This is a genomic window from Streptomyces sp. NRRL S-350, from assembly GCF_000719705.1.
Lineage (GTDB): Bacteria > Actinomycetota > Actinomycetes > Streptomycetales > Streptomycetaceae > Kitasatospora.
Genome location: NZ_JOHO01000050.1, coordinates 1 through 55428 on the forward strand (window position 1 = coordinate 1; position 55428 = coordinate 55428).

At 74.3% G+C, this 55428-nt stretch carries 49 protein-coding genes; 20 read left to right on the top strand and 29 right to left on the bottom strand.

All coding sequences use genetic code 11. The annotated features are described in order from the left end of the window. Positions 1-610: SDR family oxidoreductase (locus IF30_RS0130755; protein ID WP_199807958.1), on the bottom strand; the 610-nt coding region annotated here is incomplete at its 3' end. A 312-nt stretch (positions 611-922) separates the two neighbouring features. Here IF30_RS0130755 and IF30_RS0130760 point away from each other — a divergent pair. From IF30_RS0130760 to IF30_RS0130785, 6 genes are all read left to right on the top strand, one after another. Further along, positions 923-2254 (top strand): hypothetical protein, encoded by a 1332-nt coding sequence (locus IF30_RS0130760; RefSeq protein WP_030244559.1) that lies wholly within the window; start codon positions 923-925, stop codon positions 2252-2254. Between the two features lie 77 nt (positions 2255-2331). Further along, a complete protein-coding gene (locus IF30_RS0130765; RefSeq protein ID WP_234322906.1) occupies positions 2332-3684 on the top strand; it encodes an AAA family ATPase in 1353 nt (450 codons plus the stop codon). Between the two features lie 119 nt (positions 3685-3803). Further along, complete coding sequence (locus IF30_RS0130770; RefSeq protein WP_030244561.1) at positions 3804-5012, top strand: DUF2201 family putative metallopeptidase; 1209 nt, start codon at positions 3804-3806, stop codon at positions 5010-5012. Positions 5013-5140: 128 nt separating this feature from the next. Continuing rightward, on the top strand, positions 5141-6703 hold the full coding sequence (locus tag IF30_RS0130775; protein WP_030244562.1) for a purple acid phosphatase family protein: 1563 nt from the start codon (positions 5141-5143) through the stop codon (positions 6701-6703). A 218-nt stretch (positions 6704-6921) separates the two neighbouring features. Continuing rightward, entirely contained in the window at positions 6922-7092 is a 171-nt protein-coding gene (locus tag IF30_RS0130780; RefSeq protein WP_030244563.1) for a hypothetical protein, read from the top strand. 36 nt (positions 7093-7128) lie between these two features. Then, positions 7129-8133 (top strand): YihY/virulence factor BrkB family protein, encoded by a 1005-nt coding sequence (locus IF30_RS0130785; RefSeq protein WP_267884579.1) that lies wholly within the window; start codon positions 7129-7131, stop codon positions 8131-8133. A 177-nt stretch (positions 8134-8310) separates the two neighbouring features. Here the strand turns inward: IF30_RS0130785 and IF30_RS0130790 are convergent, their stop codons facing one another. From IF30_RS0130790 to IF30_RS0130840, 11 genes are all read right to left on the bottom strand, one after another. Beyond that, positions 8311-8532, bottom strand: a complete 222-nt coding sequence (locus IF30_RS0130790) for a DUF6458 family protein (protein WP_030244566.1) — start codon at positions 8530-8532, stop codon at positions 8311-8313. Positions 8533-8604: 72 nt separating this feature from the next. Next, positions 8605-8907 carry a WhiB family transcriptional regulator gene (locus IF30_RS0130795; protein WP_030244568.1) on the bottom strand — a complete coding sequence of 101 codons (303 nt, stop codon included), beginning with the start codon at positions 8905-8907 and terminating at the stop codon, positions 8605-8607. A 265-nt stretch (positions 8908-9172) separates the two neighbouring features. Then, positions 9173-9331, bottom strand: a complete 159-nt coding sequence (locus tag IF30_RS48160; RefSeq protein ID WP_158835607.1) for a hypothetical protein — start codon at positions 9329-9331, stop codon at positions 9173-9175. Between the two features lie 525 nt (positions 9332-9856). Then, positions 9857-12808 (bottom strand): condensation domain-containing protein, encoded by a 2952-nt coding sequence (locus IF30_RS0130805; RefSeq protein WP_030244569.1) that lies wholly within the window; start codon positions 12806-12808, stop codon positions 9857-9859. Next, entirely contained in the window at positions 12805-14673 is a 1869-nt protein-coding gene (locus IF30_RS42235) for a non-ribosomal peptide synthetase (protein ID WP_063752849.1), read from the bottom strand. The genes IF30_RS0130805 and IF30_RS42235 overlap by 4 nt, the downstream gene beginning before the upstream one ends. Before the next feature lie 65 nt (positions 14674-14738). After that, complete coding sequence (locus IF30_RS0130815; RefSeq protein WP_078891850.1) at positions 14739-16529, bottom strand: amino acid adenylation domain-containing protein; 1791 nt, start codon at positions 16527-16529, stop codon at positions 14739-14741. Positions 16530-16556: 27 nt separating this feature from the next. Next, complete coding sequence (locus IF30_RS0130820; protein ID WP_030244573.1) at positions 16557-17732, bottom strand: acyl-CoA dehydrogenase family protein; 1176 nt, start codon at positions 17730-17732, stop codon at positions 16557-16559. Continuing rightward, on the bottom strand, positions 17729-20869 hold the full coding sequence (locus IF30_RS0130825; RefSeq protein ID WP_030244576.1) for a non-ribosomal peptide synthetase: 3141 nt from the start codon (positions 20867-20869) through the stop codon (positions 17729-17731). Before IF30_RS0130825 ends, IF30_RS0130820 begins: the two co-directional genes overlap by 4 nt. A gap of 367 nt (positions 20870-21236) precedes the next feature. Next, complete coding sequence (locus IF30_RS0130830; RefSeq protein WP_051711602.1) at positions 21237-22550, bottom strand: hypothetical protein; 1314 nt, start codon at positions 22548-22550, stop codon at positions 21237-21239. 49 nt (positions 22551-22599) lie between these two features. Next, a complete protein-coding gene (locus IF30_RS0130835) occupies positions 22600-24042 on the bottom strand; it encodes an MFS transporter (RefSeq protein WP_078891847.1) in 1443 nt (480 codons plus the stop codon). Between the two features lie 401 nt (positions 24043-24443). After that, positions 24444-25535 carry a PP2C family protein-serine/threonine phosphatase gene (locus IF30_RS0130840; RefSeq protein WP_030244581.1) on the bottom strand — a complete coding sequence of 364 codons (1092 nt, stop codon included), beginning with the start codon at positions 25533-25535 and terminating at the stop codon, positions 24444-24446. Between the two features lie 317 nt (positions 25536-25852). Here IF30_RS0130840 and IF30_RS0130845 point away from each other — a divergent pair, with 317 nt between their 5' ends. Beyond that, positions 25853-27541, top strand: coding sequence for a PKD domain-containing protein (locus IF30_RS0130845; RefSeq protein WP_030244582.1), 1689 nt, complete (start codon positions 25853-25855; stop codon positions 27539-27541). Positions 27542-27647: 106 nt separating this feature from the next. Here the strand turns inward: IF30_RS0130845 and IF30_RS0130850 are convergent, their stop codons facing one another. Beyond that, entirely contained in the window at positions 27648-28319 is a 672-nt protein-coding gene (locus IF30_RS0130850) for a maleylpyruvate isomerase family mycothiol-dependent enzyme (RefSeq protein ID WP_051711604.1), read from the bottom strand. A 71-nt stretch (positions 28320-28390) separates the two neighbouring features. Here IF30_RS0130850 and IF30_RS45755 point away from each other — a divergent pair, with 71 nt between their 5' ends. Then, positions 28391-29545 carry a LysR family transcriptional regulator gene (locus tag IF30_RS45755; RefSeq protein WP_030244587.1) on the top strand — a complete coding sequence of 385 codons (1155 nt, stop codon included), beginning with the start codon at positions 28391-28393 and terminating at the stop codon, positions 29543-29545. Here the strand turns inward: IF30_RS45755 and IF30_RS0130860 are convergent. Beyond that, on the bottom strand, positions 29443-30660 hold the full coding sequence (locus IF30_RS0130860; protein ID WP_063752852.1) for an erythromycin esterase family protein: 1218 nt from the start codon (positions 30658-30660) through the stop codon (positions 29443-29445). The two genes, IF30_RS45755 and IF30_RS0130860, sit on opposite strands and share 103 nt — an antisense overlap. Positions 30661-30762: 102 nt before the next feature. On the opposite strand from IF30_RS0130860, the gene IF30_RS0130865 reads away from it, so the two are divergent. Further along, on the top strand, positions 30763-31497 hold the full coding sequence (locus IF30_RS0130865; protein WP_030244591.1) for a TioE family transcriptional regulator: 735 nt from the start codon (positions 30763-30765) through the stop codon (positions 31495-31497). A 194-nt stretch (positions 31498-31691) separates the two neighbouring features. Here IF30_RS0130865 and IF30_RS0130870 read toward each other — a convergent pair whose 3' ends face one another. Both IF30_RS0130870 and IF30_RS0130875 read right to left on the bottom strand, forming a co-directional pair. Beyond that, a complete protein-coding gene (locus IF30_RS0130870; protein ID WP_030244592.1) occupies positions 31692-32546 on the bottom strand; it encodes an AfsR/SARP family transcriptional regulator in 855 nt (284 codons plus the stop codon). Positions 32547-32764: 218 nt separating this feature from the next. After that, the gene (locus IF30_RS0130875; RefSeq protein WP_234322907.1) at positions 32765-33565 is read right to left on the bottom strand and encodes a ScbR family autoregulator-binding transcription factor; all 801 of its coding nucleotides are present in this window, start codon (positions 33563-33565) and stop codon (positions 32765-32767) included. A gap of 462 nt (positions 33566-34027) precedes the next feature. Here IF30_RS0130875 and IF30_RS0130880 point away from each other — a divergent pair, with 462 nt between their 5' ends. Beyond that, positions 34028-35026 (top strand): ScbA/BarX family gamma-butyrolactone biosynthesis protein, encoded by a 999-nt coding sequence (locus IF30_RS0130880; protein WP_030244597.1) that lies wholly within the window; start codon positions 34028-34030, stop codon positions 35024-35026. Between the two features lie 236 nt (positions 35027-35262). Here the strand turns inward: IF30_RS0130880 and IF30_RS0130885 are convergent, their stop codons facing one another. Continuing rightward, positions 35263-35694, bottom strand: coding sequence for an ASCH domain-containing protein (locus IF30_RS0130885; protein WP_030244598.1), 432 nt, complete (start codon positions 35692-35694; stop codon positions 35263-35265). A gap of 215 nt (positions 35695-35909) precedes the next feature. Between IF30_RS0130885 and IF30_RS0130890 the strand changes: the two genes are divergently transcribed. Both IF30_RS0130890 and IF30_RS0130895 read left to right on the top strand, forming a co-directional pair. Continuing rightward, positions 35910-36440: a DUF5959 family protein gene (locus IF30_RS0130890; RefSeq protein ID WP_051711606.1), complete on the top strand. Its 531-nt coding sequence runs from the start codon at positions 35910-35912 to the stop codon at positions 36438-36440. Positions 36441-36621: 181 nt separating this feature from the next. Continuing rightward, positions 36622-37290: a response regulator transcription factor gene (locus IF30_RS0130895; protein WP_030244602.1), complete on the top strand. Its 669-nt coding sequence runs from the start codon at positions 36622-36624 to the stop codon at positions 37288-37290. Positions 37291-37449: 159 nt separating this feature from the next. On the opposite strand, the gene IF30_RS50405 is transcribed toward IF30_RS0130895, so the two are convergent. Beyond that, positions 37450-37572 carry a hypothetical protein gene (locus IF30_RS50405; RefSeq protein ID WP_267884578.1) on the bottom strand — a complete coding sequence of 41 codons (123 nt, stop codon included), beginning with the start codon at positions 37570-37572 and terminating at the stop codon, positions 37450-37452. 194 nt (positions 37573-37766) lie between these two features. Here IF30_RS50405 and IF30_RS0130905 point away from each other — a divergent pair, with 194 nt between their 5' ends. The 4 genes from IF30_RS0130905 to IF30_RS0130920 are packed head-to-tail and all read left to right on the top strand — an operon-like array spanning position 37767 to position 39874. Next, on the top strand, positions 37767-38159 hold the full coding sequence (locus tag IF30_RS0130905) for an ArsR/SmtB family transcription factor (protein ID WP_030244604.1): 393 nt from the start codon (positions 37767-37769) through the stop codon (positions 38157-38159). Next, positions 38156-38917: an aquaporin gene (locus IF30_RS0130910; RefSeq protein WP_030244606.1), complete on the top strand. Its 762-nt coding sequence runs from the start codon at positions 38156-38158 to the stop codon at positions 38915-38917. Before IF30_RS0130905 ends, IF30_RS0130910 begins: the two co-directional genes overlap by 4 nt. A gap of 40 nt (positions 38918-38957) precedes the next feature. Beyond that, positions 38958-39377, top strand: coding sequence for an arsenate reductase ArsC (locus tag IF30_RS0130915; RefSeq protein WP_030244607.1), 420 nt, complete (start codon positions 38958-38960; stop codon positions 39375-39377). A gap of 26 nt (positions 39378-39403) precedes the next feature. Continuing rightward, positions 39404-39874: a GNAT family N-acetyltransferase gene (locus tag IF30_RS0130920; protein ID WP_030244609.1), complete on the top strand. Its 471-nt coding sequence runs from the start codon at positions 39404-39406 to the stop codon at positions 39872-39874. A 260-nt stretch (positions 39875-40134) separates the two neighbouring features. On the opposite strand, the gene IF30_RS0130925 is transcribed toward IF30_RS0130920, so the two are convergent. The 3 genes from IF30_RS0130925 to IF30_RS0130935 all read right to left on the bottom strand — a co-directional run bounded on the left by IF30_RS0130925 (position 40135) and on the right by IF30_RS0130935 (position 43775). After that, entirely contained in the window at positions 40135-41358 is a 1224-nt protein-coding gene (locus IF30_RS0130925; RefSeq protein WP_030244611.1) for a sensor histidine kinase, read from the bottom strand. Positions 41359-41610: 252 nt separating this feature from the next. Beyond that, positions 41611-43005, bottom strand: a complete 1395-nt coding sequence (locus IF30_RS0130930; protein ID WP_030244613.1) for an FtsX-like permease family protein — start codon at positions 43003-43005, stop codon at positions 41611-41613. A gap of 5 nt (positions 43006-43010) precedes the next feature. Continuing rightward, complete coding sequence (locus IF30_RS0130935; protein ID WP_051711610.1) at positions 43011-43775, bottom strand: ABC transporter ATP-binding protein; 765 nt, start codon at positions 43773-43775, stop codon at positions 43011-43013. A gap of 305 nt (positions 43776-44080) precedes the next feature. Here IF30_RS0130935 and IF30_RS0130940 point away from each other — a divergent pair, with 305 nt between their 5' ends. The 4 genes from IF30_RS0130940 (at position 44081) to IF30_RS0130955 (ending at position 47171) form a co-directional block, all read left to right on the top strand. Continuing rightward, positions 44081-44677, top strand: coding sequence for a hypothetical protein (locus IF30_RS0130940; RefSeq protein ID WP_030244618.1), 597 nt, complete (start codon positions 44081-44083; stop codon positions 44675-44677). After that, a complete protein-coding gene (locus tag IF30_RS0130945; protein WP_234322908.1) occupies positions 44674-45420 on the top strand; it encodes a hypothetical protein in 747 nt (248 codons plus the stop codon). The genes IF30_RS0130940 and IF30_RS0130945 overlap by 4 nt, the downstream gene beginning before the upstream one ends. A 200-nt stretch (positions 45421-45620) precedes the next feature. Continuing rightward, the gene (locus tag IF30_RS0130950) at positions 45621-46493 is read left to right on the top strand and encodes a ketopantoate reductase family protein (protein WP_030244621.1); all 873 of its coding nucleotides are present in this window, start codon (positions 45621-45623) and stop codon (positions 46491-46493) included. A gap of 39 nt (positions 46494-46532) precedes the next feature. Further along, on the top strand, positions 46533-47171 hold the full coding sequence (locus IF30_RS0130955) for a DUF6817 domain-containing protein (RefSeq protein ID WP_063752854.1): 639 nt from the start codon (positions 46533-46535) through the stop codon (positions 47169-47171). Here IF30_RS0130955 and IF30_RS0130960 read toward each other — a convergent pair. The 8 genes from IF30_RS0130960 to IF30_RS0130995 form a co-directional block, all read right to left on the bottom strand. Then, complete coding sequence (locus IF30_RS0130960; RefSeq protein WP_030244624.1) at positions 47168-47905, bottom strand: VOC family protein; 738 nt, start codon at positions 47903-47905, stop codon at positions 47168-47170. The genes IF30_RS0130955 and IF30_RS0130960 overlap by 4 nt on opposite strands. 51 nt (positions 47906-47956) lie before the next feature. Then, positions 47957-48304: an L-rhamnose mutarotase gene (locus IF30_RS0130965; protein WP_030244626.1), complete on the bottom strand. Its 348-nt coding sequence runs from the start codon at positions 48302-48304 to the stop codon at positions 47957-47959. Continuing rightward, positions 48301-50292, bottom strand: coding sequence for a hypothetical protein (locus IF30_RS0130970; protein ID WP_030244628.1), 1992 nt, complete (start codon positions 50290-50292; stop codon positions 48301-48303). The genes IF30_RS0130965 and IF30_RS0130970 overlap by 4 nt, the downstream gene beginning before the upstream one ends. Before the next feature lie 34 nt (positions 50293-50326). Continuing rightward, positions 50327-51235 (bottom strand): carbohydrate ABC transporter permease, encoded by a 909-nt coding sequence (locus IF30_RS0130975; protein WP_234322909.1) that lies wholly within the window; start codon positions 51233-51235, stop codon positions 50327-50329. Positions 51236-51296: 61 nt separating this feature from the next. Continuing rightward, entirely contained in the window at positions 51297-52208 is a 912-nt protein-coding gene (locus tag IF30_RS0130980) for a carbohydrate ABC transporter permease (RefSeq protein ID WP_030244632.1), read from the bottom strand. After that, positions 52205-53566, bottom strand: coding sequence for an ABC transporter substrate-binding protein (locus IF30_RS0130985; RefSeq protein ID WP_030244634.1), 1362 nt, complete (start codon positions 53564-53566; stop codon positions 52205-52207). The genes IF30_RS0130980 and IF30_RS0130985 overlap by 4 nt, the downstream gene beginning before the upstream one ends. A gap of 593 nt (positions 53567-54159) precedes the next feature. Then, a complete protein-coding gene (gene grpE / locus IF30_RS44700; RefSeq protein WP_063752855.1) occupies positions 54160-54885 on the bottom strand; it encodes a nucleotide exchange factor GrpE in 726 nt (241 codons plus the stop codon). Next, on the bottom strand, positions 54882-55428 hold a 547-nt coding region (locus tag IF30_RS0130995), incomplete at its 5' end, for an Hsp70 family protein (RefSeq protein WP_030244639.1). The genes grpE and IF30_RS0130995, both read right to left, overlap by 4 nt.

The window sequence follows — 55428 nt, forward strand, 5'->3', positions numbered from 1 at the left end:
CCGACAACTCCCCCGCCACCTCCGCGAACGACAGCAACCGCGGCCCCGTCACCTCGTACACCTCCCCCGCATGCCCCGCCTCCGTCAACGCCGCCACCACCACGTCCGCGATGTCCTCCGCATCCACGAACGGCTCCACCGCACCACCCACCGGCAACGCCAACTCCCCCGCCAGCACCGGCTCCAGGAAGAACGACTCACTGAAGTTCTGGTCGAACCACGCGCACCGCACCACCGTCCACGCAGCCCCCGACTCCATCACCGCCTTCTCCCCCGCCCGCGCCGCCTCCTCACCACGCCCCGACAGCAACACCAGCCGACCCACCCCCCGCGCCGCCGCCAACCGCGCGAACGCCCCCACCGCCTCCACCGCCCCCGGAAACGCCAGATCCGGGTAGTACGTCAGATACGCCGCACTCACCCCCTCCAACGCCGCCTCCCACGTCCCCCGGTCGTCCCAGTCGAACGGCACCGCACCCGACCGCGACCCCACCCGCACCCCGAACGGTCGGACGCGGTGCGGATTCCCCGCACCCTCCGCGTCCGTCCTCGTGCCACCAGTCAAGGTCACTCCGGGCCGGCGAACCATAGCCTCCGCACTCAGCTCCATGCGCGAACGTCTACGCCCCGACACGCCCTCGCGCTGCCCCGCCCGGCCCCGGACGTCCGGAGCCGCGCCTTCTCCGCCCACCACCAGAACACACTCAAGCCGCCACGAACCACCCGCCTCGACCGGGCTTCCAGCGACCCTTGAGGATCCGGTGCGCAGCGGGTCGCCCATCCGCTGCGCACCGGGTGCGCGGCCGGCGACCGGCCGCCGAAACGGTGTGGCGGGCGTCCGGCGGCGAGCGCTATGCTCCCCGGCGATGACCACTCACGCTGTTCACAGATTGGGGGTCCCGTCCGCGAAGAGTGAGTGCTGATGCCCACTCACCCCGCGAACGGGAACGACTCCCGCCTCGTCCTCTGGCGGCGCGTACGCGAGTACGCCGTGCCGCCCTCCATGATCGAGACCGCCACCGCCCGCCGGCTGTCCGGCGACTGGGCCGGGGCCTGCGCCGCCGCCAACGTCGAGGTCGACTTCCGCCTCGGGGACGTCGCGCGCAGCCACGGACGGGCGCTCGCCGATCGGCTCCGCGCCGATCTGCGCTGCCTCGCACCGGACTTGCTCCGCTGGCACCTGCCACGATCCGCGCCCGACGGGCTGCTGCGCCCCGGGCTCACCACGGCCCTGGCCCGCTACCCGGGTGAACGGCCGGTGTCCCTGGTCGTCCGCACGCCACCCGCCTGGGCCGAGTACGGGCAGCGGATCGCCCTGGCACTCTGGGACGGGTCCGTCGGCGAAGGCCGGCCGCCCCACCCGCATCCGCATCCGAGCCGCCGGTTCCGTCTCGACCTGCACCGGCACCTCTGGGATGCCGGGCGCAGCGGGGAACTGGCCGTACGCTCCGGGGCCGACGCTCCGACCACACTGCCCGGCGAGGACGTCAGCGGACCGTCGGGGCGTGGTGCCGTCGGCCGCTGGGCCGCCGAGGCCGCGTTGCTGCTGCGTGCCGAGGGGCGCCCGGACGGTCCCGTCGCCGTGCGGCTCGGGCGTCGGCGGCGGCTGGTCCTCGGACCGGACGGCCGCGTGGCGGAGGCCGTCGGGGACACCTCGGCGCTGCCGCTGCTGCCCGACGCCGCCACCTGGGTGCCACCGGACCCCGACCTGCTCCGCAGCGGCGTGATCGAGCCGGCCCGCCTGCACCCACTGGTGGCCGACGCGTTGGCACCCGGCGGTCCGGCGCGGACCTCCGCGGGGCCGCCCGCGTCGCTGTCCACCCAACGGCTGGTGGACTGCCGAGGGGCGCGGCACCGGATCGGCCTGGTCGACGGAGTACTCACCCCGCTCGACCACGATCCGGCCGAACTGCGCCGCGAGGAACTGCTGGCCGCCCTGTCCGGCACCCCGCTGCCATGCCTTCGCGCCGTCGACCTGGCGCACCGCCGACCGCACGAGCTCGACGGAGCCAGGGAACGCCTGGACCACGGCGACACCGCCGGTGCACTGGCCCTGATCGAGAGCCTGCTCGGCCCCGAGGCGGTCCTGCGCGACGGCCCCCTGCGGGACGAGCTGACGGCGGCCACCCAGCGACGGATCGCCTACGGCCTCTACCGGGCGGGACTCACCGCTCCCGACAACTCCCCGCCCCGGCCCAGCCGGTGCCCGCGGACGCACTACTCACGCGCTCACCGCGCCGCCGTCCACTACTGATGCCGTCAGCGCCAGCGGACGCGAACACCCCTTCGCACCAGATTACTTGACCACTTGACCCCTTGAGGTGATCACCCATGACCATGACCATGCCCGCGCACGCCCGGGAAACCGACCACGCCGACGTGAACCCCACCGACACGAACCGCACCGACACGAACAGCACCGACGTGGACCTCCCCGCGGACCGCACCGCCTCGGACCACGCCGCCGCGGACCGCACCGGAGCCGCCCGCCTCGACGTCGCCCGCCGACTGCTCGACCTGCTCGGCGACACCACCACCGAACCCCGCGCAGACACCCAGCTGGAGGCCCTCACCCTGGCCGTCGCCGCCGACCTGCCCGTCCTCCTGTGGGGCGAGCCGGGCATCGGCAAGACCGCCGCGCTCAACCAGCTCGCCGAGGCCCTGGAACTCCCGCTGACCACGGTGATCGCCAGCGTCCACGAGCCCTCCGACTTCTCCGGGCTGCCCATCGTCGGCGACGACCCGGCAGAGCAGGGCGTTCCGATGGCGCCGCCGGACTGGGCGGTGCGGCTGGTCCGGGCCGGGCGCGGACTGCTGTTCCTGGACGAGCTGTCCACCGCGCCGCCCGCCGTCCAGGCGGCGCTGCTCCGGGTCGTCCTGGAACGCCGCATCGGCACGCTCCGACTGCCGCCCGGCGTACGGATCGTGGCCGCCGCCAACCCCCGCGCCTCCGCCGCCGACGGCTGGGAGCTGAGCCCGCCGCTGGCCAACCGCTTCGTGCACCTGCAGTGGGTGCACGACCACGAGGTGGTGGTGCGCGGCCTCGGCGGCGTCTGGCCGCTGGCCACCCTGCCCCGGCTCGACCCGCAGGCCCTGCCGGAGGCCGTCACGCTCGCCCGGCGCGCGGTGTGCGGACTGCTCACCGCCCGCCCCGAGCTGGTGCACCGCATGCCGACCAGCGAGACCAAGCGCGGCGGCGCCTGGCCGTCCCCGCGCAGCTGGGACATGACGCTGCGGCTGGTCGCCTTCGCGACCGCGGCCGGCTCCTCCCGGGACGTCCTGTCGCTGCTGGTCCGCGGCACCGTCGGGGACGGCCCCGGGCTGGAACTGATGGCCGGCATGGACCGGATGGACCTGCCCGACCCCGAGGACGTGCTCGCCGACCCAGCGGCCGCGGTGCTCCCCGAACGCGGGGACCTGCGCCAGGCGGTGCTGGACGGGGTGGTCGCCGCCGTGCGCAACCGGCCGTCCCGGGCGCGCTGGGACGCGGCCTGGGCGCTGCTGGCCCAGGCGGCGGAGACCGGCGCGCCGGACCTGCTGGTCGTCCCGGCCACCACCCTGGCCTCGCTGCGCCGGGAGGACTGGGACGTGCCGCCGTCGATCGAGCGGCTCGCCCCTGCCCTGACGTTCTCCCGCCGGGCCGACCGCGCCGCCGCCCGGGTGGCAGCGAAGGCGGGCCGGTGAACGCCACCCTCGCCCCGGACGCCGGACGGCCCGACGCCGGAAGGCCCGACACTGGAAGGCCCGACGCCGGACAGCCCGACGCCGGACGGCCCGGCAGCGGAAGGCGGGAGACCCGAAGGCTGGACGTCGAGAAGCTGTACGCCGCCCGGCTGCAGGCCGCCCGGGCCCGGCCGTACCTGGCGACCGCCCTGTTCGCGCTCCACCTGGTGGAGTCGCGGGAGGTGCCGACCATGGGCGTCGACCGGTACTGGCGCTGCTACGCCTCGGCGGCCTTCGTCGAGCGCACTCCGGTGGAGGAACTCGCCGGCGTCTGGGTGCACGAGGTCTCGCACCTGCTGCGCGACCACCACGGGCGCGGCCGCCTGATCGCCCGCGAACTCGGCCTGGAGGGCCCGGCCGCCCAGCTGCGCACCAACATCACCGCCGACTGCGAGATCAACGACGACGTCTACGGGGACGGTCTGGTCCGGCCGGCCGGGGCGATCCGGCCCGACCGGCTGCTGCTGCCGACGGGACTGCTGATGGAGGAGTACCTGCGCCGCTACCGGTTCCACCCGCGCGACCCGGACGCGGCCTGGCTGGACTGCGGCAGCGGCGCCGACGGCACGGACCGCCCCTGGGAGCTGGACCCGGAAGGCGCCCACGGGCTGACCGCGCAGGAGCGCGACGCCGTCCGCTTCCGGGTCGCCGAGGGGATCCGGGGCCGGCCCGGGAGCGCCCCGGCGGGCTGGCGGCGCTGGGCCGACGAGGCCTTCCATCCGCCGCAGCCCTGGCGGCAGTTGCTGGGCGCGGCGGTGCGCTCGGCGGTCTCCGGCCCCGGTGCGGGCGAGGACTACAGTTACGGCCGCCCCGCCCGCCGGTCGGCCGGGGTACCGGGCGTGCTCCTGCCGAGCCTGCGGCGGCGGCCGCCCCGGGTCGCGGTGGTCATCGACACGTCCGGGTCGGTCTCGGACGAGGAGCTGGGCAGCGCCCTGCTGGAGGTGGCGGCGATCGCGCGGGCGGTCGGCGGCCGCCGGGACCAGGTCCGCGTGGTTCCGTGCGACGCTGCCGCGCAGGCCGTGCACTCGCTCTGCGAGGTCGCGGGCATCCCCCTGGTGGGCGGCGGCGGCACGGACCTGCGTACCGGCTTCGAGGCCGCCCTGCGCTCCGCCGCCCGGCCCGACGTCGTCGTGGTCCTGACCGACGGTCAGACCCCCTGGCCGTCCACCGCGCCGCCCTGCCGCACGGTCGTCGGCCTCTTCCCGCGTTCCGGCCACTACAACGAGAGCGATCCGGACTACCGGCCGGAGACGCCGCCGGAGTGGGCCCGGGTGGTCACCATCGGGTGAGCGGGCCCCGGACCGACGGCTCCGGTCGGACGACGCCGCGGCCGTCGGGCCGACCGGGTGGCGCGGAAACCGAACCGGCGATGTCCGCACTCTTGCCAGAAGTTAGGCAAGTTTCCTAACTTGATGTCATGTCCGAGACACTACGGCACTCCCGGCGCAACCTCCTCCGAGTCGGCGCGGCGGGCGGAGCAGCCGTCGCCGCCGGCGGCCTCCTGCTGCCCGGCACCGCCCGGGCCGCCACCCCGCGCCCCACCGCCCTCGCCACCCCGACCCTTCCCTCCCCCCGCGGCGACCGCACCGACGGCTCCGCCCTGCGCCCCTTCGGCCGACACCTCACCTTCGGGGCCGACCCGTCCCGACAGGTCGTCGTCTCCTGGCAGGTGCCGGACGCGGTGACCGCACCCTTCGTCCGGATCGGCCTCCAGCCCGGCGACTTCGGCTCCCCGGTCGCCGCCGAGGTCCGCACCCTGGTCAGCAAGCTCTCCTGGCAGCACCCGGTCGAGGACCAGCCCCTGGTCAAGCCCACCACCGTCACCCAGTACTACCTGCACGCGCAGCTCGACCAGCTGATCCCGGACACCACCTACTACTACGTCGTGGGCCACCAGGGCTACGATCCCCCAGCCAGGCGCACCCAGCTCGGCGACGTCGCGAGCTTCCGCACCGCACCCGCCCCCGGACGCGGCGCCGGCTTCACCTTCACGGCCTTCGGCGACCAGGGCATCGGGTACAACGCGGCCGCCACCGGCAACCTGGTCGCCGGCCTCGACCCGGCGTTCCACCTCCACATGGGCGACCTGTCGTACGCCAACAGCGGCGGCAGCGGCAAGACGAGCGACGCCTACGACGCCCGCCTGTGGGACTCCTTCTTCGTGCAGAACGAACCCGTCGCCGCGCGGACCCCGTGGATGCCGGCGATCGGAAACCACGAGATGGAACCGTGGTACGGGCCCGACGGCTACGGGGGCGTCCGCGCCCGGTTCACCATGCCCGACAACGCCTGGAGCCAGTCCACCGGCATCTACTCCTGGCGGTACCAGAACGCCGGCCTGATCAGCCTCGACGGCAACGACGTCTGCTACAACACCCCGGCCAACCTCGGCTACACCAAGGGCCGGCAGAAGAAGTGGCTGGACAGCCGGCTCGCCGCACTGCGAGCCGACAGCGGCATCGACTTCATCGTGGTCTACCTCCACCAGTGCACGTACTCCACCTGCCACGACAACGGAGCCGAACTCGGCGCGCAGCAGGACTGGGCCCCGCTGTTCGACAAGTACCAGGTGGACCTGGTGCTCAGCGGCCACAACCACGTCTACGAGCGGACCGACCCGATCCGCGCCGGAAAGGCCACCCGCAAGGTCGGCTCCGGGGACACCGTCGACCCGGCGAAGGACGGCACCACGTACGTCGTCGCGGGCGGCGGCGGTGGCGGCCTCTACAAGTTCCCGGCCTCCGACACCTACCTCGGCCACGAGACCAAGAACGACGCCCCGGTGCCGATGGTGGTCTCCGACCAGGGCGGCCACGAGCAGACCGTCAAGGTCACCTGGTCCAGGGTCCGTTACACCGGGTACTGCCTGGTGGCGGTCGACGTGACCCCCGCCGCGGCGGGCAAGCCGGCCCGCATGGAGGTGCGGTCCCTCACCGAGGACGGCACGGCCGTGGACCGCGTCACCGTGCAGCGCGGCTGACGCGGCAGACGCGGCCCGAGAGGCGGCCCGAGGCGGCCCGAGGCGGCGACGGGCTGGGCACGGCGGACCGGGCGCGGCGGACGGCCCGCGGCGGACCGCACGCGGCGGACGGGGAAGACGCCGAGCCGGGCGCGCCTCGGAAAACTCGTGGGAATACCCGGCCGGAGTCGGGGCAAGCGAATTCCGTCAACAGCCGTCCCGACTGATTGGTCGTTCCCATGGTCCCCCTGCTTCTCGTTCTCCTTCTGGCCGTCATTCTCTTCGGTGCGGGATTCGCCATCAAGGCACTGTGGTGGGTCGCCGTCGCCGTCCTCGTGATCTGGCTCCTGGGTTTCATCGCCCGCGGCACCAGTGCCGCCGGCAGCCGTGGCCGGTGGTACCGCTGGTAATTCCCTGAGCGGGATTCCGGGGCGGGGGGGGGGTTCATCGACGATCAGGGCACCTACATGGCGGCCCTGATCACGTATTACGGCTTCCTTTCCCTCTTCCCCATGCTGCTGCTCCTGGTCGCCGCACTGGGATTCGCGCTGCACGACGACCCGCAGCTGCAGCAGCAGGTCCTGCACTCCGCCCTCAGCCAGTTCCCGGTGATCGGCGACCAGATCGAGCACAGCATCCACTCCTTCCACGGCAGCGGTTTCGCACTCGCCGTCGGCATCGCGGGCAGTCTCTACGGCGCGCTGGGAGTGGCGCAGGCGCTCCAGAACGCCTTCAACACGGTGTGGGCCGTCCCGCAGCACAGCCGTCCGAACCCGCTGACCGCCCGCCTGCGCGGACTCGCCCTGCTGGGCGTCCTCGCCGTGGCCGTCCTCGCGTCCACCGGCCTGGCCGCCCTCACGGCCACCGCGCACGGTTGGCCCGCCCCGATCGACCGGGGCGTGCGCATCGCCGCCGTCCCCCTGTCGGTCGCGGTCGACACCGGCCTGCTGCTGGCGGGCTTCAAACTCCTGACCCGCCGGCACCTGCGGGTGCGCCTCCTGTGGCCGGAGGCCCTGGCGGCATCGCTGACCTGGCAGGCACTGCTGCTGGTGGGCACCTACTACGTGGGCCACGAGCTTCGCGGGGCCACGGCCACGTACGGGCTGTTCGGCGTGGTGCTCGGCCTGATGGCGTGGATCTACCTCGGCGCCGTCACCCTCGTCCTCTGTGCGGAGAGCGCAGCGGTGCGCACCCGTCGACTGTGGCCCCGCGGCATCGCGGCGCCCTTCGCCGACGACGCCCGACTGACGCGGGCGGACCGCCGGGCCTACACCTCGTACGCCACCGCCGCCGCCTACAAGCCCTGCGAGGAGGTCAGCGTCGACTTCCACGAGCCCGCGCCCCGGCACGACGACGGCCACGACGGCCACGGCGGCGACGGCGGCGACGACGACAGTGACGGCAAGGGCGGCAAGGGCGGCGCCGGGCAGTCGTCGCCGGTCGGGACCTGAGCCCCCGCGCGCACGAATGCACCGCCCGGCAACCGCCGTACCGGGATGGGCGGTTGCCGGGCGACGCGCGTGCCGGACCCCGGCCCGGTGGGGCTCACCACGCACACGATCCGCCGCCGCCCGGCCTACTGGAGGCCGGGCGGCGGCGGATCGTGCTCACTTTCGACGCCGGGCGCCTCAGTCGTAGTAGCGCCGTTCCTCGACGACCTCGTCGGCTGCCGCCCGGCCCATGAAGCGCCGTCGCCGGAAGACGCTCGCGTAGGTGATCAGGCCGAGCAGGCCGGCGGCCATCAGGATCCAGCCGACCATGTGCACGTTGACCCCGGACAGGTGCCAGTCGACCCCGAACGCCAACACCGCGCCCAGGGCGAACAGGAGGATGCATCCACCGATACCCATCTTCTTCACTCTCTCTCGCAGAACTGGGGCCCGCGCGGGTGCACCACCCCACCTGGGATCCGGGGCCGCTTGCTAGGCGGCCGCGGGGGACTGACGCCGCCGACGGCGGGCGAGCAGCTCACGGCGCTCGTCCTCCGTCAGACCACCCCACACGCCGTAGGGCTCGCGGACGTCCATCGCGTACTGGCGGCACTGGGCGAGGACCGGGCAGCGGGCACACACCGACTTCGCCACCTGCTCACGGTGCTTCGCCGCGGCACCGCGCTCGTTGGTCGGGTGGAAGAAGACACTGCTGTCGACGGTGCGACAGGTCCCCTTCAGCTGCCAGGACCAGCGGTGCTCGAACGGTCCGGGGAGACGGGTTGTGTCGGACACGGGAGGCTCCTTCCGAGCGAGCGGTAGGTTTCCGCCCGCTCGTGTATCCCGATTCGCCGGGCGCATGCGCCTCCGCTCCGGAAAACCCGCGCCGACAGCCTCGTCGACAGCCGAGCCGACAGCCGAGCCGACGGCTGAGCCGCAAAGCCCGCACCGGACAGGTGCGTCGGACACCCGCGCCGGGCTGCCGCACGGCGCGCGCCAGGGGCCGGGCGCAGCAACGCCCGGCCCCGGTAGAGAGGTTCGGCCCCCGGCGCCGGTCGGCTCAGCGGGGCGGCCGGGCGTGCCGGGGCCCGGGCGTGCGCTCGGCCCGGACGACGGCCGCCTGTGGGCGGCGGTGGCGGTGGACGTGCGAGGGAGCGGTCGTGGCCAGGATCGCCGCGAGAGCGAGTGGAGCGAGCAGCAGCATCATGGTTGCGGTCATCTGCGCCTCCCGGGGCATCGGAACGGGCTGGTCTCCCGCGCCTGCCCCGGGACGCTGAGGTCATGTCAGCCGATGCGTCGTCCGGGGCCCTCGGGCCGCGGTCCTGTCGCCGGGCTGCGGGTGGTCGGCGCGGCCGCGGCCAGTCCGGGCAAGCGGTCCCGGCCGGACCGGGGTGTTTGGCTCGCGGGATAGGGGTGAGACGAGCATCGGGTGGGCGACCAGCCCGGACGGCACCCCTCCCCCCTCGGGGTCCGCCGTCCGGGCCTGTCCCACCACTGCTCAGAGCCCGGCCACCGTGACGACCGACCACCGGCGGCCGGGCGAGCGGGGCTCAGGACCATCGCACGGCCTGCGGGCACCGAGGTCAGCGAGATCGTCGTCCGGCCCCCGGGTGCGGCCTTGACGCACGGGTTCGGCCGGGGTGGACGGCCTGAGCGCCGGTGCGGCGGGCGGCTGCTGCGGCGGCTGCGATACGCGGAAGGAGGGGCCCCGGACCGCTGGACCCCTCCCCCATTGCCCGCCGGCTCAGCCGACCATCGCCGCCAGTACGCTGCGCCAGTCCTCGCCGGGTTCCGGCGTGAGCGGGCCGGCCAGTGTCTCGGCACGGTAGCGCCAGGGGCGGCGCAGTTCCGCGTCGGCGTCCGGGCCGACGACGAGCGGGCTGTCGGAGCCGAGCAGGCGTACCAGTTCGGCCGTGAACTCCGCCCAGGAGACGTGCCCGCTCACCGCGTTGACGACGCGCCCGGCAGCCGGGTGGCCCGGTGTGGCGCAGGCTGCGAGCGCGCGCCCGAGCGCGGCGGCGTGCACCCAGGAGGCGCCGTACCAGCCGTCGGCACAGCCACCGGCACAGCCGTCGACGCAGTCCTCGGCGCAGCCGTCGGCGCCGGCCCCCGGCAGGCTGATCGGCCGGCCGGCCAGGGCCGCCTGGAAGAGGGCGCCGGTGGAGCCCCAGCGGAGCTGGTCGCGCAGCCGGTGGTGCGGGCCCCAGACGATCGGGGCGCGGACGGCGGTGGCGGGGCCCCGGCCGTCGCGGGCCGTCTCGAACAGGATCCGCTCGCAGTCCAGCTTGGCCTGCCCGTACGGGGTGACTGCGGCACCGCTCGGGGCGCCCTCGGGGACCTCCGTGCCCGCCGGGCGGCCGTAGGCGTCGATGCTGCTGACGAAGACGAACGGGCCACCGCCGCGCCAGCCGTCCGCGAGTGCGCGCATCGCGGCGACGTCGGTGGCGTGGTCGGTGAAGGTGCAGGCGGAGTGGATGACGGCGTCCACGCCCTCGACGGCGCGCCGCAGGCTGTCCGGGTCCGAGAGGTCGCCGGGCGCCACTTCGGCGCCGTTCAGGGCGGGCAGGTGCGCGGACTCCGGCCGGACCAGGACGCGGACGGGCCGGCCCTGGGCCATCAGCTCCTGCAGGACGGCCGCTCCGACCCCGCCGGTGGCGCCGGTGAGCAGGACGGTGCCGGTCCGCGGGTCGGTGCGGGAGCCGGTTCGGGTCGCCGGGCGGGCGCCGGCCGCGGCGAGGGCGGTGCGGCGCTCGTCCTCGCGGGTGGCGAGCAGGGCGGCGAGGGCGCGCGGGGTGCGCTGTTCCAGGATGTCGAGGCCGGTGAGCGGCAGCCCGGTGCGGGTGCGCAGCCGTTCCGCGAGTTGGACGGCGACCAGGGAGTGGCCGCCGAGGGCGAAGAAGTCGCTGTCGGCGGGCGGGGTGGCGCCCAGCAGTTCGCCGAACGCCGCCCGGACGGTGTCCACCGGGCCGTCCGGGAGCTGCCCGTCCCCGAGCGGCCCGTCCCCGAGCGGCCGGTTCCCGAGCTGCCCGTCCCCGAGCGGCCGGTTCCCGAGCGGTGCGGCGCCGGGCAGCCGGGCGAGGTCGGGGGTGCCGTCGGGGTGGCGGGGCAGCCGGTCCACCAGCGTGACGGCGAGCGGCAGCTCGGCGGCCGGGAGTCGGCGGCGCAGGGCGGCCCGCAGCTGGGCGCCGTTGGGGGCGACGGGTCCGCGCACCACGGCGTAGGCGAGCGGCGGGCCGTCGGCGGTCTCGACGACGGCCGCTTCGACCACCCCCGGGTCGCCCGACAGGATTGCCACGGCCGGGTGTTCGGCGGCCACCAGGAGGTCTCCGGGCAGTTCGGAGAGGTGCCGGTCCCCGTCGCCCGCCACCGCCGTGAGCAGGTCGGCGAAGGCGTCGAGGAGCCGCCCGGCGGTGGCTTCGTCCAGCGCGTCCCGGTCGTGCTGCACCAGGCAGCGCGGCGCGGGGCCGTCCTCCAGGAGCAGTGCCAGGCCGAACTTGGCGAGGCCCAGGTCGAGTTCGACGTTCTCCGCGGCGAGGCCCGGCAGCTGCAGCGGCGCGGCGGGCTGGACGAGGTCGCAGCTGACCGAGAGCAGCGGGGTGCCGTCCGTGCCGCGGGCGGCGGCACCGAGCCGCTCGACCACCAGGTCGAAGGGCACGTCGTGGCGCTGTTGCGCGTCGAGCAGCGCGGCGCGCACGTCGGCCAGCAGTTCGGTGAACGTCTGGTCCCCGGCCGGTTCGGCGCGCACCGCGAGGGTGTTGACGCCGAGGCCGACGGTGCGGCGCAGTTCGGGCCGGGCCCGGTGGCCGCTCGCGCAGCCCAGGACGAGGTCGTTCCGGCCCGCGGCGGTGCTCAGGGTGGCGAACGCGGCGGCCAGGACGACGGTGAACAGCGTGGCGCCGTTCCTGGCGCCGAGCTCGCGCAGCCCGGCCACGACGGCGGGGTCGAGCGCAGCGGCGTGCAGCGCGGCCCGGCGTTCGCGCGCACCGGGCGGGACGGGCCTCAGCAGTGGCAGCGGGCGGGCCCCGGCCAGCCTGGTGGCGATGGCGTCGGCGGCGGCGGTCAACTCGGCGTCGCGGGCCCGTTCCTGCCGGGCGTAGTCCGCGTAGGACGGTCCTGGCGGCGGGAGTCGGTCGGCCACACCGTCGCGTTCGGCGGCGTAGAGCGCGGCGAGGTCGGCGGCGATCAGGGGCAGGGAGCCGCCGTCGACCGCGATGTGATGGATCGTCAGCAGCAGGGTGTGGTCCTCGGGCCCGTGCCGCAGCAGGAGGGCGCGCAGCACCGGGCCGGCGGCGAGGTCGAACGGGCGGGCCGCCTCGGCGGCGAGCAGTTCGGTGACCGTGGGGTCCGCGGCGGCCGCCACGACCGGCAGGGGGACCGGGGTGACCGGGTCGATCTGCTGGTACGGCTGCTCCCCCCGGCGCGGGTAGCGGGTGCGCAGGACGGCGTGCCGCCCGGTGAGCCCGGTGAGCGCGGCGGCGAGGGCGTCCCGGTCGAGCGGGCCGCGCAGTCGGGTGGCGATCGGGACGTTGTAGAGGGCGCCGCCCTGGCCGAGGTGGTCCATCAGCCACATCCGCTGCTGGGCGTGCGAGAGCGGGGCCGGGCCGTCGGGTAGCGGCGGGGGCGGGGGCGTGGCATCGGCGGCGTTGCGCCGGCTGCGGGCGCGCCGCAGCAGGTCGGCCTGGTCGGCGGCGGTCATCGGGTTCCTCCCGGAAGCTGGCCCGAGGCCGTCGGCACGGCGAGTGCCGGCCCGCCGGAACCCTCGGGGCGGCCCGGGCCGTCGGGGCTGTCGGGGCCGCCCGGGCCGTCGTCGGCGCGCAGGGCCCGTTCCAGCAGATCCGCCTGCCCGGCGACGGTCGGGTGGTCGAGGAAGTCGGCGAGCGACAGTTCCACCCCGAGGTCCTCGCGCAGGTCGTCGACGACCCACATGGCGAGCAGGGAGTGTCCGCCCTCGGCAAGGAAGTCGGCGGCCGGGTCGGTGATCGGACGCTCCAGGGCCCGGCTCCACGCCTCGGCGACGACCTGCTGGATCGGGGTGAGCGCGCCGCCGCCGGAGGGGCGCCGCGCGGCACCGTCGTCGTCGGCGGCGAGGGACCGGCGGTCCACCTTGCCGGCGCCGGTCAGCGGCAGCGCGGCGAGCACGGTCCAGGCGGTGGGCACCAGGTGGGCGGGCAGCCGGTCGGCGAGGCGGGTGCGCAGTGTCTCGACGGCCTGTCCGGCGCCCTCGGCGAGGACGACGCAGGCGGTGAGGGCGGCGTCGGCCTGCCCGGCGCGGCGGACCACGACGGCCGCCTCCGCCACCTCGGGCATTCGCAGCAGCGCGTGCTCGACCTCGCCCGGTTCGATCCGGAAGCCGCGCAGTTTGACCTGGTCGTCGGTGCGGCCGTGGAACTCCAGGGTGCCGTCGGGCAGTTGCCGGACCAGATCGCCGCTGCGGTAGGCCCGGCCGGTGCCCGGCAGGTCGCGGAAACGGTCGGCGGTCAGCTCGGGCCGGTTGAGGTAGCCGTGGGCGAGGCGGTCGCCGGCGATCCACAGCTCGCCGATCGTGCCCGGCGCCACCGGCTGGGAGTGGTCGTCCAGGACGAGGACGCGGGCGCCGCCGAAGGGCCGGCCGATCGGGATCGGGCCCGCGCAGTCGGCCTGGGTGACCCAGTGCAGGGTGGTGAACGTGGTGGCCTCGGTCGGCCCGTAGACGTTGACCAGTTCGAGCCAGGGGAAGGCCCGCAGCACCGCGCCGGCGTGTTCGGGCGACAGCACCTCGCCGCCGACGGCCACGGTGCGCAGCACCCCGAAGACCCGGGACTGCCGGGCGGCCAGGTGGTGGAAGAGCGCGCTGGTGAGCAGCAGGGTGGTGACGCCGAACCGCTCGACGTCGCGGACGAGTTCCTCGGCGGTGGGCCGGTCGGCCGGGGAGACGGCGACGGCGGCGCCGCGGGCCAGCGGGGCCCACAGCTCGAAGGTGGAGGCGTCGAAGGTGACGGCGGAGTGGAACAGCACCCGGTCGCGCGGGCGGACGGCGATCGCGTCCGGGGCGGTGACCAGGTCGGCGATGGCGCCGTGCGGGACGAGCACGCCCTTGGGCCGCCCGGTGGAGCCCGAGGTGAAGAACACCAGGGCGGGCAGGGTCGGCTCGGAGGCGTCCGGCGCGGCCTCCGCCGCCGCGTCGGTGGCGTCGGTGCCGTGCTCGGTCAGGACGAGGGTCCGCTCCTCGGGCAGTCCGGCCTCGGCGAGCAGCGCCTTGTCGCCGAGGACGAGCCGGGCGTCGGCGTCGGCGGTCATCTCGGCGATGCGCGGGCGCGGGTAGGCCGGGTCGAGCGGGAGGACGTGGCCGCCGGCCCGCCAGACGGCGAGCTGGGCGACGACCAGGCGGGTGGAGCGGGCGCAGAGCAGGCCGACGGCGCTGCCGGGCCCGACCCCCCGGGCGGTCAGGACGGCGGCCAACCGGTCGGCGGCGTCGAGGAGTTCGCGGTAGGTCAGGACGGTGGAGCCGTCGGTCACGGCGAGCGCGTCGGGCTGCTGCTCGGCCTGCCGGGCGATCAGTGCGGGCAGGGTCGCGGTGGTCATGGTGTTTCCTTCCGGGCGCCCCGGCCGGAGGGGCCGGGGCGCCTCGCTGAGGAGGTGCGGGCGGGTCAGGTGGTGGTGGCGAGGGCGGCCACCTGCTCCTCGACCAGCCGGGCGACGGCCCGCAGGTCCGGCTGGCGCAGCACCAGGGGTGCCCGCAGCCGTACCCCGTACTCGGTTTCCAGTGCCTCCAGCAGTCGTGCGGCGGCGAGCGAGTTGCCGCCCGAGGCCAGGAAGTTGTCCGCCGGTCCGAGGTCGGCGCGGCCGATCAGCTCGCGGCTCAGCTTCAGCACGGCGCGCTCGACGGGGGTGTCGCCCTCCTGCCCGGTGGGCTCCGGCGGGGCGGCGGCCAGCAGCGCGCGGCGGTCCACCTTGCCGTTGGCGTCGAGCGGGAAGCGGTCCACCAGGCGGACGGCCGCGGGCACCGCCTGCTCGGGCAGCCAGGGCCGGGCGGCGTCGAGCAGGCGCGCCGGGTCGGCGCCGTCCTCGGCCTCGACGAAGGCGAGCAGCCGGGCGCCGCCGGTGGGGGCCTGCTCGGCGGCGACGACCGCGCGGCGCACCTGCGGGTCGCGCTCGAACGCGGCCTCGACCTCGGCGGGTTCGATCCGCACCCCGCTGACCTTGACCTGGTCGTCCAGGCGGCCGTGGAACTCCAGGACGCCGTCGGGGCGCATGACGACCCGGTCGCCGGTGCGGTAGACCCGGTCGGTGCCGGCCACGCCTTCGGGTGTGCCGACGAAGCGCCGGGCGGTCAGTTCGGCGTCTAGGTAGCCGGCGGCCAGGCCCCGGCCGCCGATCCGCAGCTCGCCGGAGGTGCCGCGCGGCACGGGCCGGCCGTCCTCGTCGGTGACGAGCACGACCACGCCCGGGATCGGCAGCCCGATCGGCGGGGCGCCCGCGCCGTGGTCGACGCCGGGGGCCATGGTGTGCACGGTGGTGGTGACGGTGGCCTCGGCGGGGCCGTAGGCGTTGTGGACGGTCGCGGTGACGTCGGGCCCGGGGGCTCGGCGCAGCCGGTCGCCGCCGACCATGAGGTGGCGCAGCGCCAGCCCGGCGGGCCAGGGCCGGCCCAGGACGGGCTCGGCCAGCGGGGTGGGCAGCACGGCTGCGGTGATGCCGGCCTCGCGCCACCAGTCGGTGAGCGCGCCGGAGTCCCAGCGGACGGCCTCGGGCGCGATGACCAGGGCGGCGCCGGAGGTGAGGCCGGCCCACAGCTCCTGGACGTGCGGGTCGAAGGCGACCCCGATCAGCAGGCTGTGCCGCTCGCCGGGGCCGAGGCCGGTCAGCTCGCGGTAGTACTGCAGCAGGGAGCCGAGTGCGGGCTCGGTGACGGCGACGGCCTTCGGGGTGCCGGTGGAGCCGGAGGTGAGCACCGCGTAGTGGGTGCCGGCCGGGACGTGCACCTGCTCGCCGGGGGTCAGGGCGGCGACCACGCCGTCGGCGGGCAAGTCCAGCGGCAGCCGCTCGCCGCCGGCGGGCAGCAGGCCCGGTTCGCCGACCAGGCAGGTCGGGCGCAGCTGTTCGGCGACGGCCCGCAGCCGGTGCTCGCCGGGGCGGGGGCCGATCGGCAGGTGGACGGCGCCGAGCTTGGCGGCGGCCAGGGTGACGGCCACCAGCGACACCGAGTGGCCGAGGCAGACACCGAGCAGGTCGCCGGGGCCGACCCGGCCGCGCAGGGTCTCGGCGACTCTGTCGGCGAGGCGGTCGAGTTCGGCGTAGCTGTGGACGCGCTCGCCGTCGATCAGGGCTGGGGCGTCGGGGGTGCGGTGCACCCAGGTGGTGAAGAGGTCGAGGACGGCGCCGTCCTGGTGCGGACGGCCGTACCCGATGCTCAGGGTCTCCGTGGTCTGGGGTTCCATCGTGGTCTCCGAGTTCATGGCGGTCCGTCAGTTCAGGCCCATGGAACGGGCGATGATCACCTTCTGGACCTCGGAGGTCCCCTCGATGATCGTGGTCATCCGCACGTAGCGGTACAGGAACTCCAGCGGGTGCCCGCGCACCCAGCCGGTGGCGCCGTGCACCTGGAGCGAGCGGTCCACCGCGCGGACGGCGGTCTCGGAGGCGGTGAGCTTCGCGAGCGCGGCGTTCTCGGGCGACTCGGTGCCCTCGTCGACCAGTCGGGCGCAGGCGAGGGTGAGCAGCTTGGAGGCCTCGACCTCGGCCCGAGTGGCGACCAGGTGCTCCTGGACGTGCTGGTACTCGCCGATCACCCGGCCGAAGGCGCGCCGGTCCTTGGCGTACTCGACGCCGGCCCGCAGCGCGTACTCGGCGATGCCGTTGCACATCGCGGCGACCACCAGGCGGCCCCGGGAGAGGCTGTCCATGGCGAGGGCGGTGGCCGCACCGACGGCGTCCTCACCGCCGATCACGGCCTCCGGGCCGACGGTGACGCCGTCCAGCAGCAGCTCGAACAGCGGCTCCCCGGACATGCCCTCGTAGCGCTGGCCGATCCGCAGGCCGGGCTGGTCCATCGGCAGCACGAACGCGGTGGCGCCGGTCGTGGGGCCGGCGCCGTCGCCGAGGTCGGTGGCGGCGACGACCAGCGCGATCCCGGCGTGCTCGGCGTTGCTGACGAAGGTCTTGCGGCCGTTGAGCACCCAGCGGTCGCCCTCGCGCACGGCGGTGGTGGTGAGCCGGAAGGCGTCCGAGCCGGCGTGCGGCTCGGTGAGGGCCAGGCAGCGGGTCTGCTCGCCGCGCACCAGCGGGACGAGGTGGCGTTCGACCTGCTCGGGGGTGCCGTTGCGCAGCAGCGGGCTGGGGCCGTCGGAGCCGGCCAGCGCGTACGGCGCGAGGACGCAGCCGCTGCGCCCGGCGGCGTGGTGCAGCAGGACGACGGCGGTGAAGGGCATGTCGGAGCCGCCGAGCTCCTCGGGGTAGTCGCCGGCGTAGAAGCCGAGCGCGGCGGAGCGCTTGCGGACGTAGGTGCGCAGGTCGGTCGGCACCTGGTCGGCGGTCTCGGGCAATTCGGCGGCCAGCGGCACGAGTTCGCGGCGGATGAAGCTCTCGAAGGCTTCGACGAGTTCGCGGTGGCCCGCTTCGAGGACGGCGGAGGGGGCGGTCACTTGGCACCTCCCGTGAGGGCGCGGGCCTGGTCGGCGAGCACGGCGTGGCGGAACAGGGTGCGCAGTGGCGGGCGGCTGCCGAGGTGCGGTTCCAGGTAGGCGGCGAGCTGGGCGGCGAGCAGCGAGTGGCCGCCGACCTCGAAGAAGTGCGAGTCCGCGGTGAAGCGGTCGTGGCCGAGCACCTCGCGCCAGGCGGCGGCGATCAGCTCCTGGCCGGGGTCGGTGAAGGCGCTCGGCGCGTTCGGCTCCTCGGCGGCCTCCTCGGCGCCCTCGTCGGCCAGCCGCAGGAGGGCGGCGCGGTCGGGCTTGCCGCCGGGCAGGGTCGGCATCTGCGTGACGGCCGTCCAGTTCGCCGGGACGAGCCCGCCGGGCAGGCGGCGGGCGAGCGCCTCGTGCAGGGCGCCCTGGTCGGGGCGCTCGGCGCCCTCCAGGAAGCCGACCAGGCGGGGGCCGGTGCGCGGGTCGGTGTGCAGCACCACGGCGCAGGACCGGCCGCCGAGTTCGGCCGAGGCGGCGGCCTCGATCTCCTCCAGCTCGATCCGGTGGCCGCGCAGCTTGACCTGGTTGTCGGCGCGGCCGAGGAAGCACAGCCGCCCGTCCAGGTCGCGGTAGCCGCGGTCGCCGGTGCGGTAGACGCGGGCGCCGCCGAGCGCCGGGACGGTGACGAAGCGGGCCGCGGTCGGCTCCGGGAGGCCCAGGTAGCCGTCGGCCACCGTCGGGCCGGCGATGACGAGTTCGCCGACGCCGCCGGCCGGCAGCGGGCGCAGCGTCTCGTCCAGGACGTGCATGCGCACGCCGTCGAGTTCGGTGCCGAGCGGGATCTCGCCGTCCGCGGCGACGTCCTCGGCGGTCACCTCGTACACGGTGGAGGTGACGGTGGCCTCGGTGACGCCGTAGGCGTTCAGCACGGTGGTGGCCCCGGTGAGGTCGGCGAGCGCCCGGGCGGGCAGGCGCTCGCCGCCGAGGACGAGCAGCCGGGGTGTCCAGCGGCCGTCGCGCAGCGCCTCGCGCAGGTCCTCGCGGACGGCGAGGAGGTAGCTGGTCGGCAGGTTGGCGACGGTGACGCCGCGGGCGGCCAGGACGGCCACCAGTTCGGGCCCGGTGGGTACTTCGCGCTGCGGCACGACCAGGGCCGCGCCGACCGCGAGGGCGGGGAGCACCTCCTCCAGCGCCACGTCGAAGGACGGCCGGGCGAACAGCAGCACCCGGTCGGCGGAGGTGAGCCCGTAGCGGGCGGCGATCGCGGTGACGTACCCGGCGAGGGCGTCACGGCCGACCAGGACGGGCTTGGGCACGCCGGTGGAGCCGGAGGTGTGGATCAGGTAGGCGGCGCCGTCCAGGACGGCGGCGGGCTCGGCCTTCGGGAAGGCGGGGCCGTCCAGCAGTGCCGGGGTGACGCCCTCGGCGGGCAGCGCCAGCGCGCTGTGCCGGGTGGCCAGCACCAGGGCCGGGTTCAGCCGCTCCAGCAGCAGACCGAGCCGGGCCGCCGGGTCCTCGGTGGACAGCGGCGCGTAGACGGCGCCGTGCCGCAGGCAGGCGAGCAGGGCGACCACGCTGTCCGCGCCGCGCGGCAGCACGGTGGCCACCGGCTGGCCGGGGGTGACCCCGGCGGCGCGCAGGCGTTCGACCAACTCGGTGACGCGGCGGTCGAGTTCGCCGTAGCTGATCCGCTCGGTGCCGGCCAGCAGGGCCAGCGCGGTCGGGTCGTGGGCGGCGGCCGGGTCGAACACGGCCGCCGCGTCGACGGGCATGGCGGCGGGCGTCGCGGCGGCGGGCTGGGCGGCGGGAGCCGCGGCGGCCGGCAGGGCTTCGGTCGCGGGGGCCAGCTCGGCGATCGGCGCCTGCGGGCGGTCCAGGTAGCAGCGCAGCAGCTCCAGCAGGCGCTCGGACAGCAGCACCGCCTCGGACTCGCGGAAGAGGTCCGCGTCGTAGTCCCAGACCAGGGTCATCCCGGCGGCGCCGTGCTTCTCGCCGACCACCCGGCGGTCGTCGGGCAGCAGCACGAGGTCGAGGTCGAAGCGGGTGGTGCCGGTGTTGAAGCCCTCGTACAGCGAGACCTCCAGCCCGGGCGCCTGGACGTCGGGCAGCGCCGCGTCGTGCGCGCTGAACATCACGTTGAACAGCGGGTTGTCGGCGCCGCTGGTGTGCAGGCCGAGGCGGCGGGTCAGCTCCTGCACCGGCAGGTCCTGGTACGGCAGGGCGCGCATCAGGACGTCGGTGACCTCGTCCACGGCCTCGGTGCCGGGCGCGGTCGGGTCGAGCCGGAGGCGCAGCGGCACGGTGTTCACGAACATGCCGACGGTGCCCTCGAAGCCCTCCGGGCGGTTGCCGACGGCGGTGCCGACGACCAGCTCGCGGTGCCCGCTGTGCCGGCGCAGCAGCTCGGCGAACAGGGCGAGCAGGGTGCTGAACGGGGTGTGGCCGTCCGCCGTGCTGCGCTTGCGCAGTCGCGCGGCCAGGTCGGATCCGATCGACTGGCGCAGCTGCCCGCCCCGGTGGCGGCGCTCGACGCCCGGCCGGGCCAGGCCCGGCAGCGTGACCTCGCGCGGCGCGTCGGCCAGCTCCCTGGTCCAGAAGTCGAGTGCGCGGTCGCGCGGGACGTCGGCGGTGGCCCGCGCGTGCTCCTCGTACGAGGGGGCGGTGGGCAGCTCGTACGGCTCGCCGAGGACCCGGGCGCGGTAGACGGTGAACAGGTCGCGCAGCAGGATCGCGAACGAGTGGCCGTCGTGGACGAGGTGGTGCTCGACGTGGATCAGCCGGTGGTGGTCCTCGGCCAGCCGGACGAGGTGCCAGCGCAGCACCGGCGCCCGCTCGGTGTCCACGGGCTCCTCGGCCTCGGCGGCGAGCAGCCGGCGGAAGGCGGCCTCCGGGTCGGCCTCGGCCTCGAAGTCGCTGTGCCGCAGCTCCGGTCGGCAGTCCTCGGCGACCCGCTGGCCGGGCAGCCCCTCCGAGCGGGGCACCAACTCCAGCCGCAGGCCCGGGTGGTGGGCGAGGACGGCGGCCAGGCCGGCGTGCAGCGCGTCCCGGTCGAGGGTGCCCCAGAGGTCGAGGACGGCGGTGAAGTTGTAGGCGCGGCTGCCCGGCAGCATCTGTTCGTGCAGCCAGACGATCTCCTGCGACGGAGAAAGTGCGAACATGGGCGGTTCCCTTGTGTGGTGGGCTTGTCGGCACTGCGGTGGCCGGCGGCGGGCGTGGGGTGGTCCCGCTCCGTCCGGTGGACCGGCCGCACCGGGGTGAGGGTGCGGCCCGGGGTCCGGGCGCCCGGTCGGGCGTGCCGTCGGGCACGCGCGGTCGGGCAGGGTGGACCCGCCGGGGCGGGTCCGGGGGGCGGACCCGGCGGGGCGGGTCCGGTACGGGAGTCGGCCCGCGCGTCATGGCGCGGGTGTCCCGGCCCGCGCGGTTCAGGCGCGGGAGTTCGGGTCCGCGCGGTTCAGGCGCGGGAGTCGTGGTCCGCGCCGGGCGCGGGGAGTTCGGGAGGTTCGAGCCCGGGTCGGGCTCGCGCCGTCACGCGCGGGCGGCCAGGCTCGCCCCGGTGTGCAGGTGGTGCCGCAGCAGGGCGAGCAGTTCGTCGAAGGCGGCGTGGGCGTCGGCCTCGGGGAAGCGGTCGCTGTCCCAGGCGAGCCGGACCAGCAGGTCGTCGCCGTGCGAGGCGGAGACGGCGATCGGCGCGGCGAGCGGACGTCCGGCCAGGTGGGTCTCCCGGCCCGGGACGCCGCCGAGCACCAGCGGCGGGCGGCGGTGCAGGTCCTCCAGGGTGAGCATGGCGTCCAGGGCGCCCGACCACGGCGCTCCGGCGGTGCGGGCGGCGCGGACCACTTCGTCGAACGGGGTTCCGGCGTGGTCGAGGTCGTCCCACCACTGGTCGGCGAGGGTGTCCAGGTCGCCCGCGGGGGTCGGCGCGGCCGGGTGGACGAGGGTGTTGAGGAAGCAGCCGAGCGCGGTGGGCGCGCCCGCCGGTCGGCCGCCCCACGGGTAGCCGAGCGCGAGCGGCCCTCCGCCGGCCTCCGCCCACGGGAGCCCCGGGGCCCGGTGCAGCCGGTGCGCGGCGGCCCCGACGGCGTCCAGCAGGGCCGGGAAGACGGCGCCGCGGACGGCGCCTTCGGCGGCGGGCAGCCGTTCGGTGAGCATGCCGGTGGACGTGGCCGCGCCACCGCCCGCCCCGGTCAGGCCGCCGAGCCGGCGGCCCCAGTGGGACTGCGCGGCGGGTCCGGCGGCGGCCTCCTCGGCGGCCAGCTGGAGTTCGACGGCCTGCCGGTAGTCGGCCAGGGCCTGCGGGCCGGGCCCGGCCGCCGACGCCTCGTCACGTTCGTACGCCGCGGCGAGCTCGGCGGTCAGCGCTCCGAGCGACTGCTCGTCGCAGGCCGCGTGGTCGAGTGCGACGGCGAGCAACTCCTCGTCGCCGTCCGGTTCCCGGGCCAGCAGGAGGCGCAGCGCCGGACCGTCGGCGGGCCAGTCGAGCAGGGCGCGGCGCAGCGCTTCCCGGGCCGTCCCGCCGGAGTCGACGGCGATCCGGGCGACCTCGGTGGACGGGCCTCCGACCCGCAGCACGGGGGTGCCGCGCACGGTCGCGAAGCCTCCGCAAAGCGCCGGGTGGCGGGCGGCGACCGCGGCGGCGGCTCGGGCCAGCCGGTCCCGGTCGAGGGTGCCGGGCGGGTAGGCGAAGAACAGCGGGACGACGTCGGAGCGGGTCTGCGGCGCGAGTCGGCGGGTGATCAGGAAGCGCCGCTGGGCGCCGGTCAGCGGGAGCAGTTCCGCCGGGGCGTCGGCGGCGGCGGAACGGTACCGGGCGAGATAGGCGGCGGTGATGCTGGCGTGCACGGGAACGGTCTCCGGTTTCCGGTCGCGGCTCGGCAGGGCTGGGGGTGGGTCAGGTGGCGGTGGGGCTCGCGGCGGGCTCCTCGACGGTGGTGGCTCCGACGGCGGCAGGCTCGTCGGCAGCGGACTTGTCGGTGGCGGACCTGTCGGCCGTGGACTTGTCGGTGGCGGTCGGCCCGGTGACGGTCCCGCCTGCGGTGGCCCCGGTCGGGCCGGCCCCGGCGGGGGTGGTCCCCTCCGTGTCCGGCGCGCCGACCGGCAGGTCGCGCAGCCGCCGCAGCGGCGACAGCAGCAGCGGCAGCGGGACGAGCAGGAACCCCGCCGCGCAGAGCCACAGCGCGGCGCGCGGTCCGGCCGCATCGGCCACGATCCCGCCGCCGAGGGCGCCGAGCGGGAGGGTGCCCCACACCAGGAAGCGCATGGTGGCGTTCATCCGGCCGAGCAGTTCGGGCGGGCAGACGCTCTGCCGGAAGCTCACCTGGGCGACGTTGTAGGCGACCGCGCCGAACAGCACCACGCCCGATGCGACACCGAACAGCACCACGCCCGCGCCGCCGCCGGACAGCGGCCACAGCACCGCGAACGGGGCCGTCACCACCGTGGACAGCCAGATCAGTCGGGCCTGCCCGATCCACCGCGCCAGGTACCCGGCGCACAGCGCGCCCGCCAGCCCGCCGACGGCGGAGGCGGACAGCAGCACGCCGATGGCCCCGGGCTGCAGGTGGAGGACCCGCACCCAGAAGACCGTCTGTACGGCCATCAGCACGGCGGCGAACAGGTTGGACACGGCGGTGGCGGCCGCGATCGCCCGCAGCAGCGGGTGCCCCAGGACGAAGCGCACCCCCGCCCCCACGTCGGCGCGCAGCGAACGCCCGGGCTGGGGTTCCGGCTGCGGTTCGTCGACCCGGATCCGGGCCAGCAGCAGCGCGGACGCCAGGTACCCGCAGGCGTCGGCGACGATGGCGAGCGGCGCCCCGAGCAGTTGGACCAGCCCGCCGCCGAGGCCGGGCCCGGCGATCTGCGCCGAGGAGCGGACCGTCTCCAGTGCCCCGTTGCCGCCGACGAGTTGCCCGCGCGGCAGGACGGCGGGCAGGAAGGACTGGTGGGCGACGTCGAAGAAGACCGTCGCGACCCCGGTGACGAGGGCCACCAGGTAGAGCTGCGGCATGGTCAGCACCCCGAGCGCCGCCGCCGGGGGGATCGATCCGACGGCCAGGGCGCGCACGACGTCGGCGCGGATCAACACCGGCAGCTTGCGCATCCGGTCCAGCCAGGCGCCGGCCGGCAGGCCGACCAGGAGGAAGGCGGCGGTTTCGGCGGCGGTCAGCAGCCCGACCTCGAACGGGGTGGCGTCCAGGACCACCACCGCCACCAGGGGGAGGGCGACCAGGGTGACCTGACTGCCCGTCTGGGCCGCGGCGGCTCCGGTCAGCAGGAGCCGGAAGTCGCGGTGGCCGAGCAGACGGGCCTGGCGAGGGTGAGGCGATTCGTTCATCGGTTCGACTTTCCGTCACCTCTTCGAGCCGGGGCAAGCGCCGGGTTGGTTTCCGGACGAACCGCAGGTCGCCCGGATCCCGCCACTCCCCCGGCCGGCCCTTGCACGACTCTTACGCCCTCTTATGGACCGGCCGCCGCGTCCGCGCCGCCCGCCCGCCCAGGCGGCGCGGCGCGGCGGGGCACCCGGGCGTCACGGGCCGGTCCGTCCATTTCTCCGTCCGATATGCGGACGTCACCTTTCCGGCCACCGGACGTCGGCGCTCAACTTGGCCGGATCCCGTGGAAAGCTATGCGCCCGTCATCTCATCGTGATATCCGCGTGACCGAGGGGAACCGTCGTACCGGGGGCCGCCCGGTCACCGCCGGACCGCGCCCGCCGGCCCTCGGCCGGCCGGGCCTTCAGCCACCCGCCCGGCGGGTGATCGCGAGCACCGCCATGTCGTCGTCCCGCGGCCCACCGGTCCAGCGCTCGACGTCCGCCACCAGGGCGTCCAGCACCCGGCCGGGCCCGTCGAACGGACCGAGCCGGGCCAGCCGCGGGACGGGGTCGTAGAACTCCCCCGCCGCGTCCCGGGCCTCCGTCACCCCGTCGGTCACCAGCAGCAGCGTGCACCCGGGCGGGAAGGGCCGGCTCTCCGCCGCGGGCCGCGCCACCCCCAGGACGCCCATGCCCAGCGGCAGCCCCGGATCCGCCGCGTCCAGCCGCAGCACCCGCGGTTCCGTACCGCTCACCAGGTACGGGCCGGGGTGCCCGCAGTCGAGGGTGCGCACGCTCTCCTCCCCCGGCGGGAACTCCACCAGCAGGGCCGTGATGAACCCCTCCAGCCGCAGTTCCTCGCTCAGGTGGTCGACCTCCCGGAGCAGCGAGTCCTCCAGCGCGTCCGCCAGCGCGGCGAGGTCCGGCACCCGGTGCGAGTCCTCCCGGAAGGCCCCCAGCAGCACCGACACCGCGCCCACCGCGTGCAGCCCCTTGCCCCGCACGTCCGCGATCAGCCCGCGCACGCCGTACGGGGTGGCCTGCAGCGCGTACGCGTCCCCGCCGATCAGCGCCTCGTCCTGGGCGGCCCGGTAACAGGCCGCGACCGACAGGCGCCCCACCCGGCCCGGCGGCTCCGGGAGCACCGCACGCTGCGCCGCCTCCGCCACGGAGCGCACCCGCTCAAGCCGCCGCCCGTGCCGGACCACCACCCGGTTCACCCCGACCCCGAGCAGCGCGGCGAACGCGGTGTTCGCCAGCTCCAGGTAGCCGTCCCCGGTGCCGATCGAGCCGTCCTGCGTGGACAGCAGCAGGATCCCGGCGACGTTGGCCACGCCCACCGCGACGGTGTCCCGCAGGCCGAGCAGCGCTCCCGCCAGCACGGCGGCCGCCGCCAGCAGGGGATCACCCCAGTAGTCGGCCGGATCCAGCGAGTTCCACACCAGGCCGCCGGCGATCAGCAACCACGGCGCGACCCGCACGTACGCGGGCCACTGCACGGACCTCGGGGCCATCGGCGGACCTGGCTTCCGTCTCACCACCAACCGGAATCGCTCATTCCGATCGTAGCCACGGGCCCGCGGACCGCGCGCGACGGCCGCCCGCGCCTCGCCGGCCCCGCCCGCCTTCCGATCCTTGCCCCCTCAACCCCTCCCGGCGCGGCCTGTAAGCTGATCATCGATTCGAACTGTGTGGAACCTGTTCGACTTATGACAGAAGTGTGGGGGGATCGGTGCACAATCGCCGGCTCGTAGTTCTGGCTGCCCTCACGGCAGCGGGTGTCGGTCTCACGCCCGGGATCGCCCTGGCGGACGGGCCCGGAAAGGCACCCGTGGCCCCCCTGGCGCCGACGGCGCCCGCCACCCAGGAGGCGGGCGGTGCCGGTCCACGGCCGGCATCGGCACAGGCACCGGCACCGGAGATCCAGGGCAAGGCCTTCAGCAGCCCGGCCGACCGGACGGTGGTCTCGCCGAAGTCCGGCGCCGGTGCCGGCGCGCCGGCACCGGCCCAGGGCGCACGCGCCCAGGCCGCGCCGATTGCACAGGACACGCCGGGTGCACAGGGCAGTTCGTACCTGGCGATCAGCCTGTACGCCACCACGCCCACCGCGCACTCGCTCGACCTGCAGACCTTCGTGACCGTCGGGAACGAGGCCGCGGTCGACGTCACCATCTCCTGGGGCGACGGGACCACGGACACGTTCTCCGGCACCATCCCCGGCTACCCGTCCGACATGCGCCACACCACGCACACGTACGCCGCGGTCGGCACCTACGACGTCAAGGTCACGGCCAAGGACACCACGCACGACGTCGTGGCCACCAACGAGGTCAAGGTCGTCACCTCGGGCGCGGAGTTCACCCCGCACCCGCCGACCCGGCTGCTGGACACCCGCACGGGCGTCGGCGCCGCCGCGGAGCAGGTCGCCGGGCGCAGCACGGTGGCCCTGAAGGTCGCGGGCGCCGCCCAGGTCCCCGCCGGGGTCTCCGCGGTGGTCCTCAACGTCACCGTCACCGACCCCGCCGGCCCCGGTCACGTCTCGGTGCAGCCCGCGAAGGACCTGGCCGAGGGCGCCGAGACCTCGAACGTGAACTACGAGGCCGGCCAGACCGTCCCGAACCTGGTCGTGGCGTCGGTCGGCGCCGACGGGTACGTCTACCTGTTCAACGCGGGCTGGCAGCCGATCGACCTGATCGCCGACGTCACCGGCTACTTCACACCCTCCCCCGCCAGCGGCTACCGGGCGGTGCCGCAGGTGCGCGCCGTCGACACCCGGGACGGCACGGGCACGGCGGCGGGCCAGGTCGCCGGGCAGTCGAGCTTCGATGTGGACATCGCCGGCCACAACCGGGTGCCGCAGGGCATCACCGCGGTGGCACTCAACCTGACGGCCACCAACCCGCAGGACGCCGGCCACCTGGTGGCCTACCCCACCGGGCAGGCGACGCCGACCGCCTCCAACGTGAACTTCACCGCCGGCCAGACGGTCGCCAACGCGGTGATCGTACCGGTCGGCCCCGACGGGAAGATCACCGTGCGCAACGGGAGTTGGGCGCCGACGGACGTCGTGATCGACGTCGTCGGCTACTACACCCCCGACAGCCGCTCCGCGCTCGTGCCGTCCCGCGTGCCGTTCCGGATCGTCGACAGCCGCAAGGACAGCTGGGGCCGCCCGGCCGGCCCGCTGCCGGCCCGCAGCTTCTTCGCGCTCCGGCTGGAGAGCGACACCACCGCGCCCCGCGTCGACGGCTGGGTGCTGAACACCACCGTCACCGACACGACCGGGCCGGGCTTCCTGTCGGTCGCCCCCGACCCGAACTTCTGGTCCGCCTACCAGGACGGCACCGCGAGCACGCCGCAGCGGCCCGGATCCTCCACGCTGAACTGGACGGCGGGCGCGACCGTCCCGAACGTCGCCCAGACCCCCGGCGGCAGGGGCGGCATCGTCGACATCTGGAACCAGGGCTGGCAGGACATCGACTTCACGGTCGACCTGCTCGGCTTCTACCAGACGATCTGACCAACCTTCGGTCCTGCGGGCGGGGCGGCGCTCCGCCCGCAGGACCGCCCGCACGTCCGGTCGCAGGGCGGTTTGCACCTGTCGGCGGCCGGCCCCCGGCGGACCCCTATCCGCCCCAGGCGAAGCGCCCTGCGGCCGACCCGGTCAGCAGCCCGGCCGGGACCCGCCGGCCGTAGGCGACCAGCAGGAGGTGCTCGGCCCGGCCCTCGACGGTGCCCGGGCCCTCTCCGTACGACCAGTCGGCATCGGTCGCCCGCAGGCGGACGCCGTCGACCCGCGCCCCGAAGAACCGCAGGGTGAGCGGGGACACGCCGGCCAGCAGGGCGGTGGTCCGGGCGACCGGCAGCCGCGGGGGCAGGCCCAGCGCGACGGTGATGTCGAGGCCGTGGACGACGTCGTGCGCGAGGGCCGCGATCCGGCCGCCCACCGGCGGACGCCAGCGATGGCCTGCGTTCTCGGCGAGGGCGGCGGCGAGTTCGCGGTCGGTCAGCGCACCGGCATCGCGGCGGGCCAACCGGTCGGCCATGCGGTGCACGTTGCCGCCGGAGCGGGCGAGTTCGAGGACCGTCCGCGCCGTGGAACGCCGGAACCCGGTACTCATGTGGGCCGCCACCTCCCGCACCCGCCAACCAGCGCACAGCGACGGCGAGTTCCACTGCCCCGGGGAGAAGTCGGCGAACACCCCGGCGAGTTCCCGGCGCTCGGCCGCGACCTGTTCGCCGATCCAGGCGATCCCCGCGAGCGACCCTGCGTCCTGTTCCTGCGGCACGGTTTCCATGCCCCCAGCCTGCGGCCGGACACGTCCACCCGTCCAAGGCCGGGAAGTTCTGCCGCCTATGATCGGCAGTTATGGAACTGCGGCAGCTCCGGTACTTCGTCACCGTCGCCCAGCACGGCAGCTTCACCCGGGCCGCCCAGTCGCTGCACCTCACCCAGCCCGGAGTGAGCTCCCAGATCCGGCAGCTCGAACGGGAGCTGGGGCACCGGCTGCTCGACCGCTCCGGCCGCACCGTGCGCCTCACCCCCGCCGGGGAGGCCGTCCTGCCCCACGCGCGGGCCGCGCTCGCCTCAGCCGAGGCCGCCCGGCGGACGGCGCAGGACTTCGACGGGCTGCGGCGCGGACACGTACGGCTGGGCATCGTCGCCGGGGCGGCACTGACCCCGCCATCCGGACCGGACGCCTTCCCCGGCCTCGCCACCACGCTCGCCGTGTTCCGCCACGAACACCCCGGGATCGACTTCTCCCTCACCGAGGACACCACCACCGGAATGCTCGCCGCACTGCGCGACGGGCGCCTGGACCTCGCCGTCGTCGGCCTGCCCACCGCCGCCGCGAGCGGGCGCGAGGACGACGACGGCTGGACGACACTGACCGGGCTCATCCTGCACACCGTGCTGGAGGTCCCGCTGGTCGCCGCCTGTCCCGAGCACCATCCACTCGCAGCCGCCGGGGGCAGTGCGCGGTCGGGCGGGGCGGGGTCGGGCGGTGCCGGACCCGGCAGTGCCGGGCCGGTGGGCGCCGGATCGGACCGTGCCCACTCGTGCGACGCCCACCCGTGCGATGCCCTCCCGGTTGCCGCGCTCCCGGTTGCCGCGCTCGCCGGACACGCCCTGCTGAGCACCCCGCGCGGCACCGGCATGCGGACCGCGCTGGAGCGCGCGCTGGCCGAGGCCGGGGCGAGTCCGACCGTCGGCGTCGAGGCGGCGGCGCCACCGCAGTTGGCGGAGCTCGCCGCGCACGGCCTCGGGGTGGCCGTCCTGCCGGACCCGGGCAACGTGCCGGGCCTGCGGGTCCGCCCCCTGGCGGATCCCGTCCCGATGGTGCGGATCGCGCTGGCCTGGCCGGACGGACGGCCCGCCGCGCCCCCGGCCGCCGCGCTGCTCTCCCGTCTGCGCGCGACCTACCCGGGCCCGGCAGTTCCTCGGACCCCTGGTGCCGCCTGCGTCCCCGGTGCCTCGTCCGCAGCCACCGCAGCCGCCACCGCCGCGCCGTCGGCGACGTGAAGGAGTGCGGCCGCGCCGTCGAGAACCTCCCGGTCGAGCGGGAAGTAGCCTTGCTCCGGCGTGGTGTCGGTGCGGGTACGGCCCTCGGCAGGGAGCGTCGCCTCAGTCAACTGCCACAGCAAGCCGCGGCGTTGGAGGAAGGCCTCGTGGGTGTCCGGCGCCGGTTCGCCCAGCCCGATGGCCTCGCTGCGCCCCAGGCTGCCCGCGATGAAGGCGTACCGCTCGCCCAGCAGTGCGCCGACGATGCCGCCCGCGCCGTTCCACTCGCAGGCCAGCCCGCCCTGCGCCCAGGCGCTCGGGTTCCGCCGCAGGTGCTGGTTGTGCGAGAAGACCAGGGTCGGCCCGCGCCGGGCTTCCAGGCCGCGGATGTCCAGGAGGTTCTGCGCCATGAGCGCGTCCCGCATGCCGAGCAGGCCGCTCAACCGGGTGCTCGGGTCGAGGTCCGGGACGGCCGCCTGCGCGTGGTAGCGCAGGAGGGCGACGGCGGCGGTCAGCCGCGTCCGCGCTCCGTGCCATTCGGCGAGCGAGGTCGCGCCGATCAAGTCCGCCGCGCGCGCGTGCAGCCGGACGAGCAGGTCGTCGGCGAGGCACCGCAGCCGACCCGCCTCGGGGGTGGCCCCGGGCGAGCGGGCCGGGTCCAGCACCGCCTCCGCCCGGCTCCAGCGTTCGTCCTCGCCCGCCGGGCCTTCGATGTCGAGGTCGAGCCCCAGGTAGTCGCGGACGTGTTCGAGGTAGCGGCGTGGGCTGGGGGCGCTGTAGTTCTCGGTCGGGGTGTCGAAGCCGTGGAACGCCAGTCGTTCCCCGGGTGGGCGGTGGCGGTTGAACTCCCGCATCCAGGCGACGAGTCGGCGGTTGGCGTCGTGCGCTCCGAAGCCGTGCGAGAAGCCCTCGCCGGTCGCCGCGTCCAGGGAGCCCACGCCCTCCCGGACGTAGGCGTCCACGGCGAGCGCCGCCACCCGGTCGGTTTCGAGGGCGATCGACCGGAACCCCCGGTCGACCAGCCGGGCGAACAGTTCGTTGCGGACCAGCCCGAAGGCCGGTTCCTGGTGGGTCGGCTCACCGAGCCCCAGCAACTCGCATGACGGGGTGAGGAAGTCGTGAATGTCCTGACTCATGGACCTCAAGCGTATCCTTGACGGGACGGTTGAGACTTTTCCGCCCATCACCCGGTCCCTGCCTGAAAGAAGTCTCAAACAGGTCCGAACGGAAAGCCGACCATGCGCCCTTCCGATCTCGCACGTGAGCACGGCATCTCGACCCAGGCCGTCCGCAACTACGAGCGCGACGGGTGCCTCCCACCCGCCGACCGCACGCCCAGCGGCTACCGGATCTACACCGAGCTGCACGCCGCCGCCCTGCGCGCCTTCCTCAGCCTCGTGGCGGCATACGGGCACGCGACCGCCGGCCTGATCATGACCGGCATCCACGCCGAGCGCCTCGACGACGCACTGACCGCCCTCGACCGCGGCCACGCCCAACTGCTGCGTGACCGGGAGACCTTGGCCGCGGTCCGCGAGGCCGTCGACCACCTCACCGCCGCACCCGGGAGGCCCACTGGCTCCTCAGCCGCACCGGCCCGACCGGCACCGTCGGGTTCCCTCACCGTCGGCGAGGTCGCACACCGGCTCGGCGTCACCCCCGCGACCCTGCGCTCCTGGGAAGCCCACGGCATCCTCAGCCCCGCCCGCGACCTCACCACGGGCCACCGGATCTACCTTCCGGCCGACGTCCGCGACGCCGAACTCGCCCACCTCCTCCGGCGTGGCGGATACCTGCTGGACCACATCGCCGGCGTGGTCCGGCAGGTCCGCGAGGCGGGCGGCACCGGCGAACTGGCCGCCGCCCTCGACGGCTGGCACCAACGCCTCACCGCCCGGGGTCTCGCCATGCTCACCGCCGCCGCCCGTCTCGGTGCCTACCTGGCCCTCCGCGCTGCGCCTGAAGCGCCTTGAGGGCGTGGCCAGTTGAGGGCGCGGCCGCTTGAAGGGCGCGTCCGCTTGAGGCCCGTGATGGATCCGTGGGCCACCGAAGCCGCCGTCGCTGCCCGAGGTGACGGCGGTCGGCTGCTTCACACCAGCCGGAGGAACCGGGAGGTGCACCGGTCCGGACCGACCCGGGTTCAGCCGACCCCGGCACGGATCCCGCTTCAGCCGATCCGGGCGAGGCGGGCCGGGCGGCCGGCGACCCCGTCGCCGAGTTCGCCCGGCTGTTCCTGGTCGGGTCGCTCGGGGGCGGCGAGCAGGATGGAGCGCTGCAGGCGGCGCAGCCCGGCGGACGGTTCCATGCCCAACTCCCGTACCAGGGTGTTGCGCAGCCGCTGGTAGGCCTCCAGTGCCTCGCCTCGGCGCCCGGAGCGGTGCAGGGCGACCATGTACTGACCGTGCAGGCTTTCGTGGGTGCGGTAGCGGTCGACCAGGACGGTGAGTTCGGCCAGCAGCACCCGGTGCCGGCCCAGGCGCAGGTCCGCCTCGATCCGCTGGTCCAGCGCACAGAGTCTGGTTTCCTCCAACCGCTTGGCCTCGACGGCGAGTTGGCCGCCGACCGGGACGTCGGCGAAGGCCGGACCGCGCCACAGGGCGAGCGCCTCGCCCAACTGCCGGGCGGCCAGCGGGAAGTCGCCGCCGTCCATGGCCCGGTAGCCGTACCCGGCGAGGCGGTCGAACTCGCGGAGGTCGACGAGTCCGCCGCCGCTGTTCAACATGTAGCCGCCGGCCGAGGTCACCAGGACGTCCTTGGCGCAGGCCGCGTCCGAGGCTTCGCGACCCCGGGCGAGGGCCCGGTCGATCAGGTCTCGCAGTTGCAGCACGTAGGTCTGCACGGTGGTGCGAGCGCTGCGCGGCGGACGGCCGCACCACAGCTCGTCGGCGAGGACACCCGCCGGGACGACCTGATCGGCGCGTAACGCCAGCAGGGCGAGCACCTGCCGAGGCTTCGGGGCCGTCGGTACCACCGATGCCCCGCACAATTGGACCCCCAAGGCCCCCAGCACCCGGATTTCCACGACGACCACCCCAAATCCAGACGGGTCGGCGACCCCGACGGCCACCGGCCGGGCGGGTGCTCCGCTGCTCAAGGTCCGCGAACTGCCGGGAGAGATCGGTGGAGCACCCGACACCTATCCAAAAACAGGACGGACGGTTTGTCAACACAAAACCGAACGCGCTGTTTGTTTTTAGGCAGAGCATTCGCCCCTGGACGGGCCCCCAGGACCGGTGAGCGTCAGCGCTGCCCGGCCACTCCGATGACCGCCCCGGCACCCGCGCCCTCGACGGCCGCGCCGCCGGGGCCGCCACCGACCACAGCACCGGGGCCGTCGGCCGGACCGCCCTCGGGCTCGGACTCGGGCCCAGCCTCGCCCGACTCGTCCCCGTCGGCCGACATCGCCCGGGCCGCCTCCAGCTCGGCCACCACCCGGCCGCCCCGGTCCGCCCCGAGGTCCAGCGTGGCCAGCACGCCGGGTACGGCGATGCTCGGCATCAGGTGCTGGTACAGCACGGCGACCCGACGCTCCAGGTCCGCCCGGCCGGACATCTTCTGGGACTGGATCTGCACTCCCGTCCAAGCTCCGGTCACCAGCCAGGCCGTCTCGGCGGGCACCACGTGGGGCAGCAGTTCGCCGCACCGGCCGGCCGCCACCAGCACGTCCTCGGCCCGCTGGATCCAGCCGGGCGCGGCGCCGCCGCTGAAGTCGCCGAACACGTCCTGGCCGAGGGAGAGCCGCGCGCCAGCGCTCAACAGCGGGTCGCGCGGCATGAGATGGGCGACCACCATCCCGAGGTCCACGAACTCCTGGAGCTTGCAATGCCGTTCGGGGATCTCGTCGCGGCCGAACTGCTCCTCCAGGACGCCCTGGGCCAGCTCCCGCTTCGACGCGAAGTGGAAGTACACCGCACCACGCGTCACACCGGCGCGGGCCACCACCGCGCCGATCGTCGCCCCCTCGTACCCGCACTCGTCGAAGACGGCCGCCGCCGCCTCCAGGATCTGCCGACGTGTCCGGACCGCTCGTTCCTGCCGCACCACCGCAACCACCCCGCCCGAAAGGTCGGCAAACAAAACCAAACACCCCGTATCTTACTCGCCGATCCCACCGGCGTCCCTGAGGCCCAGGCCCCCTGAGGCCGTCTTCGAGGAAGAGGAGCCGGGTGGACGAGATGGGTCGAACGGGTGGCCGGAGAGTTCACGGCGACGCTTCGAACCGGAGCACAGGCTCCTACTTTCAGTCGGTTCTCCCACGTCCGGACCCCTCATGATAATGAACTCGTCAAGCCCAGGCCATGAAATCGCCGCAGGTCAACAGAGCTTCACCAATCCCACACAGCCCGCGGAAAGACTCAGACCCTCACAGACGGTGTCCGAACGACCCCGCTGGGCCGCCGACGAACCTTTGTTCTGGCTCCTTGAAAACCAAACCGGTAGGTACGTATCTTACGAGCCCTGAGCAGCCCAACCCGCCCGTCACGGCCCTTCGGAGCGCTCCCCATGACCCTGCTTGCCTTCCGCACGCCTGCCTCCGCCGTCGCCACCGCCGAGGACCCCGGGGCCGCCGCCGGCCCGGCCCTGGCCGTCGGCCCGGTACCCCGTCTCACCAGCACCGTCCCCAAGGAGTACGTGCACCGGGCCTGCCACGCCGAGGTCTTCCTGACCGGGAGCGAGCAGCTGAACGAGACCACCTTCGCGGTCTCCGCGCAATGGCCCCGGGCGCACACCTTCTTCAGCACCCCGGACGGCACCCGGCACGACCCGATCCAAGCTGCCGAAACGATCCGTCAGGCCGGGCTCTACCTCGCCCACACCCGGTTCGGCGTCCCACTGGACCACAAGTTCATGATGTGGAACCTCGACTACACCACCCGGCCACGCCACCTGCTCATCGGCGCTGCGCCCACCGACCTCACCATCGAGGCCAAGCTCGTCGCCGAGCCCCGCCGCACTCGCACCACCGTCGACTTCACCCTCAGCACGGTCGTACGCCGCGGCCCGCACCTGGCCGCCACCGGCTACGCCCGCTTCACCACCGTGCCCACCTCCACCTACCAGCGGCTGCGGAAGGGCCGCCACGGCATCGACCAGGCCCCGTCCGCCAGCCCGGCGACGGAACCGCTGCCGCCGGCCCGGGTCGGCCGGCTCCGCGCCTGCGACGTCGTCCTCACCCCGGCTGACGAACCCGGCAGCTGGCACCTCACTCCCGACCTCCGGCACCCGATCCTCTTCGACCACGCCAACGACCACATACCCGGCATGGTCCTGCTGGAGGCGGCCCGCCAGGCGACCAACGCACTGACCAGCCCGGTCACCGTCACCCCCGGCTCCGCGGCCACCACCTTCCACCGCTACGCCGAACTCGACGCACACACCACGATCACCGCCCGACACACCCCCGGCGAGGACCCGGACGCCCTCGTCACCACCGTGACCGGCCACCAGCACGGCGAGCCGATCTTCACCACCGTCCTCACCGGCCACCCGGACCACCGCTGACACGACACCCGCCGCACCGCGCGGGCAGCCGGTACGGCCGGGCAACGGCAGCTGGAACGGCTCACACGATCCACCCGACCCCGCACCACGGGGAGGCCCGCCCGACCACCCGGCGGGCCTCCGCCCTTCCCGCTCCGGACGAGCGACCCGCGGCAGCGATCACCGCGTCCCGCGCCGTTCCGGCCCGCAGGACCCGTCCGCTCGGCCCTCCCGGCCTCCCGGCCGGTCGACACCGGTCACGGACCACCAGGGCCGTCGGGCTCGACCACTCGGAAGCGCTCCGCCACGACGAGAGTGTCGTCACCGATGACCGGGGTGCGGCCCAGGTACTCGCTCACGCCCTCGCTCCGGAAGAACTCCTCGTGGGCCGCCCGCCACTGGGCCACATCGGAGTAGCCGCGTCCCTCGGCTCGCGCGAACTCGTCGTCGATCGCCTTCATGGGAACGACGCGCACCTCGACGAGCTCGATCGTCACGGCGGGCCGACCTTCCGAGTCAACCACCGAGAACCGCTGACCGGCCGTCGGCACCGCCTCGCCGGCGTGCTCGTAGATCTCCAAGAGGCCCGTGAGCGCGGTCTTCTGACCGCTCAGGATCGCCGCCACGCCACGGTCACGCTCCGGACCGGGAAAGGCGAGTTCGAGAGTCGAGAGGTCGTCGTGTCCCATCGGGCGAGGGTACGAAGCCCGGCCGCGCCGATCAAGGGCCGCCGCCCGCCCGCTCCCGGCACCCACCACGGCAAGCACACGTTCCCGGCCTGCCCACGCGACCGCCCCGACGGACGGAACCTTGGCGGGAACGCATCCCCTCCCGGACTGGCACCGGGGCGAACACCTGCGCGAGGATGTCAGCCCTTGGACCAGCTGCCACCGGGAGCACGCCGATGACCGAAGTCGCGTCGCACCACAACGAGTTGATCAGACTGGCGGACCGCCCCGGCACCGATGACGCCCCCGGCCGGTACGGACGGACCGGCGGCCGCACCGTCCGGGTCGAGGTACTGGGGCGACACGCGCCCGGCTCCCCGCTCGGGCACGACTGGCTGGACTGCGAGATCACCGTCACCGCCGACTCGGTGCGCGGACACTTCGCCACCCTGGTCACCGACCGCCACCTGCAGCGCTGGGAGGCGGCCCTGGACCGGCTCGGCCAGGGCTTCGCCGTCCGCTGGCTGGACGAGGAGCACGGCCCGGAGCTACGGATCGAACCCGGACGGCCCGGCGGACTGTGGGTGACCGTCTCCGACGCGGAGGACTCGGGCGTCCTGCTCCGGGTCGTCCTCTCCCCAGCACCGGACTGGCTGGACGAACAACGCGCGCTGCTCAGGCGCGTCCGGCACGCCTATCCACCCGGGGCAGCCGAGCCCTCCCCGGGCGCCCTCGCCTGGCGCAGCGAAGCTGCCGACCGGACGTGACAGGACCCGGCAGGACGTGACTGAATCTGATTGATCGTCAATCTTCCTATTGCATAAGAGGTGACGAGTCCGGCCGGCGAACCTCGCGCAGAGTGGGGAGGGACAGCGGGATCGTGCCGCCGGGCAGGAACAGCGCAAGGTGGTGCATCCTGCCGGTGAAGCGGCCCGGATAATGGCCGACATGACCAACAAGCAGCTCCGCGTCGTCCTCGCCGAGGACTCGGTGATCCTCCGCGACGGGATGGTCGAACTCCTCACGGCCCGGGGCTGCGCGGTGGCCGCCACCGCCGGCACGGCACCCGAACTGATCGCCGCTGTCACCGAGCACCGCCCCGACGTGGCCGTGGTGGACATCCGGATGCCGCCCACCCACACCGACGAGGGGATCCGGGCGGCCGTCGAGATCCGGGCCGCGCTGCCCGAGGTCGGGATCCTGGTCTTCTCCCAGCACGTGGAGACCGCCTGGGCCTCCCGCCTGCTGGCGGACGGCGCCGCCGGCATCGGCTACCTGCTCAAGGAACGGGTGGCCCGCACCTCCGCGTTCGTCGACGCCCTGCACCGGGTCGCCGCGGGCGGCACGGCACTCGACCCGGAGATCGTCAACGGACTGCTGCACGGCCGGCGCCGCAGCCTGGTGGACACGCTCACCCCGCGCGAACGGGAGGTGCTGGAACTGATGGCCCAAGGCCACTCCAACCGCTCGATCGCCTCGCTGCTCGTCGTGTCGGAGCGGGCGGTGGAGAAGCACGTGGCCGCCGTGTTCACCAAGTTCGACCTCCCCGCGACCGACGCCGACAACCGCCGCGTCAAAGCCGTGCTCGCCTATCTCGCAGAGAGCGGCACCCTCTGAGGCGGGCGGCTACGGGCGAGGCACGTGAGACGCATGAGAGCCGTTCACGGCCCTCCTCATGAACGGCCCCCATGGGCCTCCTCATGAACGGCGCTCATTCACCGAGGCAACCAGCGTCACCAGGACCTGGTAGGCGACGAGCGACCCCTCGGGGGCGCTTCAGGCCGTGGTGCCGCAGCAGACGTCCGGCGCACTGTCCGCACTCTTGCCGACGGTGCCGACGTCGGCCTTCACCACGTCGGCCTTCACCACGTCGGCCTTCACCACGTCGGCCTTCCCCACGTCGGCCGGGGCGACGCTCGACCGGCTCGGGGCCGAACGGCTTGGCGGGGAAGGCGGTGGAGCGTTCGAGTTCGGCGTCGCGCAGGGCGAGCCGAACAGGGGACATGCCGTCCTCCCCGGTCCGAGAATGCGTTTCGACATCTGTCGATACAGCAGCCTTGCCCATTCGATTAGATGGATGTCAACATAGACACATGTCGAATTCAGAGCTCGTCATCCTCGGGCAGGACGACGCGACGGCGTGCTGCACGCCGCTCGCCCGTGAACCGCTGGACGAAGAAGCCGCCGTGGACCTGGCGAAGATGTTCAAGGCGCTGTCGGACCCGGTGCGACTCAGGCTGCTGTCGCTGATCGCCTCCCACGAGGGCGGCGAGGCCTGCGTCTGCGACCTGACCGGCCCCTTCGACGTCTCCCAGCCGACCATCTCCCACCACCTGAAGGTGCTGCGCGAGAACGGCCTGGTCGGCTCCGAGCGCCGCGGGACCTGGGTCTACTACTGGGTGCTGCCGGCCGCGCTCGCCAAGCTGTCCGCCCTGCTGCAGCCCCCGGCCGGCACCGCCACCCGGCCCGCGGGCGGCGCGAGATGACCGAGGCGGCTCCGTTGGTGCGCCGGTCCGCGGTCGAGTTCGTCGGGACGGGCGCCCTGGTCGCCGTCGTGGTCGGCTCCGGCATCCAGGCCACCAAGCTCTCCTCGGACGTCGGCGTTCAACTGCTCGCCAACTCCCTGGCCACCGTGTTCGGCCTGGGCGTGCTGATCGCCCTGCTGGGACCGGTCTCCGGCGCGCACTTCAACCCGGCGGTCACGCTGGCGGCCTGGTGGACCGGCCGCCGCGACGACGACGGACTCACCCCGCCTCTGCCCCTGCGGGAGGTCGCCGCCTACGTGGCCGCCCAGACCGCCGGCGCCATCGGCGGAGCCGTGCTGGCGGACGCGATGTTCGCCGAGCCGCCGACGAACTGGTCGACGCACGACCGGTCGGCTCCGCACCTGTGGCTCGGCGAAGTCGTCGCGACGGCCGGACTCGTCCTGGTGGTCCTCGGTCTGGCCCGCGTCGGTCGCGCCCGCATCGCCCCGGTCGCGGTCGCCGCCTACATCGGCGCCGCCTACTGGTTCACCTCCAGCACGTCGTTCGCCAACCCAGCCGTCACGATCGGGCGCGCCTTCACGGACACCTTCGCCGGCATCGCGCCCGCCTCGACGCTGCCGTTCGTCGCCGCCCAGCTGATCGGCCTGACCGTCGGGGTCGCCCTGGTCCCCGTACTGTTCGGCCGCCCTGCCAAGCCCGCCGCCGAGGGCGCCGTGGTCCCGCAGGGCGAGCACCACCCGGCTGCCGTCGGCCGCTGAACCCCGCCCCGCCGCTCCTGCCCGAAGGAAGAACCCGATCGTGACCAGTCCCGCTGTCCCGTCCGTGCTGTTCGTCTGCGTCCACAACGCCGGCCGCTCCCAGATGGCCGCCGCCTTCCTCACCCACCTCGGCGGCAAGCGGGTGCAGGCCCGCTCCGCCGGCTCCGCCCCGGCCGACACCGTGAACCAGGCCGTGGTCGAGGCCATGGCCGAGGTCGGCATCGACATCTCCGCCGAGGTGCCGAAGGTGCTCACCGCCGAGGCGGTACAGGCGTCCGACGCGGTGATCACCATGGGCTGCGGGGACGCCTGCCCGCACTTCCCCGGCAAGCGGTACCTGGACTGGAAACTGGACGACCCGGCCGGCCAGGGGGTAGCCGCCGTCCGGCCGATCCGGGACCGGATCGAGCAGCTCGTCCGCGGCCTGCTCGCCGAACTCGGCATCGAGGCCGCCGCGTGACCACCACCAGGGTGACCGTCACCGGGATGCTGCCCGAGCACGCCGGGCAGGTGCTGGCGATCTACCAACTGGGGATCGACGGCGGCGACGCCACCTTCGAGACCACCGCCCCGACCTGGGAGGACTTCGACGCCTCCCGGCTCGCCGGACACCGGCTGATCGCCCTGGAAGGCAGCCGGGTGCTGGGCTGGGCCGCGGTGGCGCCGGTCTCCGGCCGGTGCGTGTACACCGGGGTGGTCGAGCACTCCGTCTACGTCCACCCCGGCGCCCGGGGTCGAGGCGTCGGCCTGGCCCTGCTGACCGCGCTGCTGGACTCCACCGACGCCGCCGGGATCTGGACCGTGCAGTCCGGCATCTTCCCGGAGAACACCGCCAGCCTGGCCCTGCACGCGAAGGCCGGCTTCCGGGTCGTCGGCACCCGCGAGCGCCTGGGCCGCCACCGCGGGCGCTGGCGCGACGTCGTCCTGGTGGAGCGCCGCAGCCCCGCCGTCGACTGACCGGCGCTGCCGCAGCCCGTTCGCGCGCGCTCCCGACTCGCCCGCTGTTCATGAACTCCACTCATGACCACTGCTCATGAGTGGAGCTCATGAGTGGAGCTCATGAGTGGAGCTCATGAACGGCAGTCATTCGTTCGGGCCAGGAGCGATACCCATGAGCGTTGCTCATGGGTCGGCCCGTGAACAACGCTCATGACAGCACATGAACAACCCTCATGGGCCCGCCATGAGGCTCCCTCATGCCCTGCCCCCCGTGCCCCTCACAGTCTGCTGGGCAACTCGGCGCTGACCACCGTCGGGCCGCCCGGTGGGCTGTCCACCCGTAGCGCCCCGTCCACCGCGGCGAGTCGTTCGGCGAGACCGGCCAACCCGGTGCCCGCACCGATCGTGGCGCCGCCGCAGCCGTCGTCGCGCACCGTCAGCCGGACCTTCCCGTCAGCCGCGCTCGCGGTCAGCTCGGCCGACCGGGCGTCGCTGTGCTTGGCCACGTTGGTCAGCAGTTCGGCCGCGCAGAAGTAGACGGCCCGCGCGATCACTTCCTCCGGGCGTTCCCGCAGGTCCAAGCGGACGGTGACCGGCACCGGCGAGGTGGCGGTGAGCCCGGGAAGGGCCGCGCCCAGCCCGTCGTCCAGCGCCACCGGGTGGATGCCCCTGGTCAGCCGGCGCAGGCCTGCGATGGTGTCGTCGGTCTGCCCTCGGGCCCGGTCGACCAGCGTGCGCAGGCGCCCGAGGTCGGCCGCGGCCGGGTCCGCGAGGACGTCGTCGGCCAGCGACAGGGTGATGGCGAGTGCGACCAGCTGTGCCTGGGTGCCGTCGTGCAGGTCACGTTCCAGGCGCCGGAGCCGTCCGGTGTTCTCGGCGAGCAGGGTGGCTCGCGCGTTCTCCAGTTCACGCACCCGCTGCTGCGAGCGCACCGGGCCGAGCAGTGTCCGGGCGAGGGCACGGTTCGCCCGGCTGAGCGTTCGCAGCGCGGCGGGGACGGCGGCCAGGAGGAGCAAGCCGACCGGGATCGCGCCGAGATCCAGCCAGCCGAACGGCCGCGGACCCGGCTCCATCAACCGCACCCAGAGCGGGAAGCCCACCAGCCAGAGGCAGCCGAGCGGTAGCCCGACCGCGGCGAGGAAGCCGACCGCGCCCAGCGGCAGCCGAAGGAAGAGATAGAGCAGCACCCGCCAGGCCACCGGATCGGTGAGCACCGCCCGGCCCCGGGCGAACACCCCCGACGGGCGAGGCAGCGGCTGCGGCGTGGGCACGGTTTCGGCGAGCAGCCGTCCGACCAGCCATCGGTGCAGGCCGCCGACCCTCCGGGCCCCGAGGAGCGCGACCACCACGAACGGCAGGCCGAGGACGGTGAGCGAGAGCAGCACTCCCGCGTAGAGCACAGCGACGGCGTACACCCCGCCGAGCACGCCCAACGGCAACCCGAGGACGGCAAACACCACCTCGCCGCCCCGCACCGCCAGGAACCGCCGCCGCTCAATCACCGCTCACCTCACGCACCGCCCACCTCACGCACCGCCCACCTCATGCACCGCCCACCTCAGCCACGGCCACCTCAGCCGCGTCAGCTCCACCGGTCGCCCGCCGACCGGTCCCCAGCATCCAGCAAGGCACCCCCGAACCGCCGCACCGGGCCCGCCTCCCCTCCCGGACACTCCACTCCCCTCCCCCCTCTCACCGCCGCTTCCCACCCTCCCCCGTCCACCGCCGCCCGGGCCGCACCCGCACTCGTCACCTCACCCCCGCTCACCGCTCACCGACTCGACCGCCGATCCGCCGGCCGCCCACACCCCCGTGCCCACGATCCCCGGCACCGTCAGGAGCGCCGCCCCCAGCACCAGCCAGGCGCACCCCGCACCAGGCACCGTCGGCACCACCGACCCGCGCACCGCCCGGCTGAACGCTCCCGAGGCCGCGGCTGCCACGGCCGCCCCCAGCAGGACGCCGATCACCGTGGTCAGGGCCGCCTCCACGGTGAGCATCCGCAGCAGTTGCCGTCGCGTCGATCCGACCAGCCGCAGCAGGGCGAACTCCCGGCGCCGGTCGGCCGTCAGCGCGACGAGGGTGTTGACGGTGGAGACCGCCGCGAAGCAGACCAGCAGGCCGAGCTCCGCCTGTCGCAGCCAGATGTCGCTCGCCTTGGTGACGCTGGTCGCGGCCCCCGTCGCCCGGGCCACCCGGTCGGCGGTGCTGGTCATGATCAGCATCGTGCCGGAGAGTCCGACGAGCAGCGCGACCGGCACCATCGCGGAGGAGAGCCGGGCCGCATAGCCACGCAGGTTGGCGTCCGCGAGCCAGCCCGCCCTCGGCGCGAGCAGCCGGACCGGCGCGCCGAGGACGGCGGCCGACCCCCGCGCCGCCAGGGGCCCGAGGAGCGCGACCGCTACCAGCAGCACGAGCGAGCCGAGCAGCGCCGCCTGCCCGGCCTTGTCCAGCTCGTCGGCCCGCCTGGTCGCAGCCAGCCGCAGCAGCAGGACCCCGCCCGCCAGAACCGCGAGCCCGCTCAGCAGCCGCAGCGCGGCCCACCCCCGTGGGCCGCCCGCCGCCCCCTCGGCCAGGGCGACGGCCGGGGCGGGCCGGGTGACCCGCCAGGACGACGCTGCGGTGGCCGCCAGGCCGACCAGCAGGGCCACGCCGAGCGCGACCAGCATCGGCACCGGTGTCCCGGATGTGCGCAGACCGGGCGCGGCCATCCCACGCCGCTGCAGGGCGGCGAGGAAGGCCCGGGCGGCGAGCAGCCCCGTCGCGCAGCCGGGTACGGCCGCCAGCAGGACGGTCGCCGCGACCTGGGCGCGTACGACGCGCCGCACCTGGCGGGGCGTCGCCGCGACGGTGCGCAGCAGGGCGAGGTCGCGGTGCTGCTGACGGAGGGTGAAACCGAGCGCGTTGACCACGACGAACAGCGCGACCAGGACGGCGATCTCGCCGAACGCCGCCGCGATCACCATCACGCCCGGGCCGGCCACCGGTGCCCGGGCCACCGCGCTGGGCGCCGTCGCCTGCGCCGCGACCAGCGAGCCGAACAGCGTCACGGCCGCCATCTGCAGGAACAGTGCCGCGGCCAGTCCGGCGAAGGCCGCCGGCCGGCGCCGGATCTGCCCCACGGACAGGGCGAGGACCGGACTGCCCATCGTGCTCACCCGCCCATCCGGCTCAGCCTCGCAGCGACCTGCGAGGCGGTGGGCGCGACCAGCTCGTCCACCAGCAGCCCGTCCGCGAGCAGCAGCACCCGGTCCGCGTACCCGGCGGCCACCGGGTCGTGGGTGACCATCACGCAGGTCTGCCCCTCCGCGTCGACGCCCGCGCGCAGGAGGTCGAGGATGTCGTGGCCGGTGGCCCGGTCCAGTGCGCCGGTGGGCTCGTCGGCGAACAGCACCTCCGGCCGGGCAACGAGTGCCCGGGCGATCGCCACCCGCTGCTGCTGGCCACCGGACAGCTGCCCGGGCCGGTGTCGTTCGCGCCCGGCGAGCCCGACCCGGGCCAGCGCCTCCCGTACCCGGGCCCGCTCCGGCGGCTGCCCGGCCAGCCGACCGGGCAGCTCGACGTTCTGGGCGACGGTCATCGCCGGCATCAGGTTGAAGGCCTGGAACACGAAGCCCACCCGGGTGCTGCGCAGTCGCGCCAGCCGCCGTTCGGGCAGCCCGGACACCTCCGTGTCGCCCCATCGGACGGTGCCCCGGGTGGGCCGGTCCATCCCGGCGAGGCAGTGCAGCAGGGTGGTCTTGCCCGACCCGGAGGGCCCCATCACCGCCGTGAACGTCCCCGGCGCGAAGGCCACGGACACCCCGCGCAGCGCCCGGACGGCCGCCGTGCCGCGCCCGTACTCGCGGTGCAGCCCCTCCCCGCTCAGGGCCGTGCCCGTCACCCCGTACCGCGCCGCCGGGGTTGCGGCTGTCGTCATCCCGTTCATGCCCTCCATGCTGGGCGTCCGGAGCGGCGGGATCGATTGTGCTGGCCCCCGTATTTAGGGTTCGGAAAACCGAACCCCGCAGGTGGTGCTGCACCCCCTCGGCCGGGTTGCGGCACCGCCAGGACCGGATTCACCCCGCGACACGTCCGCGCCGGACGCCCGCCACCCGCCACCCGCCCACCAGCCACCCGCCACACCCTTGCCGGGCGGTTCCCAGGCCCGCCGTCAGATTTCCAACCTGCCGGTTTTCCGACCCCGGCCTCCCCTCCGCCCGGCTCACGAGGAATCATGATCGGGTGACCATCGACCTGCTGCCCGGCCACGGCGTCCGTCTGCCTGCCCCGCTGCCCGAACTGCGGTTCGGCCTCACCGAGGCAGCGGTGCGCGGACTGCTCGCCCCGCACGGCGAGTTGCTGCCCGACGGCGTGCAGAACACCTTCGTCTGTGGTTGCCGTTGGGCGCTGGCCCTCCAACTGCCCGGCGTCAGTGTCACCCTGTGCGCGGACGACCACGACCGGTTCCGGAGCGTCACGGTGGTCCGCAACCCGAGCGACGACCGGCCCGCCTGTCCGGTCGGCTACCACGGGATCGACCTGCTCGGCTGGCCCGCGCACGAACTGGTCGAGGCCCTGCGCGCCCAGGGCCTCCCGGTGCCCGATCCCACCCACAGCACCCTCCGCTACGACTCGCTGTACCTCTACCGCCGACCCGCCGCGTCGGCCCCCTCGCGGTCCCCGCGCCCGTCGCGGTCCTCGCGGTCCTCGCGCCCGGCTCGAAAGCCGCGCCACGAAGGGCCGTTCACCTTCGACGTCGTCTCCCACTCCGCCCCCGCCCAGGACTCCGAGGTCGCCCAGCACGCCGAGGGTGCCGAGGGTGCCGAGGCCGCCCAATGACGCCCCGGGCACCGCGGATCCCGCAGCCGACCGGCACCGCCACCGGTCCGCACGACGCCGCTTTCCTCCCCCGTCTGCGCCTCTCCCCCCGCCCGGCCCGGTGCCCGGTCACGGCGCCGGTCCCCAAGCTCGGCGGCGAGCCCTGCTGGCTGGCCGAGCCCTCCTGGCCGCTGTCGCCCACCACCGGTCAACCCCTGGTCTTCATCGGCCAGTTCCCCGTACCGGGGGCCGAGGTGCGACTCGCCTACCTCTTCCTCGACCCGGCCGACGGCCCCATGGGCGGCCCCGACCCGGAGGCGGGCGACGCCGTGCTGCTCGTCCAACCGGGCGGCCGGATCCCGCCCTTCGCCGTCATCGGGCCGGCCGGTACCCGGGGCCGCACGCTCTGGCGCCTCGGGCCCGATGGTGCGCAGACCCCGGTCGAGTACCTCCTCGACGTGCTGCCCCTCCCGGGCGAGGTCGACCGGTCGATGGACGAACGGGCGGCCTTCCAGAGGCACTGGCGCGGCGAGGGCCCGGAGGTCCGCTTCCCGGACGGTCCGCACGTCCACGACCACCTCGGCGGCAGCCCGTCCTTCCCGAGCGGCCGGGCCGGGGTTCCCGCGCCCTGGCAGTACTTCTTCGCCCTCGCCGGCGCCCAGGACGAGGACGAGCCGTACTTCCTCGACTTCGGCTACGGCGACGGGTTCGCCTTCCTCAGCCCGGACGGTCTGGAGGGCCGCTTCTACCGGGAAACGCCGTGACCGCCACCGTCCCAACCACCTTCTCACCCAAGGGAGTCACCATGACCACCGTCCCCGAGCCCACCGTCCCCGAGGCCACCACCACCGAGGCCACCGAGCCCGCCACCATCCAGGCCACCGCCTCCGAGCCCACCGCCACCCGGAGCACCGCCCCCGAGCCCGCCACCACCGAGGCCACCGGCTCCGAGCCCACCAACCCCCTGACCGTCGCCGTCCTCGGGCCGGGCGGCGTCGGCGGACTGATCGGCGGGCTGCTCGCCCGGGCCGGCCACCGCGTCGTCTGCCTGGCCGGCGCGGAGACCGCCGCCGCCATCGCCCGGGACGGACTGCACGTACGAAGCGCCCAGTTCGGCGAGTTCACCGCGCGGGTCGAGGCCGCCACCGAGCTGCGCGAGCCCGTCGACGCCGTCTTCGTGACCGTCAAGGAGACGGCACTGGCCTCCGCACTCGACCGGTTGCCCGCGCAGGCCGTGGGCGCCGGGATCGTGGTGCCGCTGCTCAACGGCCTGGACCACATGGCGCTGCTGCGCGACCGCTACCCGGCCGCCCGGGTCGTGGCGGGCACGATCCGGGTCGAGGCCACCCGGACAGCGCCCGGGCGGATCGAACACGGCAGTCCGTTCGCCATCGTCGAACTCGCCACCGTCGAAGACGAGTTCGCCGCACAGCTGCGGCACGCAGGGCTGGACGTGACGCTGCGCGACGACGAGACGGCGATGCTGTGGAGCAAGCTGTCCTTCCTCGCCCCGTTCGCGCTGCTCACCACCCGCCACGCGAGCGGGATCGGCACCGTGCGGACCGAGCACCGGGCCGAACTCCTCGCGGTGCTGGACGAGATCACCGCGGTCACCCGGGCGGTCGGGGCACCGGCCGACGCCGAGGCCCTGCTCGCCTCCTTCGACCGGATCCCCGGGACGATGAAGTCCTCGATGCAGCGCGACGTGGAAGCCGGCCGCCCGACCGAGCTCGACGCCATCGGCGGTGCCGTGCTGCGGGCCGCCGACGTCCACGGGGTGGCCGTCCCGACGCTCACCGCCCTGGTGGGCGAGCTCTCGGACTCCGCCGGGCGGTGACGGTTGCCCTGGGCGTCACCTCGGGGTAGGAATCCTGGGGTGACGCCTTCCGACCACCACAGCGACCCCGCAGGGGTCCGCATCGAGGCCTTCCTCCACGCCCACGAGGCCGACCGGATCCCGCACCCGGGCGGCACGCTGCTGGCACACCTCCGGCGGGTCGCGGCCCTGCTGGCGGACTGGGGCTGCGACCCCGCCGTCCAGGCCGCCGGCCTCTGCCACGCCGCGTACGGGACCGACGGGTTCGACCGCACCCTGCTGTCACCCGACCGGCGGGAGGAGCTGGCCGACCTCATCGGCCGACGCGCGGAGGCGCTCGTCCACCTGTACGCGAGCTGCGACCGGGCCGCCGTCTATCCGCGCCTCGGCGTGGAGCGGACGCCGGTCTTCCGCGACCGGTTCACCGGGGACGAGCGCACACCGACGGAGGAGGAACTGCGCGCCTTCCTCGCCATCACGGTCGCCAACGAGCTCGACGTCCTCGCTCACAACGCCGAGCTCGCCGCCCGCTACGGACCGGACCTGTACGGCCTGTTCGCCCGGGTCCGGAGCCTGCTGCCGCCGGCCGCCTGGCAGGCCTGCACCGACCTCCTCGGACCGAAGGCCGGTGGTCAGCACGGTCCTGACGCCCAATCACATGTGAAGAAGGGGACCGGCCCGGGGCGGGAGCGGGCCTAACGGGGGCTGAGCAGGCAGAACTCGTTGCCCTCCGGGTCGGTCAGGATCCGCCACGAGATGGCGGACTGGTCGATGCCCGGGTCGGAGGCGCCCAGAGCGCGCAGCCTGGCCTCCTCGGCTGCCGGGTCGTCGCCGCGGTAGGGGCTGATGTCCAGGTGGACGCGGTTCCAGACGCTCTTGGTGTCGGGGGTGCGGACGAACTCCAGGTAGGGGCCGACGCCTTGGGCGGAACGCATGGTCGCGTGGTCGTCGGCGACCTCGTGCACCGTCCAGTCCGTCGCCCCGCCCCAGAACCGGGCCATCGCCCGCGGGTCGGTGCAGTCGACCACCACCGCGGCGATCGGCCCGGTGTCCCGGTAGATCTCCCGGGGCTCCAGGACGCAGAACTCGTTGCCTTCCGGGTCGGCCATGACCGTCCAGGGGACCTCGCCCTGGCCCACGTCGGCGAGCGTCGCCCCGAGGTCCTGCAGGCGTGCGACCAGCTGCGCCTGATGGGCCGTCGAGGTGGTGGCCAGGTCGAGGTGCACCCGGTTCTTCACCGTCTTGGGTTCCGGGCGGGCGACGAGGTCGATGCAGACGGCCGCGGGGTCGGGGTAGGCGAAGCCGACCGGTTCGAGGTTGGTCACGCCGGGGCCCTCGCTGTCGACACCCCAACCGAGGGCCTCCGCCCAGAACCGGCCGAGCGCGGCGTCGTCCTGGGCCTTCATGTTGATCTGCACGAGTCGTGTTGCCATGCCGTCGATCCTAGTTCCGGAGCCGGTGGTGACGATCACCGGACGTTCCGGTCAGTCGGCGGCGTGCTCGCCGGGTTCGCCCAGGTGCCAGATCTCGGCGAGTTCCGTCCACTGGCGGGAGTCGCCGCGGTCGGGCCAGGGCTCCTGACAGGGATCGGTGAGCTTCCACCACTCCTGGGTCACCGGGTCGGCCTCGAGGTCCGCCATGTCGGCGTCGAAGTCCTCGCCGTGGTACTCGAAGTAGGCGAACAGCACGTCGTCGTGGAGGTGGATGCTGTAGTTGCGGATCCGCGCCCGGTGGAGGGCCGCCTCGACTCCGGGCCAGACGGCGGAGTGGAGTGCGAGGTACTCCTCGCGGTGCTCGGGGCGGAGCCTGATGGTCTGGGCGAAGCGCCTCATGCGGATTCCTCCGGCGTCGCGGTGTTCGAGTCGTCGGCGAACGGCGAGCGGTAAGTGGGGGTACGGGTCCGGAGTGCGAGCCGGAGCGTCATCCGGATCCGGGTGGAGGCGGGCAGCAGGACCGTCAGGTACGTGCCGTCGCAGGCCGCCTCCGCCTCGGCGACCACCGGTTCGGTGTGGCCGTAGTCGTACATGTCGCCGATCCAGCCGTCGTCCGTGCAGGTCGTGTACCGGACCGAACGGATGGTGTGCTCGGCGAGGGCGCCCGCCTGGACGATCACCGTCCGGTCTTCCTCGGGCGAGAGGTTGACCAGTTCGACGGTGGTCGCCCCGGGGTCGATGGAGGTGACCAGGGCGGCCACGTCCGGCGGCAGTCCCGCCCGACGGGCCCGGGCGTCGTGGTAGCGCAGCCGGGCCTGCTGGAGACCGCCGTTGTAGAGCACCTGGGGTGCGCCCCAGGTCAGCTGGACCAGGGCCTCGGTGGCGACCGGGTTGCACTGCTGCCACACGTGGATGTCGGCCTCGGCCACCTCCAGGTCGCGGTAGCGGTCGATCCGCCGCAGGCGGTGGCGGACCTGGGCCTGGGCGGCGGCGAGGATCCGCTCGGGGTAGCCGGGGTCGTCGCCGGCGAGGAAGGCGAACCACGCCTTCTCGTGCCCGGACTCCTCCTTGGCCCGGAACGGCCGCACGGTGCGCCAGTCCAGGCCGTCCGCGTCGCGCAGCTTCTCGAGCCGGGCGCGGTCGGTGTCGGAGGCGGTGTGGTGCCACAGCGCCACGGGCACCGCCAGGGTGACCGGGTTGTAGTCGAACCAGCCGGAGTCGTTGCGCCGGATCGGGAGGTGGAGCGCCGGTTGGTCGGCGTCCGAGGCGAGTTCGACCGCCCACTTGGACCGGAGGCTGGAGTCCGCCTCGGTGAAGGGCATCAGCTCGGCCCGCGCGATGAGGGCGTCGAGCGAGGTCCCGACCATGGCGAGGTGGTCGTCCTCCCCGGTGGCCACCGCCGCGGCGAGCGCCGCCACGCAGGCCGCGTGGCCGACGCTGTGCCAACCGTGCGGCCAGGACCAGCCGTAGTGGCCGCCGTACCACCGTCCTTCGAGCAGGCTGCCGACGACGCCGTCCGGGCCGACGTTGTCCGGGATGAGACCGCCGTTCGCCTCGGTGCGCTCCCGCCAGGCGCCGACGTAGTCGACGATCCAGTCGCGGTAGCGCTGGTCGCCGGACAGGATCCAGGCGTTGAGGACCAGTCCGGCCGCCGCGAGGTTGACCGCCGTGTCGCCGACGCCCATCCGCTCGCGCATCTGGGTGCCGAGCCGAGGATCCGCGGCGAGCGGGTACGGGCCGTCCTGCGCCTCGGGGAGCCAGTCGAGCGGGAAGCCGTACGTGGCCGCCTCCTTCGGCAGCCACGGGTAGACCTCGCCGTCGGCCAGCCCCCGCCGGTCCGGATCGCTGCCGTTGTGCGGGCGGGTGATGATGCGGTGCTCGGCGTCGTAGTTCCCGTTGGCCGGGTCGACGTACAGATCGGCGAACCGCAGGGCGCGTTCGGACCAGCGGTCGGGGTCGGCCATGCACAGGAAGTAGAGCAGCAGCAGGCTCTCGCCCTGGTGGAACCAGTCGTAGCCGCGCTCGTACTCGTCGTGGAGCAGGCCCAGTTCGGTGAGGTGCCTGGTCACGCCCTCCCAGTGCTTCCCGCTGGCGGCCAGCAGGTCGTCGGCGCCGCCGAGCAGGTAGAGCTGTGGCCAGTTGAAGAACACCTCGTAGAAGTCGTCGACGCCGTCTCGGGTGGTCAGCCGGCCGGTGTAGTTCAGCCGGCCGTCGGGGCCGGTGAAGTCGCGGGCGAAGCGGCGCCAGCCGTGGTCGAGCAGGTCGAACAGCGCGCGCTGCGCCAGCGCCCAGCCTGGCGGTTCGAGCAGCGGTACCCGGGCCCGGATCTCGAGTGGGGGCGCTGCGGCGTCCTCGCCCGGGGAGGGGTCGGTGGAGCTGGGTGGCATGGGGGGTTCTCCGATCGGGGTGACGGCGGGGGCGTCATTCCTTGGTGGCTCCGGCGAGCATCCCGCTGACCAGGAAGCGCTGGGCGAAGAGGAAGACGACCAGGACCGGGGTGATGGCCACCAGCGTCGCGAGGGCCAGCTGCGGGCGCTCGATCGCGAGCGAGCCGGCGGTCGGGTTGAACTGCGGCACGCTGCTGAGCAGGTTGCCGACGCCCACCTGCACGGGCATCTGGTCGCTCTCGGGGAGCATCACGTAGGGCAGGAAGTAGTTGGTCCAGTTGGCGACGAAGCTGAAGAAGCCCACGAGCGCGATGACCGGTGTCGCCAACGGCAGTGCCACGTGGCGGAAGACGCCGAGTTCGGAGCAGCCGTCCATCCGGGCGGCCGCCAGCAGGTCCTTCGGCACGGCGGTGGTGAAGTAGATGTACGTCAGGTACACGCCGAACGGGTAGAACGAGTACGGCAGGACGATCGACCACATCGTGCCGATCAGGCGCGCCGCGTTGATCTCCAGGAACAGCGGCACCACCAGCGTGGCGCTCGGCATCAGCATGACGACCAGGGTGGAGACCAGCAGGGTCTTCCGGCCGCGGAACTCGGTCATGGCCAGCGCGTATCCCGCGGGCACCGACACGCAGAGCGTGATGACCAGGGAGACGACGGCGTACAGGGCGGAGTTGCCCAGCCAGTCCAGGACCGCACCGTCCTGGAATCCGGTCAGCGCGTGCCAGTTGTCCGCGAGTGCGCCCCAGGAGCCGAAGGAGAGCGGGTGGTCGTGGACCAGCTGCTGGTCGGTCTTGGTCGCCGCGAGGACGAGCCAGAGCACTGGCAGGACGAAGAACACCACGAACACCGTCAGGACCGACCCGGCCAGCAGCCGGTACGGCGTCCGGCTCACCGGTCGACGGGCCCGCCGCGAGGTCCGGTGCGGAGTTCGGCTCATGGCGCTCGGTTCCCGTTCGGTCCGTGGCGTGGCGGCGGTGGCGGGGGCGGGGGCAGGGGTGTCAGTCGGCATCGAAGAACCTCGACCGTGCGACGAAGACGCCGGCGACCGACACGCCGACGACCAGGAGCTCCATCGAGACCGCTGCGGCCCCGTTGATGTTGTTCATCTGGAAGGCGAAGTCGTAGGTCAGCTGGTTGAGCGAGTAGTCGCGGCCGGCCACGCCCACGCTGGCGAGGGAGAGCAGTTGGGGCTCGACGAAGAGCTGGGCGCCGCCGGCGAAGGCCAGGATCACCATGTAGACGATCCACTTGCGGAGCATGGGGATCTGCACGTGCCAGGCGGTCTGCCAGGCGCCCGCGCCGTCGATCCGGGCGGCTTCCAGGACGTCGCCGGGGATGTTGTTGAGCGCGCCGTACATGACGACGATCCAGCCGCCCGCGCCGGTCCAGAACGCGATGACGGTGAACAGCACCGGCAGGTTGCCCGGGGCGATGACCTGGCCGAAGGTGTCGAATCCCAGCACCCCCAGCAGCGAACTGACCGGGCTCACCGTCGGGTCGAGCATGAACAGCCAGACCAGCACCCCGGCGGCGCCCGCCAGCGCCCCGGGGATGTAGTACAGGAAGCGGAGCGCCTGGCTGATCCGCCCGGAGGACACCCGGTGCAGCAGCAGTGCCAGCCCCACCACGAACACGACCAGCGAGACGAGCCAGAACAGCAGGTAGAGCGCCACGTGGCCGAGGGCGTCCACGAACCGGAAGTCCTGTGCCGTGGTGACGAAGTTGGCGAAGCCGGTGAACGTGCCGCCCGCGTCGGTGAAGGCGAAGTAGATCGCGTAGCCGATCGGGAGGACGCCGAAGGCCACCAGCAGGATCGCGTAGCCGGCGACGAAGGCCGGTCCGGCCCAGCTCCGGCGGGCGCCTCGGGGGCGTCGGCCGACGCCGGTCGGGGAGGAGACGGTGGAGGTCACTTCGAGACCTTGTACCCGTACGACTCGGCGTGCTTGACGATCGAGTCCTGCCAGGCGGGCAGCAGGGACTCGATGGTCTGGCCCTGGGTCAGACCGGGCTTGACCGTCGCGGCCCAGATCGCCTCCTGGCTGAACTGGCCGGAGCCCCAGCCCGGCCACACCTGGGAGGACGCGTCCTGGAGGGCGCCGAGGTCACCGGCGAAGTACCCGGAGGCCGCCTGGGCCTTCAGCCAGTTCTCGGCGGCGGGCGCGTACGCGGGGAAGCCGGGGGCCTTCTCGCCCTGGTAGGCGTTGTCGGTGGTGACCCACGTCAGGAAGTCGGTGGCCGCCTTGAGGTGGGTGGAGTGCTGGGACAGCAGCCAGGTGCCGCCGCCGACGTTGCCGGTGGACGGCGCGGTGTCGCCCTGCCACTGGGGGATCGGGGCCACCCCGACCGTCTTGTCCGGGATCTTCAGGGTGTCCCGGAACACCGCGCCGCCGAACCACGCCGGGCCGGGCATGAGCAGGACCTTGTCGGCCTCGTTCTTGGCGAAGTCGGTGCTGAAGACGCCGCTGACGGACAGGGACCTGTTCTTGATCAGCCCGTCCATGAGCTTGGCCATCCTGGTGCAGTTCTCACTGCCGGTGTCCGCGGAGACGGCCTTGGGGCCGGTGATGTGGTTGGCCCCGCACTTGCCCGCCCAGAGGTAGATCTCGGGGGTGAAGGAGTCGCCGGCGTCGCCCACCAGGTAGCCCGGGTGCTCGGCCGCCACCTTCACGCCCAGCTGCTGGTACTCCTCCCAGGTCTTCGGGACGGTGTAGCCGAACTGCTGCATCAGCGGCGCGTTGTACCAGAGCACCGCCTGCGACAGGTCGTTGCGCAGGCAGTAGACGGTGCCGTTGACGGTACAGACGTCGTTGGCGCCCTTCGCGAACTTCCCCAGGGTGTCGGCCGGGACCAGGCCCTTGTCGAGCGGAGCCGCGAAGCCCGCGTCGACCGCCCAGGTCGTCTCGTTGTTCTGGGAGCTGAACACGACGTCCGGCCAGCCCTTGCCGGTCCGGTTGAACAGCTGGACCTTGGTCTGGAGGTAGTTCGAGCCGTTGGCGTCACCGTCGTAGCTGACGATGTCCAACTTCACCTCCGGGTGCAGCGCCTGGTACTGCTTCGCGGCTTCCGTGCGGGTCGCGTCGACCCAGACCGTCAGCGCTCCGTCGGTCTGCGCCGCCTGGGCGAAACCGTCCTTGGTGGTCTTCTGGGCAGACGCGCCGTCACACGCGGACACGGTCACGGCCAAGGTGGCCGCGCAGGCGGCCAGCACGACCGCTCGTCTCCTGCTGGACACTGCCTTCGCGCCGGCCGGCGGCTTGTTGACGGTCATGTGCGACTCCGCTGCAGAGGCCCCGAACAGGGTCGGGACAGGTGGGGGTGGGGCGACGGCTGGCCGTCCCGGTCACGCGTCGGGTGCCGAGGGCGGGTGCTCCGCTGCCGCCCTCGGGGATTAAATTAGCCGCCCTATCGACCACCCAGTCAAGGGTTTCCACGTTCCCATTCGGACCGCTCCCGGACCGATGACCCGCCATTGCAACGGACTTACGCAGAATTCGCCACCCTTTGTCCGGGTCTCCCCCTTCGCAATCCATCGCCATATCTCGCGGAATGAGTATGACTCATTGCTGGTCGGCGCTACGATGAGACGACTCCGCTGCGATCAGTCGAGGTCCGCGAGGTCCGGCAGCCGGCCGCCGCCCGTTCGCGGTGATCTGCCGGGCCATGCCCGACGGCCGCCCCGCGGCTGCCGGGCGGCTGCGAGGCGACTGCGGGGCGACTGCGGCAGCCGCGGTACGCCTCGAGACGAACCGCCAGTCGGCCGGCCTTCGTGCCGAGCCCTCGCCCGGGAGCCGCCAAGCGAGGGCTCACACCCCCGGCGGCCACGGGCCCGGCCCGGCGCCTTCGCGGGCGCGCGACCGCCTCTCAGAGCGCCGTCGGCGGGAGGGGTGCGGGCGGGTCGGTGAGCCGTACCTGGGCGGGACGCAGGAGGTGCTCGCCGACGCGGTATCCGGGGCGGAGCACCTCGGCGCAGAGCGCGCCGGTGGCGCTGGGGGTCGCGGTGGCCGCTTCGTGGAGGCGGGGGTCGAAGGGCCGACCCGCTTCGCCGACGCTGCGCAGGCCCAGGGCGGCGAGGCAGTGTTCGAGGAGTTCGGCGACGGCGCGGAATCCGCCTTCCACTTCGCCGTGGGCCCGGGCCTGGTCGATGGCGTCGAGGACCGGCAGGAGCCCGGACAGGACGTTGGCCACAGCCGCCTCCCGGACGGCGAGTCGGTCTCGCCGCACCCGCTTGCGGTAGTTGTCGTACTCGGCCTTCACGCGCTGCAGGTCCGCCAGGTGCTCCGCCGCCTGCGCCTCGAGCAGCCGCACCCGGTCGCCAGGCCCGTCCTCACCCGCGGCGTCCGGTTCCCGCTGCCCGCGCTCGGACGTCGTCGGGACGCCTTCGCGGCTCGGCGCGGTGCGGTCGGGTCCGGTTCCCGGCAGTGACGGCGCGGGGACGGCCGGGGTGAGTGACGGTGCGGGGACGGCCGGGGTGATCGCGGGTCGGTCGGGATCGCGCGGTCGGAGGGGGACCGGGTCGATGCGCCGCCGGTCCTGGATGGCCAGCGGCGGGCCGGCCTCGCGGTCGCCGGACCGGGGTCGCCGGTTCATCGGGGTGCGCCGCCCCTGGTGTCGTCGTCGACGATCTCCGCGTCCACGACCTCCTCCTCACCGGGGCCGGTGCCGGCGGCCTGGGCGCCGGCGGCCTGGCCGGGCGGGGCCTGGGAGTAGAGGGCGGTGCCGATCTTCTGCGCGACGCTCGCCGCCCGCTCGACGGCGGCGCGCAGGGCAGCGGTGTCCTCGCCCTTCAGCTTCTCCTTCACCTCGGCCAGTGCCGCCTCGACGTCGCTCTTCACATCGGCGGGGATCCGGTCGGGATTCTCGGTGAGGAGCTTCTCCGTGCCGTAGACGAGGTGTTCGGCGCTGTTTCGGGTGTCGGCGGCCTCCTTCCGGCGCCGGTCCTCCTCCGCGTGCGCCTCGGCGTCCCGGACCATCCGCTCGATGTCGTCCTTGGGCAGCGAGGAGCCGCCGGTCACCGTCATCTTCTGCTCCCGCCCGGTGCCGAGGTCCTTCGCGCCGACGTGCATGATGCCGTTGGCGTCGATGTCGAAGGTGACCTCGATCTGCGGCAGGCCGCGCGGCGCCGGCGGCAGG

Bases quoted from the DNA above. Each gene is read 5' to 3' on its own strand.
- IF30_RS0130760 (WP_030244559.1), top strand. From the start codon at position 923: ATGCCCACTCACCCCGCGAACGGGAACGACTCCCGCCTCGTCCTCTGG.
- IF30_RS0130765 (WP_234322906.1), top strand. From the start codon at position 2,332: ATGACCATGACCATGCCCGCGCACGCCCGGGAAACCGACCACGCCGAC.
- IF30_RS0130775 (WP_030244562.1), top strand. From the start codon at position 5,141: ATGTCCGAGACACTACGGCACTCCCGGCGCAACCTCCTCCGAGTCGGC.
- IF30_RS0130780 (WP_030244563.1), top strand. From the start codon at position 6,922: ATGGTCCCCCTGCTTCTCGTTCTCCTTCTGGCCGTCATTCTCTTCGGT.
- IF30_RS0130790 (WP_030244566.1), bottom strand. From the start codon at position 8,532: ATGGGTATCGGTGGATGCATCCTCCTGTTCGCCCTGGGCGCGGTGTTG.
- IF30_RS48160 (WP_158835607.1), bottom strand. From the start codon at position 9,331: ATGACCGCAACCATGATGCTGCTGCTCGCTCCACTCGCTCTCGCGGCG.
- IF30_RS0130805 (WP_030244569.1), bottom strand. From the start codon at position 12,808: ATGACCGCCGCCGACCAGGCCGACCTGCTGCGGCGCGCCCGCAGCCGG.
- IF30_RS42235 (WP_063752849.1), bottom strand. From the start codon at position 14,673: ATGACCACCGCGACCCTGCCCGCACTGATCGCCCGGCAGGCCGAGCAG.
- IF30_RS0130815 (WP_078891850.1), bottom strand. From the start codon at position 16,529: ATGGAACCCCAGACCACGGAGACCCTGAGCATCGGGTACGGCCGTCCG.
- IF30_RS0130825 (WP_030244576.1), bottom strand. From the start codon at position 20,869: ATGTTCGCACTTTCTCCGTCGCAGGAGATCGTCTGGCTGCACGAACAG.
- IF30_RS0130835 (WP_078891847.1), bottom strand. From the start codon at position 24,042: ATGAACGAATCGCCTCACCCTCGCCAGGCCCGTCTGCTCGGCCACCGC.
- IF30_RS0130840 (WP_030244581.1), bottom strand. From the start codon at position 25,535: ATGGCCCCGAGGTCCGTGCAGTGGCCCGCGTACGTGCGGGTCGCGCCG.
- IF30_RS0130850 (WP_051711604.1), bottom strand. From the start codon at position 28,319: ATGGAAACCGTGCCGCAGGAACAGGACGCAGGGTCGCTCGCGGGGATC.
- IF30_RS45755 (WP_030244587.1), top strand. From the start codon at position 28,391: ATGGAACTGCGGCAGCTCCGGTACTTCGTCACCGTCGCCCAGCACGGC.
- IF30_RS0130860 (WP_063752852.1), bottom strand. From the start codon at position 30,660: ATGAGTCAGGACATTCACGACTTCCTCACCCCGTCATGCGAGTTGCTG.
- IF30_RS0130865 (WP_030244591.1), top strand. From the start codon at position 30,763: ATGCGCCCTTCCGATCTCGCACGTGAGCACGGCATCTCGACCCAGGCC.
- IF30_RS0130880 (WP_030244597.1), top strand. From the start codon at position 34,028: ATGACCCTGCTTGCCTTCCGCACGCCTGCCTCCGCCGTCGCCACCGCC.
- IF30_RS0130885 (WP_030244598.1), bottom strand. From the start codon at position 35,694: ATGGGACACGACGACCTCTCGACTCTCGAACTCGCCTTTCCCGGTCCG.
- IF30_RS0130890 (WP_051711606.1), top strand. From the start codon at position 35,910: ATGACCGAAGTCGCGTCGCACCACAACGAGTTGATCAGACTGGCGGAC.
- IF30_RS0130895 (WP_030244602.1), top strand. From the start codon at position 36,622: ATGACCAACAAGCAGCTCCGCGTCGTCCTCGCCGAGGACTCGGTGATC.
- IF30_RS0130905 (WP_030244604.1), top strand. From the start codon at position 37,767: ATGTCGAATTCAGAGCTCGTCATCCTCGGGCAGGACGACGCGACGGCG.
- IF30_RS0130910 (WP_030244606.1), top strand. From the start codon at position 38,156: ATGACCGAGGCGGCTCCGTTGGTGCGCCGGTCCGCGGTCGAGTTCGTC.
- IF30_RS0130920 (WP_030244609.1), top strand. From the start codon at position 39,404: ATGCTGCCCGAGCACGCCGGGCAGGTGCTGGCGATCTACCAACTGGGG.
- IF30_RS0130930 (WP_030244613.1), bottom strand. From the start codon at position 43,005: ATGGGCAGTCCGGTCCTCGCCCTGTCCGTGGGGCAGATCCGGCGCCGG.
- IF30_RS0130935 (WP_051711610.1), bottom strand. From the start codon at position 43,775: ATGACGACAGCCGCAACCCCGGCGGCGCGGTACGGGGTGACGGGCACG.
- IF30_RS0130945 (WP_234322908.1), top strand. From the start codon at position 44,674: ATGACGCCCCGGGCACCGCGGATCCCGCAGCCGACCGGCACCGCCACC.
- IF30_RS0130960 (WP_030244624.1), bottom strand. From the start codon at position 47,905: ATGGCAACACGACTCGTGCAGATCAACATGAAGGCCCAGGACGACGCC.
- IF30_RS0130965 (WP_030244626.1), bottom strand. From the start codon at position 48,304: ATGAGGCGCTTCGCCCAGACCATCAGGCTCCGCCCCGAGCACCGCGAG.
- IF30_RS0130970 (WP_030244628.1), bottom strand. From the start codon at position 50,292: ATGCCACCCAGCTCCACCGACCCCTCCCCGGGCGAGGACGCCGCAGCG.
- IF30_RS0130975 (WP_234322909.1), bottom strand. From the start codon at position 51,235: ATGAGCCGAACTCCGCACCGGACCTCGCGGCGGGCCCGTCGACCGGTG.
- IF30_RS0130985 (WP_030244634.1), bottom strand. From the start codon at position 53,566: ATGACCGTCAACAAGCCGCCGGCCGGCGCGAAGGCAGTGTCCAGCAGG.
- grpE (WP_063752855.1), bottom strand. From the start codon at position 54,885: ATGAACCGGCGACCCCGGTCCGGCGACCGCGAGGCCGGCCCGCCGCTG.